The organism is uncultured Roseibium sp. (genome assembly GCF_947499295.1).
In the GTDB taxonomy this organism is placed as follows: domain Bacteria; phylum Pseudomonadota; class Alphaproteobacteria; order Rhizobiales; family Stappiaceae; genus Roseibium.
Genome location: NZ_CANMNP010000003.1, coordinates 1 through 54007, shown reverse-complemented (window position 1 = coordinate 54007; position 54007 = coordinate 1). Strand labels below are relative to the sequence as shown.

Here is a 54007-nt window from a genome sequence, read left to right as displayed (position 1 = left end):
AACGCCCGGAGTTTCACCGCGCCGGTGACGGCCTCTCCTCCATCCACCTGATTCATTCCAACGCCAGCCAGGTAGCTGAGATAGAATGGTACAATCGGTAGGATGCATGGCGACAGGAATGACAAAAAACCTGCCGCCAAAGCGCCAAAAAAGGTAATTTCGAACATGGAATGAACTGCTTCTCAGCTTGATATATTCATAAATTAGATTATGATTAAGTGTGCGGGTTCGTCAATTGGGGACACATATTGACTTTTCTAAAGGCGCTCTTCGTTCTGCTGCTCGCGTTTGCACCAGCTTCCGCAGCGGCGGAAACATACTTGCTCATGGCTGAGGAAGACGGCTGCTATTGGTGCGCCAAATGGGATGAAGAGATCGCACATATCTACCCCAAGACGGCAGAAGGCAAGACAGCCCCGCTCAAACGCTATGATTTGTATAGTGAAAAACCCGAAGTCACCTTTGACAAGAAGGTCCGCTTCACACCAACCTTCATTCTCGTGCAAAATGGCGTTGAGGTCGGTCGAATCGAGGGATACCCCGGTGAGGATTTTTTCTGGAGCCTGCTCAGCATGATGTTCAGCAAGGCAAATATTCCACTGGAACAGACAGGTTAAGCAAATATGACTGCTGACGTGCCAGGCACACCCGAAAACTCAACCAAAAGCGCTTCTCGCTTGCCGGTATTCGACGCCGATATGTGTGCCGAAGACATGGACAGGATGATGAAGAACGCCCAGCGTGCATCAAACTTCCTGAAGGCCATCAGCCACGAAGGCCGCCTGATGATCTTGTGCCATCTGGCATCGGGAGAAAAATCCGTCGCCGAACTGGAAAATCTGCTTTCTGCAAGACAGGCCGCTGTTTCGCAGCAGCTGACGCGTCTGAGGCTTGAGGGACTGGTTACGCCCCGGCGCGAAGGCAAGGCCATCTACTACAGCTTGACAGACAATCGCCCGAAGCAAATCATGGAAGTCGTTTATGACCTGTTCTGCCGAGAGGAATAACCGTACGCGTTAGCAGCGCCCGGTTATGGGAGGAGCCGGACTTGCTTGAGGTTCTCGGAGAAGCCAACACTGTTGCGCTCATCGGTCTCCTGGGTGGAATTGCCCTGGGGCTGGCTGCACGCATAGGAAGGTTTTGCACGCTCGGCGCCATCGAGGATTTTCTCTATGGGTCAGATGACGGCCGCCTGCGCATGTGGGCTTTTGCGATTGGAATTGCGATCATCGGAGCGCATGTCGCAATGTCTTCCGGTCACCTTGAAAGTGCCAGTACTGCCTATCTGGACAGGGTGTGGAACCCGCTTGGATCCATTATTGGCGGCTTGTTGTTCGGCTATGGAATGGCGCTCAGCGGAAACTGTGGGTATGGAGCACTCGCGCGCCTTGGCGGCGGGGATCTGAGAGCTTTTGTCATTGTGCTTGTCATGGGCTTGTCCGCCTACTTCGTGATGTCCGGCCCGTTGGCTCATTTCCGTGTCTGGCTTTTCCCGGTCGAAACAGGCGCTCAAACGCCGCAAGGGATCAGCCAGTTTTTTGAAGCCAGTTTCGGCGTTGCACCTGTCGTCACGGGCATCATCGTTGGCGGTTTGATCATCGCATTCACGCTCAGCAACTCCGCATTCCGCAACTCGCCGCACCAGATCTTCTGGGGAGCTGTAGTTGGCCTTGCCATCGTCTCCGGATGGGTCGGGACGTATTGGATCGCCATGACCGGCTTTGAGGCGGAACCTATTGAAACACACACATTCGCTGCCCCGATTGGCGACACTATCTATTACGGTATGACCGCATCCGGAAACACTCTGTCCTTCAGCGTCGGGTCGGTTATCGGCGTCATTATCGGCGCGTTTCTAGGCTCCTTTTCCAAAGGACACTTCCGGTGGGAGGCCTGCGAGGACCCGCGCGAACTGCGCCGTCAGATAACCGGGGCTGCGATCATGGGACCGGGGGCGATCCTGGCAATCGGCTGCAGTGTCGGACAGGGGATTTCCGCATTTTCCGTGCTGGCTTTCAGTGCTCCGGTAACGTTCCTTGCAATATTTGCAGGGGCAGCAATCGGCCTCAAACAACTCATCACCGGCTTTGCCCCGGCTGAATAGACAAAACCGTCCCGTTTGAAGAACTGTCAATTGCTAACGCGCCCATGGCAGTATTCATATTCATAATTTCGAATTTTTCTATACTTTCTTGAGTTCGGTCAATGCACACCGGATCCCGATCTTGAAAATTGTTGGAACATTCAACGACTGAGAGCACCGATCCCGCAGCATTGGACTGATCATGGACCTGACACACATCCTTGACAGACTTTCAGAACCGAACGTGCTTTTGCTTGGCGGGCTTTTGGTCGGTGTGCTGTTTGGAGCGCTTGCCCAGCAAAGCCGCTTCTGCCTGCGCGCCGCTGCGTTGGAGTTTTCACGGCGCCGGCCCGCAGACCGTCTGCCCATCTGGCTCCTGGCCTTTTCAAGCGCCTTGATTGCCACACAGGTTCTGGCACGTTTCGGTGAAATCGATACCGGCGAAACCCGCCAGCTTGCCTCCCCCCAAAGCCTTTCCGGTGCTTTGATCGGGGGGATGATGTTCGGCGCAGGCATGGTCATGGCCCGCGGATGCGCAAGCCGTCTTCTGGTGCTTTCTGCGACGGGAAACCTGCGCGCCCTGCTGTCCGGACTGGTTTTTGCCGTTGTCGCCCAGGCCAGTCTTTACGGCAGCCTCAAACCAATGCGCGACTGGCTCTCCGGTCTTTGGACAACCGTGGATACGGGTGGCAACAATCTGAGCTATTTTCTCGGCATGACGGACAGCGCCATATTCCTCTTCGGCGGTCTCTGGTTCCTGGCCGGGCTCGCATTCGCCTGGCGCAACCGTAGCTCCATTTGGCAAACGGCAGCGGCCATAGGGGCCGGCCTCACGGTTCCGCTGGCGCTCTGGTTCACCACCTCCATGACCCGGCAGGCTTTCGACCCAGTCCCGGTTGATGGCGTTACCTTCACCGGCCCCTCAGCCGATATGCTGATGCGTTTCCTGTCCTCCCCTTTCGAAGGAATAGACTTCAACACCGGCCTTGTGCCCGGCGTGTTCCTCGGCTCTTTTCTGGCGGCCTTTTTGACAAGACAACTCCTCTTGCAGGGTTTTGAAAGCGGTCCTTCCATGGCCCGGTATCTGACCGGTGCAGCACTGATGGGATTTGGCGGCATGCTGGCAGGAGGCTGCGCCGTTGGCGCCGGCATCACGGGGGCATCCATCTTCGCAGTCACGGCATGGCTGACATTGATCGGCATCTGGATGTCCGCTGTGGTCACCGACCATGTGTTCGCTCGGCTGTCCGTTTTCTCAAGAATAGGACCGGCGCATGCGAGTTTCGACTGACTGGCGAACGACACACAGTCAGTCAGCGCGGTTTTTAAAGGTGAATGCGCCCCGTGACGATTGCAGTCGCGAGCGCTTGCTCGCGCGTACGCGCTCCGAGCTTTGCCCGTGCGTTGCGCAAATGCAGATCGACCGTGACCGCCTGGATCGACATATGCTCGGCAATCCGCGCAGTTCTATAGCCCTTGGCCAGCAAAAGAAGGCATTCACGTTCCCGGTTGCTCAGGCTGGCTTGCGACAGGTTCTCCAGGCGTCCGATCTTGTGGTGCGCAATCGCCGCACAGATGTGAAGCAATGTGCCAAACTGTTCGTTGACCGCCTCAATGTCCGGCCGTGACAAGTCGCTGACAAGGTTCCACCCTTTGACAACCGGGTCGTCCTCTCGCGACATTCTGAGCGCAATCCCGGACGTCAGGCCATGTGCCTCTGCCCGGCGAATGACGGCAATGTCTTCCTGGGTCAGATACGCATGATCCGGCAGAAATTGAATTCCGGTCATGAACTGACTGGGCAGGTTGGGCGCATAAATGAAGAGCGGGTCGCGCTCATAGTCTTTTTGCTTGAAATAAGCAGCCTTCCATTCGGTCAACTGATCGGAAAACCAGATATCATCGGCAGTCGGCACGATGTCTCGTCTGCGCTGGCCGTAAACAGCCCCCTTGAAACCGAAACTTTCAAAAAATCCGATCGTTTTTTCCCAAGCTGCCTGTGGGCTATCGGCCGACAAGACTTGGTCGGCAAACTGCTCCAGTTTCTTCATTTCGTGTCGATCTTCTCCCGGACTAAAAGAATGTTTTAGGCGCTCAGCTAATGAAATCCATAGCTTGAGCGTTTTTTACGCCGCGTTAGTGTCGATGCAGAGAGAAGGATTTTCTGTGATCACACAAGTCAAGAACCGCTCAAAAGTCGAGCTTCATTTAAACACAAAAGTGTTTTCCCCAGTCCGCAGAGCCCTCAAGCCCGGCATATTATCCGGTATTTTCGGGGCTTTTGCCTTTGTGCTTCTGCCAGTGTCATCTGCTGCCGAAGCGGCTGAATGTGAAATCATTTCCGACGTCGGTCTTTACTATGAACGCCTGGAACAGGCGATCATGCTGATGGAATACAAAGACATCGTGGTGCGTGCGACTGACGGCAAAATTCGGTGCGAAGAAGACACCGGCAACGCGCGGCAAGTGTGTTCGGTCGATGGCCCCGGCGAAATGCTGGTCGATTCTGAACGAGGCACTTTTGTTGTGCGCCTGCCCGCAGACACCGTGAGTGAAGTTCAGATCTATCAGACAGGTGATCTTTCCTGTGGCCCGAAATCGAACTGACGTCTTTTAAGCTTCCATTTCATTCAAGGAAACACGACCATGAAGATGCTGTGCCTTGCAGCACTCACCCTTTCACTGTCCGCCGCGGTTTCAGTAGCCAGCGAAACAGACACCAAACCAACCTGCGAAAAGCTGGTCTCGCTCTATATCGAATTGGGAAAAAGCTCAGGTCAGGCCGTCAGCAAAGAAGCAGCGCGCGCCGCCGTGATGTCCGAAAACCCAAGCGACGCAGACTGCGCCGCAATGCTGGCTCTCTTTTCCAAACAGAAATGACGATAACATGAAGGTTCAATCGTATCTGCCTTACCGCAAAGGTGGAAAAAACGATCAAGGCCGCCTGCACCCCTGAGCCGTTTGGTGGCTCCTTATGAGGCTCAGTAGTTTCCATTTGCGCCCGTGCGCGAGACATGATCAGCACCTCTTTTTGGAAATGCCTTTTCGAGATTTTGGCTTCTCGACAGCCTCTCTAATATTCCTTCCGCATCCGCAATTCGAGGCAGATCATCTTCGCAGAAGCCCACGGCATCCGCGCCACAAATGCCAAAAAACACAACCTCGGATGGTTACGTTGCACACTTGACGACAAATCCGCCTATCACAACAATGCAAAGAACTGCCATGACGAACTTGATGCGCAAAGCCTTCGAAGCATCGTTCTCATCAGGCCACATCTCCATCGGTTCAGCTCCTTATGAGTCACAATTTATTTGCAGATCACTACCGACTGACGACTTCTTTACTGTCTTCTTTCGAAGTACCTAATGCCGCTGGCATACATTGCCTGAAACCATTCTTCGCAGTCTTGCTTTAACTCTGCGCTGCCTCTGCTCTGGATGTATTTCATGGTGTCTGCTCGTCCAGCAGCAAATTCATCGGTTTCACCGTATTCGTCAACCAGGTAGGGCCACGGGCCGTTAGCAGCGTCTTCAGTCAATTTCCAAGCCGGGCAGTTCTCCAAAATTGCGGAGATTTTCCCCGTATTGAAAGCGGCGTCGGCAGCGTGTGCAACAAAGTTGCAAGAAAGAAAGACGACGCTTGCGACCAATAGTTTTTTCGACATTTTCTCAGCCGCTCCTTAAAAGAAACACTGATAAATCCAAATCATATCACACGCGTAGGTAAAACCTGGTTGCCCCATATCGTTGTTAGAAGGCAGGCCACCTATCGAGATCCAAACCCAGGACAGAAGAAGCAACAAGAGGACAAGTAAACTTGCTTTATTTGCCTTTGAAACCGTCGTCCCCTCCCTTCGAAACACAAACAGTCGCCTGCATCGCGGGTGTCGATAGTGGCGTAAATCACTCGGTCAAAAATTTGGTCTTTACCCAACCAACAATGAGAGCATTGCCGCTCTTCCAGGCGATCTTAGTCCAGTAATTGCCGCGCTCAAATTGATTGAGATTAGAGGCGTCGTCACACGTAATAGGGACTTGATCAAGATTCTCCAGAGCTGTTGCGTTCGGTGGCAGAACACCAACAACCCCAAAACCGGTTCCCGGCCCAGAGCGCACGTTCAGATGATCGTTTTCCGAAACATCTGTGACATCATAATAGTCCGGGCCGTCAGCACATGCCTGAACGTAGACTGGCCAAATCGTTCCCAAAACAAATAAGATCATTGTTGGTGCAATTGTACAAATCAACCTTGGCATCAATCCAAGACTCCTTTGATTTTACCTAAATTCCAAAATCAATGGCGTTCAAGTTGCAAAAAGCCAATAGACAGCGAAAATACAGCCAGCCAACACCGATATGGCGGCAACGAACGCTGTAAACGAAGCCAGTTCCTTCATAGGGCTTTTCAAAGAGCCAACACGAAGCAACTTGGTCAACCCCGAAACAGTCAAGAGAAACAAAACGACGAAAATGGCTGGGAGAATAAATTCCATGCTCTCAGATTACTGCTCCTTTTGAGCCACACCAAAAGCATCAGTTAAAACATGTTTTCTCGGCCCAATAGTACTAAAACTGATTGTAGCCCACGCAGTTGCAGTCAAAACTGGGACTTGAGCATTCTTGCATACTAAATCTGATTGATTTGCCGCGTTCGAATTGCTCAACAAAAAAGTAATCCGTCCGAAACGCTCGGCTAAATGCCTTACAGTGCAGTAAATTTTCATTTCGAAGTTCAGTTTCCTTTTCGCAAATCTGCTTTCCGTTTATGAACCATTCGTTTACTCGCCGCTCCGAGCGGTCTCCCTCGAAAACAAAAATACCCAAATCGAAACGCGGATGTTTTGTGTAAAGCACTCGATGGTCTTGTTTGAAATCAACTCTCACAACACCATCAGCAGAACAATTCAGGAATTTTTTGCCAAGTATTTGAGATAGATCTGAATCTGCACTCATGTCTAATTCGACCCGAGAAACAACAGTTGCTCGTGCCTGGAAGATAGACAGAGTCATCAAAAACACTATCGCAATCAGTGTTTTGAGCATCCAGAAGCTCCTTCAGAGTCCACTTCCATAAAAATGCATTGAAATTGTAAACGCAATGTATTTCGTCGCAACTATAAGTAAGACTTGGTTGCCCAATATCATTATGAGGTGGCAATTCGTCATTTTCGATCCAAACCCAAGCAATCATCACAGGGAATACGAACGCGGCGGCAAGTTTTTTCCATCGCGAAATCACGCATTTAGCACCTGCCAGTTGTCGTCTAGTATGCGAAAATCCTTTTCATAGTCATGTATATAGGACTAGTTGCCATTAGAATCTCTCTTCTGTAGTATAAAATTTCTTTCGATTCAATAATAATAAGTATTTTGATGGGTATTCACGAATACATTGCAAGCATTGGGCTTATACTATGGATAGGAGGAATGATTATTATTTTGATCTTAATTTATTCACAAGATAAATTGCTAGCGAAATGGAAAGCCAAAGAAAATAAGTGGGTTACTCGAGGTATCAAAGGTTTCGGTGTTCGGCTAATTAGAGAAAATAATCCACCGAAAGAATTCGAAAAAGAATTCAGCAACCGAGTATTCAAAAAGTATGTTTGGATTGGTTACTTAAGTCTTTTTGGATTTGCAGTCATGGTGGTTTTCGGTGTTTAAGTGAGCGTTGTTAGGTGTGATTTAAGTATTGAGACGTTCCGCAAACGAACAAAATCGATATTCAAGTGCAATATTGGATAGTGCGAACCAGCTCAAAACTGAGTTTATTTAATCCTCCGAAACCATTCCCCTACTAAATCTACTTTCTAATTTTTTGGCCGCGATGCGAGGCACCAAGTTAGACGGGACTACAGCTGAGTCTCAGGTGCACGAATTGCTATTAAAGGTCTTTTCTTTTCAATAAGAAAGATTTGGTGGGTGAGTGGGGGCTCGAACCCCAGACCCGCTGATTAAGAGTCAGCTGCTCTACCAACTGAGCTACACACCCATCGTCGCGTTCACCGCATAAGTGCGGCTCGCAAGGAGATGGGCTGTATATAGGGCGTGCTGCATCAAAGCAATGGAAGTTGAGACACTTTTTTGAAGAATGGGCGACAGAGATACGACGGGATCAGGCTCCAGGAAACTTTGAGCAAAGATTGCAATCTGACCGGACGCCTCCCGTAACATTCAAAAACATCTGCGATCTTTGGCGCAATAATCGAAATTGGGGCTTGACCCGCCAAATCCGCGTCACTAGGGTGCAGCGCATCAAGACCGGGCGGACAGCCTGGCTTGTGTCATGGATCCAGAGGCTGAAAGAGGCCGATTGATCAAGGCGGTACGAAAAGGTGCCACACTGTCCAAAACCGGGCCTCAAACGCCCGCAAGCATCAAAGGACCGGGACGACATGATGATGTCGCTCATTCTAGTAGTGGTAGGAAAGCGCGCCTCCGCGGCGGGATAATCCCGGACGGACAGTATGGCGCGCGACCAAGGCTCCCCAAGGGGCCTTTTTTTGTACCCGCCTCCTGACCGCGCTTCTTCCTAGACACCAACCGGACCTTTGACGCCGCATGCGGATGAGGAAACAACAAGAACTGACGAGCCAAAACCTGACTATTTCAGGTGCTTGAATTGAGGACGAGAACGAATGACACGGGAAATGACCGGCGCCGAAATGGTCATACAGGCGCTGAAAGACCAGGGAGTTGACACGATCTTCGGCTACCCGGGCGGTGCAGTGCTTCCCATCTATGACGAGATCGTTCAGCAGGAAGGCCTTGAGCACATTCTTGTGCGCCATGAGCAGGGCGCCGGCCACGCGGCCGAAGGATATGCCCGCTCCACCGGCAAACCGGGCGTTGCGCTGGTCACGTCCGGCCCAGGTGCGACCAACATGGTGACCGCGCTGACCGATGCGATGCTCGACAGCATTCCGCTCGTCTGCATTTCCGGGCAGGTGCCGACCCACCTCATCGGCAACGATGCCTTTCAGGAGTGCGATACAGTCGGCATCACCCGTCCCTGCACCAAGCACAATTGGCTCGTACGCGACGTCGAAGATCTGGCCCGCGTTCTGCACGAGGCGTTTTACGTCGCGACTTCCGGCCGTCCTGGTCCGGTTGTTGTCGATGTCCCCAAAGACGTACAATTCGCGACCGGAACGTATCAGGGGCCGACGCCAAACCCCGCAGCCGCCCACAAGAGCTACCGACCTCAGGTCAAGGGCGATGCCGCCAGCATCCGCCATGCAGTTGAATTGATGGCTGCTGCGAAGAAACCGATCCTTTATACGGGCGGCGGGGTGATCAATTCCGGCACGCAAGCCTGCCAACTGTTGCGTGAACTGGTTTCGCTGACCGGCTTCCCGATCACATCGACACTGATGGGCTTGGGCGCATATCCGGCTTCCGGAGACAACTGGCTCGGTATGCTGGGCATGCATGGTACGTTTGAAGCCAACATGACGATGCATGACTGCGATCTGATGGTGTGCATCGGCGCACGTTTCGACGACCGCATCACCGGGCGCACCGATGCCTTCTCGCCGAATTCACGCAAGATCCATATCGATATCGACCCGTCTTCGATCAACAAGACCATCAATGTCGATCTGCCGATCATTGGCGACGTCGGTCATGTGCTTGAAGATATGGTACGCATCTGGCGCTCTTCGTCCATGAAGGCGGATGAAAGCGCAATGAAAGCCTGGTGGGAGCAGATCGATGCATGGCGGGCCCGCAATTCACTTGCCTATAAGCCCAATTCAGATGTGATCATGCCGCAGCACGCAATCCAGCGGCTTTATGAACTGACCAAGCACCGCAAGACCTTCATCTCCACTGAAGTTGGCCAGCATCAGATGTGGGCGGCCCAGTTTTACGGTTTCGAAGAGCCAAACCGCTGGCTCACGTCCGGCGGGCTCGGAACAATGGGCTACGGCCTGCCTGCCGCCATTGGCGCTCAGGTTGCCCACCGCGATGCGCTTTGTGTGGACATTGCCGGTGATGCTTCGATCCTGATGAACATTCAGGAGATGTCGACCGCTGTTCAATACGGCCTTCCGGTCAAGGTGTTCATCCTGAACAACCAGTATATGGGCATGGTGCGGCAGTGGCAGCAGCTGCTGCACGGCAACCGCTTGTCCCATTCCTACACCGACAGCCTGCCCGACTTCGTAAAACTGGCGGAAGCTTATGGCGGCGTTGGTTTCCGGGTGGAAAAACCGGCTGACCTGGACGGTGCCATCGAGGAAATGATCGCCATCGACAAACCGGTCCTTTTTGACTGCCGCGTCGCCAATCTCGCCAATTGCTTCCCGATGATCCCCTCGGGCAAGGCCCACAATGAAATGCTGCTGCCGGACGAAGCCAACGACGAAGCAGTTGCCAACGCAATCAGTGCTGAAGGCAAGTCTCTCGTCTAAGGCGGCCAGGCAAAGGATTTTTGAACATGAACGCACAGAATGTAGATGCGCCTTCCGCCTATTTCCTAGCGGAAGTCAGCAATGAGATCGAAACCCACACGCTATCGCTTCTCGTCGACAACGAGCCGGGCGTGCTCGCCCGCGTGATTGGCCTCTTCTCCGGCCGCGGCTACAATATTGACAGTTTGACCGTTTCGGAAACCGAGCACGAAAAGCATCTTTCGCGGATCACAATCGTGACGACGGGAACACCGATGATCATCGAGCAGATCCGTCATCAGCTCGACCGCCTGGTACCTGTACACCGGGTGACCGACCTGACGGTGCGCGCCCGCCGGGCCAACCAGGACAAGCCCCTGGAACGCGAACTTGCTTTGGTAAAAGTTGCCGGAGACGGCGACAAGCGGCTTGAAGCGCTGCGCCTCGGCGACGCCTTCCGGGCAACGGTTATCGACGCAACCACAGATCATTTCGTCTTTGAAATCACGGGACGCACGTCCAAGATCGAGCAGTTCATCGCCATCATGAAACCGCTTGGCCTGGTTGAAGTCTCCCGCACAGGTGTCGCTGCCGTCCAGCGTGGTCCTGAGGGGCTCTGACATCTGGCACCAAAATCCAAGAGCTTTAAGTAGAAAGGCCGGCTGCCTATATGCAGCTGGCCTGCTTCTTTTTTGGAGTGTTCATGCCTTTTGATCTTTCAACCTATCTCGCCCGAATAGGTCTTCACGAGCACCCGAGCACTCTTGAAGGCTTGAGGAAGCTTCAAGCGGCCCAGATCGCTTCCATTCCATTCGAAAACGTTTTGCCTTTCCTGGGACGGGTGCCAGATCTTGACGACGAAACCCTCTGGCAAAAACTCGTGCTGGACCGCAAAGGCGGCTATTGTTTCGAGTTGAATGCCTTGCTGGACAGGGCCCTTTCAGCCCTCGGCCTCCCCAGTCAAAGGGTGCTTGCCCGGGTCCGAATGGGCGCTGAAGAAGGCGGCGTTCGCTCACATCAGGCGCATATCGTCGAAATGGACGGAGCCGACTGGCTGCTGGATGCCGGCTTTGGCGGCCAGGCACCGGCTGAACCGATCAACCTCTCTACAAGCGAGGAACAACCCGTCCGGGACCAGACTTACCGCATGCGGTTTGACGCCGCTGAAAACGAAGAGGTTCTTGAGCGAAAGACCGCCGCAGGCTGGGTGTCGCTTTATGGGTTCGACCGGTTGTCACCCAAGCAGGTTGACATGCAGGCTGCCAACTACCTTTGCGCCAAATGGCCGGAGATTTCCTTTTCGTCTTCCATCAAGTTCTACCGGTTGACCGATGACGGATGGATCAGCTTTCAAAATGGCCTTGCAGGCTTTACGTCAAACGGGGTCAAGGCGTCACGCACCATTTTAACCTCAAGCGACCTTTCCCGATTTATGCGTGAAGACCTCGGTCTTGGGTACAACGATGCTGACATCGAAGCGACTGCCAAACGTCTCGCCACCCTGCCTCCGCCTGCTGCCACCAGCTAGCGGTTTCCTTTGCGGACGGCAGGTTTCTTACGCGTAATAGCCATCGCGCAGATTTATGCCGTGCTCCACAAAGGCTTTCAGACAACACAGCATTTGCGTCCAACCCTCGCAGTTCCCGTAGGACGCCTTGCTGCCTTTGGCAGTTTCACCCCAGCCTTCCTCGCTGATGGTTATAAGTGTCCTGCCATCATCAAGTTCGCTAAATTCCATTTTAACCGTGGTTTCGCCCTGGTCTTCGCCGTCAGCCTGTTCATCAGACGCCCAGTGAAGAACAATTTTCCGATCTTTGATGACTTCACTCACCCTGACTGGAAATTGACCGGGAAATTCGGCAAAGCTCCACAAGACGGTTGCACCCGGCTCTATGCGCCCCTCAGCGCCGCCAGTGGTGAAATAGCCTGACAAACGGCCTGGATTGACGACGGCCTCAAAAACGTCAGACACCGGTTTGGAAATCCGGCCGGATACGTTGAACGACAACATGGTCTTATTCTCCCTTCACCACTTCAGTTTTTGCCGGCAAAGGTCACCAGGTTTTCAAGGTGATAGCTCCACCCTCGCCTGTGCGCGTTTACCAGGTCTCGTTGCTCTGCTTCAGGCGCAGCCTGCCACCCACTGTGAACAAGCCTGATGTGGCTCCCTGCTTTCAAAACCGAGATCTGAAAGCTGACTTCAGTCTCAAATGACCAGTCTTCATCCCACCATTTCAGCAACAGGAAATTCGGCGCCTGGATCTCAAGAACCCGCCCGTGGGTATGGTGCTCACCAGCTGCGTCTTTCCAAGGCTCATGAAACCTGCCGCCGGAAACCGGGTCCAGAACAACGCTCTCACCCCACCAGAGATGTGGGCTTACGAGAATGTTCCAAAGGCGCTCTGCAGGTGCATGGCACTTTTTTGCAAGGTCGATTTGAACAACAGACATGGCAACTCGCCTTCGTGTGTCTTGCAACATGAGTTATCATGTTATATTTTTATAACATGTCAAGCAGCGATGATTCAGACCGAATATTCAAGGCTCTGGCCGATAGGCGCAGACGCAGGATGCTGGATCTCCTGAAGGGTGGTCCTCAAACGACAGGCACACTCTGTTCCGCCTTCCCTGAGCTGGATCGCTGCACGGTGATGCAGCATATGCGCGTTCTGGAAGCTGCCGATCTCATTATCGTTCAGCGCAAGGGGCGCGAACGCTGGAATCATCTCAATGTATTGCCGATCAGAGACATCTATGACCGCTGGATCGGCGAATATGCAGAAAGCGCTGTCGAGTTGCTGGCCAGGCTCCGCGCAGACCTTGAAACGCCGCTGAACTGAAGCTGGAAATTTTGTCCGGAACATCCTTCTTATTGACGTTTGCCGACCTAGACGCGACGCAAACGAGCGCGTATACGACACCGGCAATTTATGCCATCGAAGACGCTGCTTCGGTCCCATGGCAACTTCAGGACAAGAGAAGGCAAAACGCCCATGATTCATGGTCTTTCCCGGCCGAAAAATCAGATCCGCTGGCTGCTGCTGGAAGGCATTTCGCCAACAGCGCGCGCGGTTCTAGAAAAGAACGGCTACACCAATGTGGAAGTCCTGCCGGGTGCCTTGGAGCAGGATGCCCTCATCGAGAAACTGCAGGGTGTCCAGATCCTTGGTATTCGCTCTCGAACTCAGGTCACGGAAGAAGTTCTCGAGGCAGCCAAGAGCCTTGTCGCCGTCGGTTGTTTTTCGGTTGGCACCAACCAGGTCGATCTTTCTGCCACATTGAACCGTGGCATACCGGTCTTCAACGCGCCATTTTCAAACACCCGATCAGTCGCCGAGCTGACGATTGCCGAGATCGTCATGCTGATGCGCGGCGTCTTCCCGAAATCGACCGCAGCCCATGAGGGCCGCTGGTTGAAAAGCGCGGTCGGATCCCACGAAATTCGCGGCAAGACGCTCGGGATCGTCGGCTACGGCAATATCGGCACACAGCTGTCCAACCTTGCTGAAGCCATGGGTCTCAGGGTCATTTATTTTGACCTGGTCGACAAACTCCAGCATGGCAACGTCATACCGACCGATAGCCTGGATGCGCTGCTTGGTGAATCAGACGTGGTATCCCTGCACGTTCCCGATACGCCCGGTACACGCAACATGTTCAAGGCCGAACAGATCGCTGCCATGAAAAAAGGCGCGTTCCTGATCAACAACGCCCGTGGTCAGGTGATTGATATTGACGCTCTTGCCGATGCTCTGAAGTCGGGCCACCTCGCTGGCGCTGCGATTGACGTTTTCCCGGTCGAGCCGAAATCCAACAAGGATGAGTTCATTTCTCCGCTGCGCGGCCTGAACAATGTCATTATGACCCCGCATGTTGGCGGTTCGACAGAAGAAGCCCAGGACCGGATCGGGGAAGAAGTCTCCAAGCGTCTGGTGGAATACTCCGATGTTGGATCCACAATCGGTGCGGTTTCCTTCCCGCAGGTGCAGCTCTCAAGAGGCTCGGACGCGACACGTTTCATTCAGGTGCACCACAATGCACCCGGTGCCATGAGAACTTTGAACGACCTCTTTACCCGGCACAACCTGAACATCTTTTCCCAGCACATGCAGTCCCATCAGGACATCGGTTATGTGGTGCTGGACGTCGACACGCCGGTCGAACAGCCGGTCGAAATCCTGGAAGAAATTCGCAGCCTGCCCAACACGATCAGGGCAAGGTTGCTCAACCGGGTCTGAGAAGCAAAACAGATGAGGCCCCGCCTCCATTGGCGGGGTCGCTCTCAGTCGACAGGATCGATCACGAGAAGCAGTCTTGCTCCAACGCTTTCATCGACAGCGGGAGATCGGTGCAAAAGCCCGGTGCGCTCCTCACCGGACCATGCGCCGCCACGAAACAGGGCGACCGCACCGCGTTTCACACTCCTGATGCGTAACGGTTCAGACAGATCTTCCTGTGGGACATAGTCGGTGCCGGGCCCCCGGTAAGTGCAAAGCAACCGCGCCGGAACATTGTCCATATGAAACTTCGGGCACATCATCTCGTCTGACACGTCCAGCCGTATCCGCATCTGCCGGACGTTCAGCGTTTTGCTCAGCATCAATGCGAGTGCCGCAATATCACCGGTCAACATGTCGCGTTCTGAGCTTGAGGGGATTTTTGCCTGTTCACAGGCTGCAATTGCAGCCGCCTCCGCCAGATGCACCGGCACTGCCGTCCTCAACTCCGGAAGGCATTCCACCGGCAATCCATCGACCCAGTCCACAAACGCGGGATCGCAGGGCCTCGCCCAGATCGACGCGGCCACTCCCTGCAGATGGATATCAGCAAGGATCTCCGGCTCACGTCCGATCATGACATCGCTCGCTACCCGATAGGGCGTTTTACCAATCGCTTTTGAGACACTCATGCCGCTGCTTCCACCCAGCGCCATCGCGGATAAGGATCCGGCAATTGCCGGAAGGCACTCAGATCTTCACCGGCACTTTCGGCAAGAAGGCATTGATCCAGCCTTGATTTGATCTCCGGCCAGTCGATACCCGAGCCGATAAAAACCAGTTCCTGACGCCGATCCCCGAAAGGCTCGACCCAATTGGACCTGGCGTAGGCTTGTGCTCGCGGATCCTGGGGCCACTGGCTCGGCGGAACGGATGCCCACCAGGTTCCGATCGGACTGACGCTGGAAAGCGCACCGGCCAGCGAGAACTCCGCGACCCATTCCGGTCGTGTGGCAACCCAGAAATGACCTTTGGCCCGGATGACACCTTCAAGCGGGCTATTGAGCACTGCATGGATTTTCGCGGGATCGAAAGGACGACGGGCCCGATAGACGTAGGATGTGACACCGTATTCCTCCGTCTCGGGAATATGTTCGGCGAACCCATAAAGCTCCTTGGCCCACAAGGGATGTTCATGTGCCTTCCGAAAGTCGAACAATTTGGTATCGAGCACTTCCGAGGGGTGAATGTCACTAAAGTCGGTCTCAAGGATCCGTGCATCGGCATTGAGGCTGCGGATGATCTTGCGGGCTGCATCAACCTGTTCCGGCCGCGCAGCGCTGACCTTGTTGAGAACGACAACGTCGGAAAACTCGATCTGGTCGGTTAAAAGATGCACGAGTGTGCGTTCATCTTCTTCACCCAGGACCTCGCCTCTGTCGCGCAGAAAGTCGTGACTTGAAAAGTCATTCAACAAATTGACCGCATCGACAACTGTAACCATCGTGTCAAGTCGGGCGACATCGGACAGGCTTTGCCCTGCTTCATCCCGAAACTCGAAAGTTGCCGCCACCGGAAGGGGTTCTGAAATGCCTGTTGATTCAATCAGAAGATAGTCAAATTTGTCCTCTGATGCCAAACGCTGGACTTCAATCAGCAGGTCATCGCGCAATGTGCAGCAGATACACCCATTTGACATTTCAACCAGGGTCTCTTCGGTCTGGCTGAGCTCAGAACCACCAGCGCGCACAAGATCCGCATCGATATTCACTTCGGACATGTCATTGACGATGACCGCAACCTTGAGACCTTCGCGATTGTTGAGCACGCGATTGAGCAGTGTCGTTTTTCCAGCTCCGAGAAATCCCGAGAGCACAGTAACCGGCAAGCGTTTATTTGACATGGCCTCTCCAACCAAAATGTAATGTTATTACGTTACAAATAATCTGAAATGGCGTGGGAGGCAAGCAGGTTTCAGAAGGAAAAACGCTGCGGCGTTGTGCCAGATCGGATACACCGGGGAACCGGAGCACTATGACGCGCATAATCTGTACTCAAGGGGCAGCATGATATCCGGCGTTCAATCCGACGAGACCACCCACGGGCTTGTGCCACAAGGCAATCTGATCGTTTTTGACGGCATTTGCCTGGTCTGCTCAGGGTTTGCGCGTTTTATGGCAAGACACGACAAAAACGCGGGTTTCAGATTTGTTGACGCCCATTCTGAAACCGGCCGCTCAATTTACGAAAAATATGGCCTTGATGCCGATCTCATGGAGACAAATATCGTCATTGTCGGCGGCACGGCATACACAAAGATGGCTTCATTTGCCGCAGCCATGCGCAGCATAGGATGGCCATGGAAGCTGCTGGCTGTTTTTGATTTCCTACCCACCAGTGTTGGGAATTGGCTCTATGACCGGATCGCACAAAACCGGTATCGTTTTGGTCGCCGTTCATGCCCCCTCCCCTCAAAAGAGTTGAAAGACAGGCTGATTGACTGAAACCGGCTCTCCAAAAAGGATCGTTGTCCTCGGCGGCTATGGCGTGTTCGGTGGCAAACTTGCCGCGGCTCTACTGCGCAAAAACCTGTTTGATGTCATTGTCGCAGGACGGAGCCTTGAAAAGGCAGAAGATTTTTGTCGTATCCATGGCGGCAGACCGGTGCATCTGGACAGCTCGGCAGGCGATTTTCAAAACAGTCTCGCAAAGCTATCGCCCTTCGTGATTGTCGACGCTACGGGTCCATTTCAATCCTATCAAGGAGGCGATTATCGGGTTGCCGAAGCCGCTCTCAAAGCAGGCAGTCACTATCTTGACCTTTCCGACGGCGCCGAGTTCACGAGGGGCATAGATTGCCTCGACGAGAGTGCCAAGAAGCGAGATCTTGTTCTGCTCTCCGGCGTTTCAAGTGTACCCGCGTTGTCGTCAACAGCAGTTGAAGCTTTGAGACCTGCGTTTTCACGGATCGATCTCATCGAAACCACACTGCTGCCCGGCAACAAGGCTCCAAGAGGACTTTCCGTCATCCAGGCAATCCTGGCACAAGCAGGCCATCCGCTTGCGGTCACCCGTTCAGGACAGATCGAAACTCTCCCCGGTTGGTCAGGTCTCTCACGCCGAAAAATCGGTTCAGCCGGTGAAGACGGTCTTCCGCCGCGCTGGTCTTCGTTTATTGGCGCGCCCGACCTTGCACTCTTTCCAAAGCATTTTGGAGCCGGGACTGTGCTGTTCCGGGCCGGACTGGAGCTTTCAGTCATGCACCTTGGGCTTTGGCTTCTGTCCTGGGGAGTTCGCCTGAAGCTCGTTCGTACCCTGGTTCCAATGGCCCGGTTTCTCCAGCTTGCTGCGAACTTTTTGAAACCATTCGGGTCCGATCGCGGCGGCATGGAGGTCAAACTGTCCGGTCTCAATCCTCAAGGCGCTCCAATGAGCAAAAGCTGGACATTAATTGCCAACGATGGCGACGGACCTCAAGTGCCCGCACTTGCTGCAGAAATTCTATGTATGCGCCTGATGAATGGTCAGGTATCGCCGGGCGCGCGTGCCTGCCTGGGCGAAATTGAACTTAAGGAGATTGAACCTGCCATAGCAGGTCTTCAGGTATCCTGTTTTGAGGCTGCCGACCCAAAACCAACCGTGTTCCAAGAGGCATTGGGCAATCAGTTCAATTCTTTGCCAATGTCAGTTAAGGCACTCCATACCGTATTTGACCGGCATAGGTGGACTGGTGAAGCCAAGGTGTCTCGTGGCCGTTCCTTCTTGGGCAACATTCTTTGCAACATCATTGGATTTCCCCCTGCACGCGAACGAACACCTGTTGAAGTAACGATTGAACGACGTGGTGGCAAAGAAGTCTGGCAACGCAACTTTGGTGGAAAGATCTTCAAGTCCGTGTTGTCGCCTAGAGACCGGTTGGGACAAGGCCATGTTTATGAGCGCTTCGGACCAATGCGATTTGAGATCGATCTGGCGCGCACTGGAACAAGGCTTTGCTATCCGGTCTCACGCGGGAAGGTGTTTGGCGTCCCGCTGCCCTTGTGGCTCCTTCCCGTCAGTGAAGCCAGCGAATTTGAAGTGGACGGACGCTTCCGGTTTGACGTGAAGATCTCGCTGCCATGGTTTGGAGACCTCGTGCACTATCAAGGTTGGCTGTCTCCGGCCAATGCAAAACAACCCTGACCCTCCAGCGTCAATTGTTGGCATCCATTTTCGTCAACCGCGATCAATTGCAGAAAAACTGCCGATTTTCTCCCAACGGTTTCAAAGAGCACCCGATAGACAGACTTGCAGTCTGTAACCGGGAGCAAGAAAATGACCGAAGACACGTTCCAACCCTGGCTCTGGTTCCGCAACGACAATCGGCGCTGGATAGGCACTTTAGAGTGTGCAATCGCCGGCCTCATTGTTGCCTATTGCGTTGCCTGGATGCTCAAACAGGAAGAACCTCAGGGAACGATGCTTATCGACCCGTTTCTGGCTGCAGTTTTGGGTGGCATCGGCGGATTGGGGGCCGGATTCGTGTTTTCCGGCTGGTATGGGCGGCCGGGGCGAAACGGATGGTACTTGTCTGTTCTTGCCGCCGTGCTCTCCCCCTCTCTGGCAGGAGGCCTTGCAGGTACGTGCCTCTTTCCCGGGCCTGGTACGCTTATCGGTGCCTATATGCCGCTCTGGACTTTCCGCTTTCCGTTGACCTTTTCGGTCTGGGCGATATGTCTTTTCGCCATCCACCTGCATCTGCGGAAATTGCGGTCGCATGATCCGGTCACGAGGTCTGTATTTATTAAATAATCAGTTGTTTGAAGCGTCTCGAAACATTGTCCTTAGAGACAATTTCCTGTTTGACATCAATAGCTTTTGAAACAATGTTGCGATGATAACCCAATCTCTTCAAGTAAGATCGCAGCCGCGTTATCCGGAATACGAACCATGTCTTCAGTGTCGCGCCTCTCAGTCAACGTCAATGCCATCGCAATGTTGCGCAATCGCAGGGATCTGCCATGGCCCAGCGTTACTGAACTTGCCGCGATTGCCATGGAAGCCGGGGCAAAAGGCGTAACGGTTCATCCCCGGCCGGATGAACGGCATATCCGGAAAACAGATGTCTTCGATCTGGCGGAACTGATCGAAGACCGTTTCCCGAACAAGGAGCTTTGCCTGGAAGGATATCCTTCTGCGGATTTCATGCAGCTGGTCGAAGAAGCCCGGCCTGAACAGGTGTTGTTCGTTCCTGACGATCCGAACCAATCGACTTCCGATCACGGCTGGGATTTTACAAACGACACCAGAGCTCTCAAGACAGCAATAGCTGCTGCACGAGAATGGGCGGTCACCGTTTCACTCTTCTGCGATCCTGATCCAGCTGCTCCTGAACAGGCCGCACGCCTTGGTGCAGAGCGGATTGAAATCTATACGGGTCCTTATGGCGCTTGCTATGACGACCCCGTGCGCGCGCTCAAGGAGCTTGAAAAGATTGCTGCCACGGCGGAGGCAGCACAAGGCTGCGGGCTTGGTGTGAACGCGGGACACGATCTGACCGTTGAAAATATCCCGGCTTTGATCGATCGCACCCCCTTCATTCGCGAAATGTCGATCGGCCATGGCTTCACGGCTGATGCCCTCATTTTTGGTTTTGCAGAAAGCGTTCGCCGGTTCCGCAAATCGATGGGAGAACTTTGAATGCCCGATACGCTGGCGCGACAGGTCGCGTTCCTGTTGGAGGCAGACAAACTCAAGGAAATTGTACGTCTAAATCAGCTTTCCTCTGGAAGCCGGCGGGAAACGACAGCAGAGCACTGCTGGCACGTCATACTTCAGACACTGACGTTTGCGGAGCACGCCAGCGAAGGCACCAACCTGGACCATGTTGTCAAACTGCTGACGGTGCATGACATCGTTGAGATCGACGCCGGAGATCATTGGGTCACGGAAGACAATGTGGATGCGGTCAAGATCCGGGAGCAGAGCGCGTCCGAAAGGTTGTTTGCCCTGCTGCCTGATAGTCAAGCCGAAGAGTTCAGAAATCTTTGGCTCGAATTCGAAGCCAACGAGACGCGGGAAGCGAAATTCGCCAATGCCATGGATGCACTTCATCCAATGGTTCTTGTGTTTGCGTCCGGTCTTGATGACCCCACCCACGAACCCATTTCTGCTGCTGTCTTGCGAAAAACCAAAGAGCCCCGGCTTGCCCCTTTCCCCGGACTTTGGGAATATGCCCAAAGCCTACTGGCCGATGCGGTTCAGACCGGCCGCCTCCTACCCTGATTTTCTCCTCACCCGCCGCGGATAGCGGTCCTGCCCTTTCGAGGAAATTGACTGATGACAATTGATTTATGGCTCGTGTTTGTTGCCGTTTCTCTCTTACCTGCCATAAGTCCCGGCCCGGGTGTCATGCTGGCAATTTCCAACACGCTTCGCTTTGGCCGCAACGCCACTCTCGCGTCCGCAGCGGGAAACGCCGTCGGCCTGGTTGTCATCGGCTATGCGGTTGCCTTGGGGTTCGGCGCTCTGATGGCCACATCGGCCTTCGCCTTCACGGTTTTGAAATTCGTAGGCGCTGCTTACCTGATCTATCTCGGCCTGAAGATCTTGTGGGACAAGTCAAGTTTCCAGATACACGACACTGTGCCGGCCAAACGCAAGAAGCCGGTAAAACTCTTCCTTGAAGCATTGTTGGTGTCTGTGACCAATCCGAAGGCCATCCTCGTCATCACCGCGCTGTTTCCGCAATTTATGCAAGCAGAAGGCTTCAGTCTGTTGGAGACAACAATCCTGTCCTTTACATATGCCTTGCTGTGCTTCGCCAACCACGCAGTCATTGCCTTTGCCGGCAATCACATGAGACGCTTTCTGACCTCGGCCAATCGCATTCGTTGGGTGCGCAGAGTGACCGGCGGCCTGTTTGTCGGTTTCGGTGCGGCACTGGCTTCAGCAAGCCGCTGATACCGATATCAGGCAGCAGGTAGATGCGTTAGGCTGCTTCCACTCTTTTCATTTTCTGATGCTCCTCTTCAATCAGGCCGATCTTCCAGTAGCCGGATATATAGGTGTCAGACTTTGGCAGCCCGCGTTCATTGTGAAGGTGATCTCTCAAGGTCCGAATGACAGAGCTTTCCCCCGCAATGCAAGTTTGAACAGTTCCTTCAGGCCAGTGCATCGTCCTGACAAAATCAATCTGCGCGGTCGAGGGCCTGTGAACGTCATCCTGAATCAGCCAGTGAACTTCGATTCCCGCAGGAAGTCTCACGTCCCGGATGTCGTCTTTTGAGGGAACTTCAAAAAGTGCGACACCCCTGGCATCAGCGGGAAGCATTTCCAGCGTTGCCTCTGCGACAGGCATTGCCGAAAGGTCTGCCGCAATAAGATACCAGTCTGCATAAAACGATGTGATCTTGGGCTGGCTTGGTCCAAAGAAACCCAGGAAAGAACCCTCCCTGGCTTGCTGCGCCCATTTGGTGGCAGGTCCCTCGTCGCCATGGGCAACGAAGTCGATGTCCAACTCCTGCTCGTCACCGCGGAAGGCGCGCACGGTATAAGTCCGCACCGGATGAAGCTTCTTGCCCGCTTTTTCAGCCCCAATGTGTTTCTCGAATGACGCGCGGCTTTCATTTTCACGCGGCAGGACCAGTTTGCAGTTTGCCCCTTCGTGCCCTGTCGGAAAATCGGACAGCTCGGGTCCCTGAAAGGTTACCCTGATGAGGTTGGGGCTCAGATAGTATGCGGATTTGACCGTCAGAAACCTTGGACGGCGTTTTGGTCGAAGTGCCATGACTGCTCTTTTTAAGTTGAGTTTCATACTCAAGAAATAGCACTGAACCACTTCCGATTAAAGATGCTTCTATCGCAGTTTCTTCGACACACCGTCTGGCAATTGGAAACAATAAAAAAGCCCGCCGGCTGGCGGGCTTTCTTGTTGCGGGAGGAAACACGATCAATTGCGGATGATCGGCTCCTTCAGCTCTTCCGGCTTTTTCTCCTTGATGATTTCCCAATTCAAGGTCGCATTGTTGATATGACCGGGCACATCCTGTTCGAAACGCTCCTGAACTTTCAGGGAGTTGTTCAGGTAGAGCTTACCGTCGACGATCGACCAGGCTTCCGGCACGACCGGCACCTTGAAGCCCATGGCTGCACCAAATGCACAGAACCCACCATATTGCGGTGCATATTTTGCCGGTTCCGCAGCGAACTTGTCGCGGTTTTCTGCAGAAGAGAATTTCCAGGTCACGTCATCATAGGTGAACGTATGTTCGTCAGAACCTGCAACCGGCTTGCCTTCGGTGAAATAGGCAACCGGATCGGTACCGCCGATGGCTGCACCACCTTTGGTGAACGTGGTGATCTCGTCAGCAGAAGCTGTGAAGGACACTGCTGAAAACAGGGCCGTCAGACCCAGAAGAACGGATTTGGAGGTGTAAAGCGGCATTGACGTCTCCTTGGCGATTGGGAGGGCGGCGCATTCCTGCACCGCACTGGTCGGAAAATGCCCCTTGACGCTGCTCATTGCCAATCACCCTTGATCACAGAACTGCCAGCCAGATGACAGCAAAATGTGAGTAGACAAACTCAAAGTCCCGGCAATCCCCCAGGTGGCATCGGTTCTCTTGGCGCAATTAATCCGAGTACAAGATAGATCGCCCGTTCAATGTCGTCATCATGAATGTCAGTGCCGCGCAAAAAGAGGCGAAAATAGATGAGGCCCAATAACAGATCGATCCTGGTCTCCATGTCAGCTTCGAAAGGCGTTGCAATCAACACTTGCCGCAGTACAAGTCTTTGCGATGCCTCGGCTTCATCCAGTACGGCCGCAAGCCGTGGCTCCCGGTGACAGGGAACCAGCGCCCTAAGCGCGGAACCAAGCGGCGTTTGAGTTAGCACTGCGGCAGTGTGCTGAAGACATTGTTGAAGATCCTGCGCAACGCTGACACGTTGAGGTGGAGGCGGTACCGACTTGCGCAAAGCCTCCAGAAGCGCAGCTGTGACGAGGTCCGTCTTGTCGCGAAACCTTCGATAAATGGCTTGCTTACTGGTGTGGGCACGCGCTGCGATTTCGGCGATCGTCGTTTTTTCAAGGCCGTGTTCAGAAATCTCGCGAAGAGCCGCGTCGAGCAATGCAGACGAAACCCTGCTGTCGAGTGGCCGACCGGCTGGCGAACCTACATCTGCCTGCATAAGATCCTCACTCAACAAAACGGTACCAAATGGAACCGTAATAGTGAGATTGTCTTCGTGAAACAAGCGTCACTGCTTGATTTTCAGGGCAGAAGGACGGCAAACAGGACCGGAATGCCACGTTCATGTGCAGGAGCACACTGGAACTTTGTGGCGACAGCCGATGAGGAAAACATGTCAGTTGATACCGATACGGTAAAAAGAGTTGCCCGCCTGGCAAGAATCAAGGTGAGCGAAGATGAGGCGACCAGAATGACCGGCGAACTGAACGCCATTCTGGGTTTTGTCGAGCAGCTCGACGAAGTCAATATCGACGGTGTCGAGCCGCTGACTTCCGTGGTCGAGCAGACCATGAAGAAGCGTGTCGATGGCATTACCGACGGCAACAAGGCCAATGACATCACGCTAAACGCCCCGGCCTCTGAAGACAATTTCTTCATGGTTCCCAAAGTCGTCGAATAAGAGGCTCCAAATTCGGAATGAGCTCGCCTGACGCCATCAAAATTGAGGTGGAAAGCCCTTTGTCATCTGACATGAGGGACATGATCACCGAATTGAATGCCGTGCTGGGATCGTTGACGCCGGAAGAAGCCAACTACAACATGACCGCTGATGAGATGGCTGGTCCTGAAACGACCGTCTTTGTGGCTCGCGTCGACGAAAAGGCGGCGGCTTGCGGCGCGCTTCATCGCCATCCAGGTGGCATCGGTGAACTCAAGCGTTTCTATGTCCGCCCCAGCTACCGGAGGCTCGGGCTTGCCAGGCTGATCCTTCATCATGTCATGGCACGAGCTGTCGACGAAGGCTTTGCCGAACTCGTTCTTGAGACTGGACACAACTACGATGCTGCCCGGCAGCTTTACGAAAATGCCGGTTTTGTCGAATGCGGACCCGTGCTCGACTATCCCGAAAGTCCCTATTCCGTTTTCTATTCCCGGCCGACAAAGGCCCACCAAGAGACCTGATCCATGACCGATCTGACCAAACTCACGATTGCCGATGCCCGCGAGGGCCTGAAGAACAAGGACTATACCTCGCAGGAACTGACCGAAGCATTCCTGAACAACATCGAGGCAGCCAACGCCCAGCTCAACGCTTATGTTGCCGTTACTGCAGACAAAGCCCGCGATATGGCCAAGGCGTCCGATGAGAAACTCAGCAAAGGCGAAGGCGGTGCTCTGGAAGGCATCCCGCTCGGCATCAAGGACTTGTTCGCGACCGAAGGTGTCCACACTCAGGCCTGCAGCCACATCCTCGACAGCTTCAAACCTGCCTACGAATCCACGGTCACGTCAAACCTTTGGGCAGACGGGGCGGTCATGCTTGGCAAGCTCAATATGGATGAGTTTGCCATGGGGTCGTCCAACGAAACCTCCTATTACGGCCCCGTGATCAACCCGTGGCGGAAAAACGGATCCAACCAGGATCTTGTACCGGGAGGCTCCTCGGGTGGTTCAGCTTCGGCTGTCGCAGCACGTCTTTGCATGGGGGCGACTGCTACGGACACCGGCGGTTCCATCCGTCAGCCTGCTGCCTTTACCGGAACGGTCGGCATAAAACCAACCTACGGCCGCTGCTCGCGTTGGGGCGTTGTCGCCTTTGCCTCATCACTCGATCAGGCCGGTCCGATTGCACACACGGTGCGCGACAGTGCAATTCTTTTGAAGACCATGGCATCGGTCGACCCGAAGGACACCACCTCGGTCGACGTCGAAGTGCCGGACTATGAAGCCGCCATCGGCAAATCCGTAAAAGGTCTCAAGATCGGAATCCCTGCCGAGTACCGCATGGACGGCATGCCGAATGAAATCGAAGAGCTTTGGCAGAAAGGCATCGCATGGTTGAAAGATGCCGGTGCTGAAATCGTCGACATCACCATGCCACACACCAAATATGCCTTGCCGGCCTATTACATCGTCGCGCCAGCGGAAGCCTCTTCGAACCTTGCCCGCTATGACGGTGTCCGCTACGGGCTGCGGGTTCCCGGCAACGATATTGTCGAGATGTACGAAAATACGCGCGCAGAAGGTTTCGGCGAAGAAGTGAAACGTCGCGTGCTGATCGGCACCTATGTGCTGTCTGCCGGTTATTATGATGCCTATTATCTGAAGGCTCAAAAAGTCCGCACCCTGATCAAGCGCGATTTCGATCTTGCCTGGGCAAACGGTGTCGACGCGATTCTGACACCAGCCACTCCGTCTGCTGCATTCGGCGTTGCGGATCAGGACCTGCACTCAGATCCGGTGAAAATGTACCTGAACGACATTTTCACGGTGACGGTGAACATGGCCGGGCTGCCGGGCATTTCCGTTCCCGCCGGCGTCGACAAGGACGGACTGCCCCTCGGTCTGCAATTGATCGGCAAGCCGTTTGACGAAAGCACACTGTTCCAGGTTGGCCAGGTCATCGAAGACGCTGCCGGTTCGTTCGAACCGCAGAAATGGTGGGGCTAATCGCCTGCAACACCCCTGCTCTTTGCTCTCTGGAATGCACATAAACGGGAGCATTCCTGAAACGACGTTACTCCCGGCGGTGCTTCTTCTATGCATCCCGGGAGGCCCTTCCGGAGTGGTTGATCAGCAACTGAAAACCGCCAGTTCGTCGGGGTTCCTTTTGGAAAACAGGACCGGTCATGACAGATATTGAAACTCTGGTCATCGGCGCAGGCACGGTCGGTCTTGCTTCAGCGCGCGCGCTGGCACTTTCCGGCCGCGAAGTCATGGTGCTGGAAAGACATGGCCTGATCGGATCTGAAACCAGTGCCCGAAATTCCGAAGTCATTCACGCGGGGATCTATTACCCGGCCGGCAGTCTGAAAGCGCGCCTTTGTGTCGACGGAAAACATCAGCTTTATGAGTTTTGCGCGGAAAATGGTGTTGGTCACGAACGTATCGGCAAATTGATCGTCGCCGCGCATGATGCACAGCTCGACGAGCTTCTGAAAATCAAACAAAAGGCAGCGGAGAACGGTGTATCCGATCTTGTTTTTGTCGGCCGCGACGAACTGCATGAAAGGGAACCGGCGCTCGACTGCTCCGGGGCGCTCTGGTCACCATCCACCGGCATCATAGACAGCCATGCCTTCATGTTGGCGCTGCAGGGTGGTCTGGAGGCAAATGGCGGTCAGGTGGTGTTGAACACCAATATCACCGGCATCGAGGCCCAGCTCGCTGGCGGCTACCGCGTCCACATCGAAACAGGCGACAAGGCAACCTATGCACTCACCTGCAGGGAACTGATCGTTTCCGCCGGGCATGGCGCACCAGGTCTGATGCAAGCGTTTCCCGGGGCCACGCCGCCCAAGGCTTATCTGGCCAAGGGCAACTACTTCAAACTCCAGGGCAAAGCGCCATTTTCAACGTTGATTTACCCGGTTCCGGAGCCTGGCGGGCTCGGGGTTCATCTGACGCTGGATTTGCAGCATCAAGCGCGTTTCGGCCCTGATGTGGAATGGGTTGAAGAGTTTGACTACGTTGTCGACCCTGCACGCGGCGGCCGTTTTTATAGTGCCATCCGCTCCTATTGGCCTGACCTTCCGGACGGATCGCTGGTGCCAGATTATTCCGGCATAAGGCCGAAAATCGCCGGTCCTGGGGAACCGGCTGCAGATTTCAGAATAGAGGGATCACACACGCATGGCCTTCATGGATTGGTTGCGCTCTACGGTGTTGAATCACCCGGCCTGACAGCCGCGTTGGCAATTGCAGAAGAAGTAAAAGCCCGTCTTGGCTGAACTTCAGTGAACTCTTTCGCTTTCCGCTTCCAAAATGCCATCGGCATCCAGTGCAGCGATCGGAAGACGTTTGTCAGTCGGAACATCTCCGGACAGCTGCAAGGCAAGATAGCGGCCACAGCAGACACGCAGAAAACTCGTGAAGTTGCCGAGGTCATGACCGGCATCAATGCTTTCCTGATGCAGCTTGGTGATGAGCTGAACCACATTCATGTCATCCCTGGCAGCAATTTCCTCCAAAACGCTCCAGAAGAAAGCTTCAAGGCGAACTGATGTCACCATGCCGTCAATGCGCAGGGACTTGGTGCTGCTTTCCCAAAGCGCCGGGTCTGCTTCAATAAAGAGTTTGCACATGTTTTCCTCCAGCTCAGTTTGCAAGCACGCTTTCAAGGCCGACACCACGCGCACGCCTCCTTGCAAACTCCAAATCAAGTCCTCTTGGGAGCTTCAGGCAAGAGTACTTCCTGGCAAGCAAAATCCCAAACACGTCTCACGTCGACGTGTCCGGGACGTCTGCCTGTGTCGATATCAGGCAGCCAATGTTCCAATAGAAGAACCGCTTAGCACCGCGTGGAACTGGGCCATCCAGGCAGGATGGGCCGGCCAGGCTGGTGCCGTGATCAGATTGCCATCCGTTACAGCGGCATCAATGGCAATATCGGCATAGATTGCTCCGGCAAGCTCCACCTCCGGACGGCATGCGGGGTATGCCGATACCGTGCGGCCTTCAACAACTTTGGCAGCTGTCAGGATCTGTGCCCCATGGCAAATGGCAGCAACCGGTTTTGCCGCGTCCATGAAATGCTTCACGGCGTCGATGACCTCAGCCTCGAGGCGAAGATACTCCGGAGCTCTGCCACCCGGTATCAAAAGCGCGTCATAGTCGGCAACATCCACGTCCGCAAAGGTTGCGTTCAACGTGAAATTGTGCCCCCGTTTTTCCGTGTAGGTCTGATCGCCTTCGAAATCATGAATACACGTGGCCACCGTTTCTCCGGCTTTCTTTCCGGGACAAACGGCGTCAACGGTATATCCCATTGCGAGCAGCGTCTGAAACGGCACCATCGTTTCATAGTCTTCCGTAAAATCTCCGGTGATCATAAGGATCTTCTTCGCGCTCATGCTTCATCCTCCATCAGCAAATGACGATAGGGAAAGGCTAACAGGCAAAGGATTTGCGTGGGTATTACGGGACTACTACACGATATTTTTTTGATATCCCGTACCGAGATGCGGCAATACTTTCGACGCCAAGAGATTGAAAATATTCGGAAATCAGTCGCGGTAGTCAGGTTCTGTTCGATCCAATTCTCGTTTCCAGTAGTCGAAATGAGCGTAGCCCATTCCAACATATGGCTCCCATTCAGCAGCGGTCTTGGCTGCCAGATTGTCTGACATGACAGCTAGTGGCTGACCTGTTGCATATGCCTTCAACAGAGTCTCGGCAGCGCGTTCGAAAAAATAGAGGCTCTCAAACGCTTCTGGAACGGTCGTTGCGGAAATGGAAATGCCGTGGTTGCCCATGATCAGTACAGGTTTGTCTGCAAGTGTTTGTGCGATCCGGCGTCCTTCTTCCGCCTCATCCGCCATACCGCCAAAGCCAAGATCGATGGCCACTTTGCCGAAAAATCGAGCGGAGTTGAGATCGATCGGCTTCATGCCCGGGTCCTGAAGCGTTGCAAGGGCCGTCGCATTCGGCGGATGACAGTGAAACAGCACCCGGGCTTTCGGGTTCATCCGGTGAACGGTTCCGTGAATGCACCAGGCAGATGGATCCGGCGGATTGGGTCTTTCCATGACAGTGTCATCATTGGCATCGAGAAGGAGAAGATCGCTTGCCTTCACCTCGGAAAAATGCCGCCATTTCGGGTTCATTAAAAACTTTGAACCGTCCTCTGACACCGCGGCGCTGAAGTGATTGCCAACAGATTCGTGCCAGCCGAACCTGACCGCCATGCGGAAAGCCGCCGCGAGGTCTTCGCGCAGTTCCAATTCGCTTTGGCGCGCCTCGCAGCCGAAATCGACATCTGTGACAACGTTCATTCCGTTCGTTCCTTCTTACCTTCAAGCACCCGAAAGGTAGACCGCAATTCGCCGCGATCAGTATAACACCCACGCAAATGCCGGTCCCCACTGCTGGCTGAATAGGCCGCCCTGCCGTGTACAATCCGGTGATTGTCGAAAACGATACACTCGCCTGCATTCAACCGGAACTGCATGAGGTATTTTTCACGGCGCATCATCTGCCCGAAACGGCAGAAAGCCGGGTAAAACCGGTCAAGTTCCTGCTGCGGCAGATCGAACATGTCGGCGTGATGCTGGCTGATGGTAACGCCGGAAACATTTCCATATTCATCGAGTTCGATCACATGCTGACGAGAGCGCATGTCGAACCGTTCGTGCTCACAGAAATAGGGCACGTCAGTCGCAACCAGCAACTCAAAGTCTTCTGGATGGGCAAGACGAAAGTCCTCCGCTACCGCCAGCCCATCAACAAAGAGACTGTTGCCGCCCTCAACGGTATTGGCACGGCAGTGAAGAAACTGGATCCCTGGCGCTAAATCTTCGTCCGGCAGGTCCGTGTGCAAGGGCAAGGCTTTTGAAGTGAAAGCAAGGTTGGTGGGTTTGATATGGGTTTTGACCTCAAAAACCTGACCGAAATAACTTGGCCGGACATGACCGATCAGGCTGGCTGTGTCGAGAAGAGCTGCATCCGTATCAGGCAAACCGGTCAAAAGCGCGATGCCATCGGTGAGCATGGCTTTTGCCCAGCAGCGGATCTCGGTCTCACTTTCCGTCAGCTGGCTGTAAGAGAAGCGGGCCATATGGTCATAGTGATCAGCGAACCAGGGGGTTCGGCTCACTTTTGCCACATCTGCCCGCTTTTCACCCTTGGCGTAGCTTGCCAGCAAGGACAGCGGCATCCGTGTGACGTGACCTGCTCCAGCCCAGGTAATTTTCAGCACGCCCCCTGATATTGCTGCGGAAGACGCGCATGGCGCTTCAGATTCAGCAAAAATATCAAAGGCCCGCTCCCGAGTTTCTTGATCGAAGGAACTGGGGCAATTGTCTCGCAGCCAGAAATAATTGAAGTAGGCGGTCTCGCCGGTTTCAAGCGGCACATCCATGCCCCGCTCTTTCAGCACCACGCCGGTTTCGCCGGTCCCGAGCATCCCAACAGCTCCTTAACTTAATCATTCTTGTCATATCGTGCAGGCCACGGGAGTAGCTGAAAATCTCAGAAACTCCCGGAACTTTGAGAAAGATGCACTTGAGGAATTGATTTGAAAAGGTGATAAAAACGCAAGTTAATTTAAGCAGAAACTTAAGATAAAACGCACATGGATCGACTTCCACCACTCAGACTGTTGCACGTTTTCGAAACAGTTCACCGAACCAGCAGCCCCAGCCGGGCTGCAACAGAGCTCAATGTATCCCTGTCTGCAGTCAGTCAGTCGTTGAAGCAACTGGAAGATCATATCGGCACATCATTGCTCGATCGAAGCACAAGACCGGCCGGATTTACCGAAGCTGGTGAAATCCTCTTGAATGCCGTTGTTGAAAACAGAGAGAGGCTGAATGACGCTCTTGAGGACATACGCGCACTGTCGGACCCGTCCAGCGCTGCGGTCACGCTCGCCTGCACCATCGGTTTTGCCACCTATTGGCTGATGCCACGATTGGAGGCCTTTTACCTCGACCACCCCGACCTTGCCGTGAATGTTCAATCAACTTCGCAGGAAGTGCCGCGTCTCGGCCCGGGGGTCGATATTGCCATGCGCTACGGCGACGGTGCCTGGAGTGATGGCGCAGTGGAATTGCTTTTTGAAGAGCGCATCGAACCAGTTTGCGCGCCCGAATACCTTGAACGGATCAAAGCCGATGATGGCAGCCTTGCCTCTTCCTTCCTGATCCATGTGGAGACTGACGACCGGCGATGGGTCTCCTGGCCAGACTACCTGAACAGAACCGGCCTAAAGGCTGCTGGTTCGGCCAAGGGTCTCCGATTTACAAATTATGTGCAGGCGGCACAGGCCGCGCTTTCAGGGCACGGTATCATGCTGGGCTGGCGATCAATTACAGGGGACTATTCTGAAAAAGGGCTGCTGGCACCGGCTGGATTACCGCCTCTCACTCCGAAAGATGCCTATCACGCGGTTCTGTCGCACAGGAGCCGAAACAAGGCGACAGCCGAGCTCGTCGTATCCTGGCTCAAACAGGTGGCAAGTGAATAGTCCTCAGACACGGGCCGTCTGAACAAGCCGAAAGCATCGTCTTTGAGATTTGAGAACCTGCCGGCGATCAACTCCCGGCCTCTGGGTCGCCCGACACGGCGCTCCGCCTGGTTCCCACCCAACTTGAATATCCCGTGGGCAAAAATCCCTCTTGACCAATTGAGTCGGCTTTGCCATAACCTCATCCGAACCGTACCGTACGGTTCTCATTCAAGTTCTATCAGGAAGAGCCTCTGAAGGCCACGTTCAGTCCCATGCCAGCAGCCGCCTACGACATTGCCACATCCCGCCCGGACGCCGCGCCAGAATTTTCGCCGCGCCAGCAGGTCGTGTTGCAACACGCGCTGACGCTGCTGGTGGACGGAGGCGAAAAGGCTCTGACAACCGCCGGGTTGGCACGGACGGCAAGCTGCTCCAAGGAAAGTCTTTACAAGTGGTTCGGTGACAGAGACGGCCTGCTGGCAGCTGTTGTCGCGTTCCAGGCCAGCCAGGTGCAATTCCCTTCAGAGGCAGGAGCAACCGCTGACGCGGAAACCTTTCGCGCCCACGTATCCGCCTTCGTCGAGGCACTGCTCGGCGTTCTCTTTTCCGAAACATCGCTTGCGCTCAACCGGCTTTCGATCGGCCAAAGCAACACCAACTCAAACCGACTTGGCCATTTGCTGCTGGTGCGCGGCAAACACATGATTTCATCGCGTGCACGCACCATGCTGGAAAGCGGCAGGCGCCACGGATTGCTAAAATTCGACAGAGCGGAAGATGCATACCAGGTGCTTTATGGCCTGGCGATCCGCGATGTTCACATCCGTCTTTTGCTCGGCGAGACCGCAAGCCCCGACGAGCAGGATCTCAGGACTCAGGCCGAAACGGCAGTCGACCGCTTTTATCGTTTGTTCGGAGCGTAAACAGCGGCCTTCCGACCTCGGTCAGAACACGTTCAAAAGACAAAGACCGGATCAAAATCCGGCTTTAACAAGCAAACGGAATGCAAACGGGAGAAAGGAACCCATGCGCGTTTATTACGATCGTGATGCAGATATCAATCTGATCAAAACCAAAAAAGTCGCCATCATCGGCTACGGCTCACAAGGCCGTGCCCATGCGATGAACCTCAAGGACAGCGGTGCAAAAGAGATTGCAGTCGCATTGCGCGCCGGGTCGACAACCGCTTTGAAAGCGGAAGCCGATGGTTTCAAGGTCATGACAGTGGCAGAAGCTGCTGCCTGGGCCGACCTGATGATGATGGCAACGCCGGATGAGCTCCAGGCAGACATCTATCGCGACCACATCGCAGACAACATCCGCGACGGTGCCGCGATTGCGTTTGCGCATGGTCTCAACGTCCACTTCGGCCTGATTGAGCCGAAATCCACCGTTGACGTCCTGATGGTTGCTCCCAAGGGCCCTGGCCACACCGTGCGCGGCGAATATGAAAAAGGCGGCGGTGTTCCGTGCCTGATCGCAGTCCACCAGGACGCTTCCGGCAATGCGCAAGACCTTGGTCTGTCCTATGCCTGTGGCGTTGGCGGCGGCCGCTCCGGCATCATCGAGACGACCTTCAAGGAAGAGTGCGAAACTGACCTCTTCGGCGAACAGGCCGTTTTGTGCGGTGGTCTCGTAGAACTTATCCGTGCCGGTTTCGAAACTCTGGTCGAAGCAGGCTATGCACCTGAAATGGCTTATTTCGAGTGCCTGCATGAAGTGAAGCTGATCGTGGACCTGATCTACGAAGGCGGTATCGCCAACATGAACTACTCCATCTCCAACACGGCGGAATGGGGTGAATATGTCACTGGACCGCGCATCGTGACTGCTGAAACCAAGGCGGAAATGAAGCGTGTTCTGGAAGACATCCAGAACGGCAAGTTCACTTCAGAGTGGATGCAGGAATACCGTGCGGGCGCTGCCAAGTTCAAGGCGACACGTCGTCTGAACGACGCGCACCAGATCGAGGAAGTTGGCGAAAAGCTGCGCGGCATGATGCCGTGGATCAAGTCCAACGCGCTCGTCGACAAAACCAAGAACTAATCAAGTCCCCATCGACAGCCAAAGAGAAAGCCCCGCTGATTTCAGCGGGGCTTTTTTTCGAGCCCCTATGGGCTTGCGTTGAAACTGGCACGATATGCTGATGGCGTCTTGCCGGTCAGCTCCCGAAAGGCGGAGTTGAAGGCCGACAGACTTTGGTAGCCTTGGGCAAAAGCGATTTCCGTCACAGGCAGGTCTGTCTGCGACAAGGCTTCCACCGCGCCGATAATCCTCAGTTTCTGGAGGCACTGGCGCCAGGTCAGGCCAAGCTCATCAGACAGTTTTCTGGCCAATGTACGTGGGCTCATCGCAACAAGAGCAGCCAGTTCCTCGAAAGTCGGCGGGTTCGCGAGAGACTGCTCTGTCCGATCCAGAACACGCCTGACCGCTGCCGACGTTGGTGCCGGCATGGAAAGGCGGCTCGGCTTTTCGGAAAGCTTCCATATGACTGATGCAAGGGTGCCAAAGAGCCCCTGCGCATAGCTCGAAAGATTGCATTCCGTTTCGCCCCATTGCGCGCATTCCAAAACCAGTTCCCGTGCCAGCGGTGTCATTTCAAACACACTCAGAACATTTGGAGGCGCAGGGACAAACGCCTTTGCAAAGAGCACCGACCGGCACTCAATCTTCACGGGCAAGGAAATCTCGATCGGCTTGTCTGCCCTGATGAGAGCCGCCCTTGCTGGGGGCTGAGACCATATGGTTCCTTCTGCTTCCAGTCTCAGTCCTCCGCTCACGGAATAGAGCAGATAATGCCGGTCAAACTTGAATTGCTGTTTCGGCGCCGGGCCAAAACATTGTGCAACGGAATAGGCTGGAAGCTCTGTCATGCAAACCACCTTATCGCGAAGTCGCGCGCGCGAAAGCCAGGAGATGTCACGATTCCAGTGGCGTTGCCCTATAGCGGCGGCTGGACGGAGCCGAGGTCATCAACGGGCGGAGCACTTCACCGATTTTCGCAAAGTCCTCGGACTTGAGATATGCTTCAAATCCGGCCTCGTCCTGCCATTCATGCACGATGCCGACATGACTTTCGCTGGCCGGGTCGCAATAGGGTCTAAATGTCCGGCACTGCGGCATCGCGGTTACCGTGGCAACTTCACTCAACAACACATGCAGCGCCTCCTGCCGCTGCGAGGGATCCACTGTGAAATCGACAAGTGCTACCAGCATGATCAACTCTCCAAAGCTTGGTTCGAAAACAGGTCCTGATTGACACCCCGAAAGGCCGAGTAGGCATGACTGCAGCGCGCCGGCACACCATTGGGAAAACGATGCACTTCGATGGATTGAAAACCCGCGCGCTGGAGCAGATCACAAACGTCATCTTCGTGGTACCAGCGATGTCGCCACCGCAACCAGATAAACCCTTGACAAAGGTGTGGCTTGCTTACCGAAAGGACCAGACGGCCACCGGGTTTCAGCAGATCGTAGAAGTGTCTGAGCCCATGTTCGGGATCATCAAGGTGCTCCAGCACGTGGGCACCGAGGACCAGGTCATGGGTCTTCTGCAAGGTGAGTTCATCCAGCCGAACCGGCATTGATTGCACCTGACGTCCGGCAAATTTCAGTCGTTTGCGCGCCCTTTGCAACATGGTCAATGAGGGATCGACCAATGTCAGCGACTTCGCTTGACCGGATACTTCGAACAAGGCGGCCGTAAAATCCCCACAGCCCGTGCCGACGTCACAAACGTCCTTGTCGTGCAATGTCAGGCCAAGCCTGGAAAACAGGAAACGATAGGCAGCGGGAAAACCCAGACGTTCAAGGGTCAGAGCCCACCGGTCCGCACCCTTCTCGTATCGCTCAGCCAAAGTCATGTGCATGTCCCTCTTGAAAACGGAGGGATCTTGCAATGACGAGAGGAAGTTCACCTCCTGCGAAAGGACAAGTTTACGCTGTGACCTGCCAAATTTTTCGACGCCGATACGTCAGAAATTGGCTTCGATCAGCCGGGTCACTTCCTGGTCGCGTGCTGTTTCGCTTTTTCCGCCGATCACGACGACGATCAATTGCTTTCCAGCTCTCCTTGCCGTGGCGACAAGGTTGTAGCCGGACATTCGGATATATCCGGTCTTCAACCCGTCGACGCCTGGAACCTTGCCAATCAGATTATTGGTCGCTCTGAACGACCGGCCGTTATAGGTGAAGGATTTCTGGCGATAATAGCTGGAATACTGCGGAAACCGTCGCTTGAGAGCGAGCCCGAGTTTTGCCATGTCGCGGGCGCTCGTCACCTGTGCCGGATCCGGAAGCCCGGTTGCATTGACGAAACGCGTCTTTCCCATTCCAAGCGCACGTGCCTGCTGGGTCATTTGCCGCGCGAAGGCCGCTTCACTACCTGCAATATTCTCTGCAACAGCAACGGCAACATCATTGGCAGACTTCACGGCAAGCGCACGGGCAGCCTGTTGAACGGTTATCGTTGACCCCGCCTTCAGCCCGATCTTTGCGGGAGGTTGCGCTGCGGCATTTGCCGAAACTTCAAGCGGAGATGACAGGGAGTAACGACCGTCGGAGACTGCTTCGAACAGCAGATACAGCGTCATCATCTTGGTCAGCGAAGCGGGATAACGCGGCGCATCGGCGTCGACATCATAAAGCTGTTCACCCGTTGTCGCATTCAGCACCAGCGCAGAAAAACCACGTTCAACGGCTGTGGCCGGTGCATAACTGACGACGGGTAAGGAGACGCTCTGGACAGAAGCCGATGCTGCATTGCTCGCTGCAGGTGACGGCGATGACGGCCCTTGAGCGGTTTGACAGCCGGCGAGCAGGCCGGCCAGCAGGACCACGGACGTCTTTTTAACGAAAGAAGACCAGAGCATTGTTTGTCTCACGCATGACCGGCGCACTTTTGCCTAGGCTTTCAGGCGGTAACCGGTCTTGAATATCCAATGTACAACGGCCAATGAGCCGCCTAGAAAAATCATGGTTGCCAGCAAAGACAGCCAAAGGCTGACATCCGCCTGCCCGTAAAAGCTCCACCGGAACCCGGAGATCAGATAGACCACCGGATTGATGAGTGTCACTTTCTGCCAGAACTCCGGCAGCATATTGATGGAATAAAAGCTTCCGCCAAGAAAAGCCAGTGGCGTCACGATCAGCAGTGGTACGAACTGCAGCTTCTCGAAATTGTCCGCCCAGATGCCGATTATGAAACCGAGAAGTGCGAACGTAACCGCTGTCAGAATGAAGAAGGCAACCATCCAGATCGGGTGCTGGATCTGAAGATCCACAAAGAAGTTGGCGGTGATCAAAATGATCAACCCGACAATGACTGACTTGGTTGCCGCGGCGCCAACATAGGCGACGGTAATTTCCAGAAAAGAGACAGGCGCTGACAGCACTTCAAAAATCGTTCCGGTAAAGCGCGGGAAATAGATGCCAAAGGAAGCGTTTGAAAGGCTCTGCGTCATGAGCGACAACATGATCAGGCCTGGCACGATAAAGGCACCGTAGCTGACACCATCAACCTCCGTGATGCGAGAGCCGATAGCAGCTCCGAAGACCACGAAATAAAGTACCGTGGAGATCACTGGCGAGATGACGCTTTGAAAGACCGTCCGTTTGGTCCGCGCCATTTCCGCAAAATAGATAGACTTGACGGCTTCAAAATTCATGCGCTGATCCGCCTTGTCTGCAGCTCCAGTTCCATCCTGGGCAAAGTTCGTCCAGGAATGGACCCGGACGGCGTCCGCCCGACGGTTCTAAAGCCCATGCGCGCATAAAATGGTTCCGCAAAGGGGTCCGCATCCAGACCAATGCGTTCCAGCTTCAGCGAATTTGCCTGAGCATATAGTTTATCAAAAAGCGCTCGCCCAACACCTTTTCCCTGCCAGCTCGGGTCGATGAAACACGTTTCAAGTTCACCGCTTGCCCCATTTTCTTCAACAGACAGACGAATACAGCCGGCAAGCTTTCCGGTGATGTCTTCGGCCAACCAGAACTCTGTGCCGGTTATCCAGCTGTCCCGGACCGTCAGTTCTTCGGTACACTGCGCCATGAAATCATCGTCATAACCGTTAGATTGCTTGGAGCGCAGGCAAAGATCTGTCAGGGCGTCCCGGTCTTCAGCTTTCGCGCGTCGGATAGAATAGTCCGTCATCATGCTTGGTTCCGATTTTCTCTAACCAGACCGACAAATATGTCTTCCAGTGACGACTGGTCTGTCTGCAAGTCTTGAAACCTTACGCCGGCGCTCGCCAGATCCGTCAACAACGACGTGATCCCCGTGCGTTCTGCGTGTGTGTCATAAGTGTAGGTCAGACTGGTCCCGTCATCCTCGAGAATGAGTTCGTAGCCTTTGAGTTCTTCAGGTATTGCGTCAAGGGGTTCGGAAAGACTGAGTTTCAGCAGTTTGCGACCAAGCTTGCGCATCAACTCCTCTTTTTCCTCGACCAGGATAATTTCTCCCTTATTGATCACCCCTACCCGCTCGGCCATCTGTTCAGCCTCTTCGATGTAGTGCGTGGTCAGGATAATCGTGACACCCTTTTCCTTGAGCTCGCCGACAATCCGCCACATGTCGTGACGTAACTCCACATCGACACCCGCAGTTGGTTCGTCGAGAAAAAGGATCTTGGGCTCATGCGCAAGGGCCTTGGCAACGAGCAGCCGTCGCTTCATGCCGCCGGAGAGCGCCATGATCGGATTGTCTTTTTTGTCCCAAAGCGTCAGATCTTTCAAAATACGCTCGATCAGCGCCGGGTCTCTTTTCAGGCCAAAAAGACCACGACTCATTGCAACGGTGTCACCAACTATTTCGAATGGCGCGGTCGGCATTTCCTGTGGAACCAGACCGATCAATTGTCGGGCAGCCCGGTACTCCTTGATCGCATCGTGCCCGCCTACATGGATACTGCCTCCGGTTGGCTGAACGAGACCGCAAATCGTGCTGATCAACGTGGTTTTTCCCGCACCATTGGGCCCGAGCAATGCAAAGACCTCGCCCTGGCTGATATCAAGCGAAACGGACTTAAGTGCCTGGAAACCACCCTCATAGGTTTTTTCCAGGTCTCGGACGGAGAGTATTGGTGACATGAAGACCTAAACCGGATCGAACAGTTCAGTTTTGACCGGATGGCCAAAGACGAAGCACCCTCGCATGTGGGCAGAGCCTCCGCAAGATGCAAGGTATCTAGTTCCATGATCGACCTCTGCGGACGATCCACGCATGACGTTCAATACTGTCGTTGACTGGTTGTGTTCATTGCGTGCAACCCGAGTTTCACACGGCTCTGAAGCTCCGCACTGAATTGCAATTCCGGCGTTAGTAGAGCGTCCTTTTGTAGTCTTCTTCCAATTTGTCGTCCAAGGCCTTCATATCCGTAGCATCGTCCGGTGCTCCGGTTGTCTGATCCATTATGATGTTGATCAGCGACGGCATTTCGCTTCTGTCCTGAAACCTGGACGGATCCCATAAATGCGATCTGCGGAACGCCTTGGCACAATGCATGAAGACCGATGTCACCTTGACCACGATCGCAACTTTAGGCGCGCGGTCGTTGATGCTCATGGCCTTGAGCAGTTCGGGATCGACAACAAGATCGGCTGTGCCATTGACGCGCAAAGTGTCGTCGAAACCCGGTATCATGAACAGCAAACCGACACTCGGGTTTGCCAGAATATTGCTCAAACTGTCGAGGCGATTGTTTCCTGGCCGATCGGGGATTGCCAGTGTTTCCTGATCCAGGATCTTCACAAATCCAGCCGGGTCGCCGCGAGGGCTGACATCGGCTTTGCCGTCCAGTCCCTGCGTTCCCAAACAAAGGAAGGGCGAGCGGCCTATAAAGTCTCGCGCATGTTTGTCGAGCGTCGATTGGCACTTTTGGACGGCAAGATCGTGTGTGGCGGGAAACAGCTCACGCAGAGATGTTTCGTCCTGCAGGACAAAGTCCGGATTGAGCGAGAACTTCTGCATTATCCCTCCACTATTTGGCCTAAGCACCCGAGCGCGAGCGATTGAATCGATGGTTTTTCAATCACCCTTTGCTGAACGAGCAACCGGATTGAAATACGCTACAGGCTATTGCGGTGCACTCACCGAAACTTCTGCTCCAATTCTGAGGTACGCTCATCATTTCTGCAATCATTGTCAATCCCTTCGGCTGGAACAAATGTTTTAATCTCGAATGGAAAGAAGGATCAAAGATCAAAACCCTGACGCGAAATCTGTTTCCGGCAATCCGATAGACACACCCTTGCCTGAAAGACCCGGCACTTCCTTCAGCCGGCAAGTGTACTGTTTCCTGGACTTGAACACTGCGTTCGTTGGCAGGCTATGGGAATTCGGTCGATTGTCTCTATTTTCGGTCTGAACAAATTCAATTCGGGAAGTTTGGTCATGTCAGTCCGTCCAGTCACGCATATTGGTGCAACGCAGTCGACGCTGGAAGGCGCAGGTGTCAAGCTTGAGCGGGTTTTCGGATTTCAGGATCCGGAAATGCTGGATCCTTTTCTTTTGCTGGACGATTTCCGCAATGAAAGGCCTGAGGACTATCTGGCAGGGTTTCCCTGGCATCCGCACAGAGGCATTGAGACCATCACCTATGTTCTTGCCGGAACTGTCGAACATGGTGACAGTCTCGGCAACACCGGTGACCTCGGTGCGGGTGACGTCCAATGGATGACTGCCGGCAGGGGTATCATGCATCAGGAGATGCCCAAGGGCGACGACAAAGGCCGCATGCACGGCTTTCAGCTCTGGGCCAACTTGCCTTCGTCTTTGAAAATGACCGAACCTCGCTATCAGGATGTCGCGGCAAAGGAGATACCGGTTGTCATTGACGACGACGGCACATCCGCGCGGATCATCTGCGGCGAGTTCTGGGGCAAACGCGGCCCGGTTGACGGCATCGCCGCAGAACCGCAATACCTCGACATTCATGTGCCTGCAGGACAAAAAAAACGTTTCAAGGTAGACACTTACAAACAGACCTTTGCCTATGTCTTTGAAGGATCTGGAACCTTTGACGGTGCGTCGGAACCTTTTGGAATTTTGACTGAGAAGGAATTTGGAGGCGAAGAACTCAAGATCCGGGATCAGACTGGCAATCGGTCGTTGGTTGTTTTCGGCAGCGGCGATGAGATCTGCGTTGAAGCAGGCGATGAAGGCATCCGTTTCCTTCTGGTCTCCGGCGCTCCAATCAAGGAGCCGGTTGCTTGGCACGGACCGATTGTGATGAACACACGCGACGAATTGGTTCAGGCGGTCGCCGAACTTCAGAACGGCACGTTTATCCGATAAGGATCCGGCTGCCTTGTAACGTTCACAATATCTGGCTAGGGCTGTCGGGTAGACAACCAACCGGACAGCCATGCCCTTAAAACTCAGACCCGCAACCGGAGCCGATGCCTCGGTACTTACCGACATTTTGCACAGCGCTAAAGCGTCCTGGGGATACCCGGATGACAAAATGGCTGAGTTCAGGAAACACTGGCTCATCACCGAAGAGACTATCAGCAGTCAGTTTGTCACTGTCGCCGAAAGGGATGGCAGAGCGGTTGCTTTTTCGGGTCTTGCAGCGGACGGCAAAGACACGTTGTTGATCGACTATCTCTTTGTTGCCCCGCAAGCCCAGCGCCAGGGAATTGGAGATCTATTGCTGACCAGGGCACACGACCGTGCCCGCACACTCGGGTTATCCAGACTTTACCTGGAAGCAGACACCCATTCCGAAGCTTTCTATGCGCGGCAAGGCTTTACGACCATCGCAAAACGGCCAAGTGAAATGTCGGCTGGCCGCACTGTGCCCATGATGGAAAAGTATCTGCAATCTCCGGTGCATACCGTCCGAGGGGTTGATCTAAGTCTGTCCCCTGATCATTGGGCCTTCGAACAAGCAAATGAAACCGCTATCGTCGAGCACTTTGAAGAGGCAAAGAAGCGAATTGGCCTGCTTTGGAACGGCCGCACATTGAAACTGACCGATTATTCCTTTGAAGACGGTGTATTCAAGGGCAGCTGCACAGAATGTTCATATTCCGCTTTTCTTGCCTGGCGCGATTGGGGCGCACCCGACCCTTCTGCATACAACGTCTTTGGCTCAGCCATCCTGAGATCGGCTGACGGCGCTCTTCTGTTTGGCGTGATGGCTGCTCACACGGCGACGGCAGGTGCAATCTATCCACCTGGCGGTAATCTCGACCCGACCGACCTTTCAGCAGAAGGCAAGGTGGATGTCGTGGGGGCAATTTATCGGGAACTGGAAGAAGAAACCGGCCTGAATGGAAAGGACGTCGCAGCTGGAGAGGTTCTGATCGCCTTTGATGGACCTCGCATTTCCATCGCACGGGTCTTCGATCTAGATCAGTCTGCGGAAGAACTGCGTCATTCGATCATGCGCTTTTCGGACAGCACCGAAGAACGTGAACTTGCAGATATCAGGATCATTCGCGAGCGAGCGGATTTGAACGATCCTGCGGTCGTGTCCTATGCACGTGCTTTTGCAGAGCACCTGCTGCCTGAATGAACCCCTTATTCGGCCTGACCCAGGCAACCCTTTGTTCACCAAGAATGAGCACTAATCACTGGCAGCACTTGCTGAGACATGCAAAAGTCCGCTCACCTCAGGAACAGATGACTGGTGAGTCTCTAGGGAGAAATACAATATGAGCCGTCGCTACGCGATCTTGGATGTCTTCACCAACACAAGCCTTGCCGGTAATCCTCTGGCAGTTGTTCTGGACTCCGAAGGTCTCAGTGACGAGCAGATGCAAAAAATTGCAGTCGAATTCAATCTGTCGGAGACAGTATTCGTCTTTCCACCGGAAAATCCCGGACACTCCGCCAACATGCGGATATTTACGCCCAAGCTTGAACTGCCCTTTGCTGGCCACCCAACCGTCGGAACCGCCATTTTGATGGCGAAGGAACGATTTGGCGAGGTAACCAACGAACAGGACGCGGTTGTCGTTCTGAAACAGAATATCGGCACGGTTCGTTGTGCGGTGATCCTGCGTGAAAATGCGGCAGCTTTCGCGGAATTTGACGTTCCAAGCCTGCCGGAACCGGCTGGCCCCACCCACAATGTGGAATTGATCGCCGCCGCGCTCAACCTGGAGCCAACGGATATCGGCTTCGAAAATCATTCCCCTTCCCGTTTCCGCGTAGGTCCGCCCTTCACTTTCGTACCGGTGCGGGACCTTGACGCGCTGGCGCGTGCCAAACCTGTTCAATCCATGTGGAAAGCAGGCTTCGGCAAGGACGGGCACAATGATGCCTATGTTTATTGCCGTGAAACCCGGTCCCATGACAGCGCCTTCCAGGCCCGCCTGTTTGCACCTGACATGGGCATCCCGGAAGATCCTGCCACCGGATCTGCTGCTGCTGCGTTTGCCGGCGTCGTCGATTATTACGACGACCTTCCAAGCGGCACTCACCATATCCGGATCGAACAGGGGTTCATAATGGGGCGCCCGTCCTTGATCGATCTGGAAATCGATATTGATGGCGGCAACATGCACGCAGTTCGAATTGGCGGCCAGGCTACGCTCGTCGCCCGCGGCGAGTTGTTCCTTTAACGGACTGACACTCCAGAAGAACCGACTTTGTCAGCGCGGGGCGTCTGCCCGAATTGCCGGGAATACTCTCGGCTGAACTGGGTCGGGCTCTCATACCCGACCTGAAACGCGGTGTTGGAGACGGGCAGCTTTTCATTTTGCAGCAAACGCCTTGCCTCCATGAGGCGTAGCATCTTTTGGAACTGCAGCGGTGTTGTACCGGTGATATCCTTGAACGCGGCGTGAAATGCCGAAACGCTCATGGCCGCATCCTGTGCGAGATCCTCGACACGAAGGGCCGTCGCGAACTCCCTTTTGATCCTGGCAATAGCCGTCGAAATGCGCGCAGCGCGACTGTCTCGTCTGACCAATTGCCTTAAGATCGCACAATGCGCAGCCTTCAACAGCCAAAAGTGCACTTCTCTTTTGATCAAGGGTTCCAACACCGCTGTTGCCTCCGGCATTTCCGTCAGTTCGAACAGCCGCCTCATGGCATCGACAATGGCACCATCGGCCTTGCCACTCGTCACCGCCACAGTTTTCTCGTTTCCCTGTTCCAGAAGGTTTATTTCGCCGGACAATTCTCGCAGCAACACCATGTCCAGATCGAGTGCCAATGCAACATATGGCTTTTGGGAGCTTGCCTCGATCACTCTGGATTCGGCCGGCAGATCCAAACCGACGATCAACGATTGACCACTGGCAAAGCTGACGGTGCGGCCGCCGACATATGTTTGTTTCGCGCCTTGGAGAACCAGGCAGAAAATCGGGTGGAAGACGACGGGATAAACATGCGTCTTATGCCGTTGGCGCACCAAAGTAACACCGGGAATACCGATGTCGAATGGCTCACCGTCCGCCCCGCGTTCATCAGCGAAATCAACCAGATTTTGCGTCAATTGGTCTGTCTGCATCAAACTCTCCTGGTTCATTGCGGATAAACGCAAAACTTCGAACTGGCAATCACGCTACCATAACCTTCAGGAGAATTAGGCAAGTATTGTGGAGAAACCGGCAGGTGCGTCAGCCGATGAGAAGCTATCTCAGGGTCATCAAGTCCCGTGAACTCAGTTTGGAGACAAAAAATGACCATTGGCAAGAAAATAGCCCTCATAACCGGCGGTAGCCGCGGCCTTGGCCGGAACATGGCCTTGCACCTGGCGCGGCATGGCATCGACAGCGTCCTGACCTACCATTCCAACAAGGTGTCGGCGGAAGAAACCGTTGCAGAGATCGAAACGCTCGGTCAGCGCGCAGTCGCAATTAAACTGGACACAGGCGACATATCGACGTTCACGGATTTCCATTCGGACCTGAGAGCCGCATTGAAGGAAACCTGGCGGCGTGACGGGTTTGACATTCTGATCAACAATGCAGGAACTGGTGTCCACAAATCCTTTGCGGACACCACCGAGGATGAATTTGACCACCTCATGAACGTCCACGTCAAAGGCGTCTTCTTTCTGACCCAAGAGCTTCTGCCAATGCTGCCGGACGGTGGCAGGATCCTCAATATTTCCACCGGTCTTGCACGCTTTACAATGCCCGGATATGCGGCCTACGCGACAATGAAGGGCGCAGTCGAAACACTGACGCGATATCTCGCAAAGGAACTCGGCCCGCGAAGCATTGCCGTCAACACGCTCGCTCCAGGTGCGATTGAAACGGACTTTGGCGGCGGCGCGGTAAGGGATGTTCCGGAGCTCAACAATATGATCGCAGGCATGACGGCCATGGGCCGAGCAGGAATGCCAGATGACATCGGAGGCGCTGTCGCTGCGATCCTTACAGGTGATACGGCATGGATGACCGGACAGCGTATCGAAGTCTCCGGCGGTCAGAGCCTGTAAAGGGGCCAAAGCGCCAGGCCGTTGCGGCGGTTTTTCTCCGCCGCAGCAACTCTGGCCGGTAACACAAACCTTTAATCAGGTGTCTCAGCTTTCGCATTGGTTGTAAACGTATCAACAAGTCCCGGAAGAACGACGGCAACGACAATCAGGGTGGCCCCAATCAACATGTCCAGCGTAATGGTCTCACCCAATAGGAAGAAAGCAGCAACGAATGCAAACACAACGGATAAGGCGATCAACAATGATGCCGTGACGGTGGAAACTTCGGACATGGCCTCGTACCAAAGGTAATAGCAAAGAGCTGTCGAGAAGACACCGAGTGCCAAGAGAACGGAAATGTCTACTGTTGTCACCTGGAGCGGAAAAAGGAACAGCGAGGGCGTCAGAACCAGACCGCAAGGCAGCAAGATTTTCAGCAAAACCGCCATGCGGTCCATGCTGGACCGGGTCTTTTTGACGGATGCCGCGCTCCCGACAATAAACATTGCCCAGCTGATACCCGCACCTATCTCCCAGATATCACCTTCAAGACCGTTGGCACCGACTTCCAGATCCTGCCGGACTGTCAGATAAACGCCAGCCAGGGCCATCATAGTGGCAACGCCGTCAGACCATCTGACACGCTCAACCTTCGTCGCGACAAGAATTAGAAGCACAAAGAACGGCGCTGTGTTTTCAAGCACCATTGCGTTGGTTGCGCTGGTCTTTTCAAGGCCAATGTGAAACGTGATGTAATTCAGCGCAAACCCGGCGATCGCCAGGCACTGATACCGATCATAGGGAAACAGCCTGAACCGGTACCCTGACAGCATCAGCAGAGCGAAGATCGTTGTACATCCGATCCAAAGTCGGAAGACGGCAATCTGCAACCCGTGCATGTCCGAAGTCAAAAAGCGCACGGACACGGAATTCATTCCGAGGAGAAATGCTGCGACGACGCCCAGAAAGAGTGCGATCAGGTAGGAGCGGCTCATGACAAAGCCAGCCTAGAGGCTGGCCTTGACTGCAGCAATGGCTGTTCGTTTAAACGAGCTATTCCGCTGCTTCCGCGCGGGGCTTGGGAGCGGTTGCAGCCCATGCCGGAACGGCCTCGAGGCGTTCAAGATAAGCGTTGACCCTCGTAAATTCCTCTAGAGGCACCTGGGATTGAGGATGCATTGCCAAGGCGGAATGGCTACCGACGGCAAAGTCGGCGATCGTCAAATCATCCCCAAGGACGAAATTTCGATCCACCAGGTGATTTTCCAAGACCTCAGCAAACCTGCGGAAATTCTCCTGACCTGCCTCAATCTTGGCAGTGTCGGGCGCACCAAAGCCAAACACTTGCTTGGCGACTGTCTCCCAGACAATGTCTCCGAGAGCACGATTGAAGTGTTGAACTTCCCAGGACATCCAGCGCAGCACCTCAATGCGGCCACGGCTGTCTGTTGGACAAAACGCCTCGTCACCCGCACGTTCGCCAAGGTAGATCATGATCGGGTTGGCTTCCCAGAGACTGAAATCGCCATCGACCAGAACAGGCACTTTTTGATTGGGATTGACCGCCTTGAGTTCATCTGAGCGGTGCTCCCCTTTTATCAGGTCGTATTTCTGGATCTCGGTCTCTCCATCGAAACCAAGATGACCGACAGCAGCGATCACGCGCCTGCTGTTGGGAGACAGGTCGGTTACATAAAGCTTCATCTCATCCACTCCTTTGTCGGGTCGCTCTCAACATACTCCGGGCTGACCCTGTTGAGCATTCGGCATTCAGCGCGCCTTTACTCAACCAATCAGTTGACTATAATGAAATTAGATGATAGTCAACCAAAAGGTTCACTTTATGACTGCGCTTCAGATGCCCCAATTAGACGCTACCTTCTCTGCACTCAGCGATGGCACACGGCGTGCCATTGTCTCGCGGTTGGCAACTGGTGAAACGACACTTTCCGACCTTGCCGAGCCGTTCAACATGTCGCTGACGGCGGTTTCCAAACACTTGCGGGTCCTGTCCGATGCCGGGCTGGTCGAAGTCGAAAAGCGCGGACGAACCAGGCATTGCCGGCTCCGCGGAGCCCCGATCAAGGAAGCCGTAGACTGGCTTCAGAAGTACGAAGCCTTCTGGATTGACCGCTTCGATGCCCTTGCCCGCCATCTTGCCAAAGAGGATTGAAAGAGATGACTGTCCAACAGACTGCCAAGGAGTTTCTGAAGTCGGAACCAGGGCGGGATCCGATCATCGTGGAGGGTTTGTTCAGGGCGGCTCCGGAGCGGGTTTTTCGAGCCTTTACCGATCCGAATGATGTCAGCTGCTGGTTCATTCCGAAAGCCGGCGCGCTTGAGCAGGTCGAGATCGATCTGAAGATCGGCGGCAAATGGTGCTTTGTGATTGATAAAACCGACGAAAAGCAGATTCACTTCGAGGGTGAATATCTTGTCATCGACCCTCCCAACCGGCTCGAATTCAGCTGGCGTCACGTGAAGGAATTTGCCGACGGCACGCGCGAAACGACCGACACATCAAAGGTTGCCGTAACTTTCACGGCTGCAGGCAAGGCCACTGAGGTCAGGCTTTCTCATGAAGCCATCAAGACCGAAGACGCGCGACACGGCGTTGGTGGCGGCTGGAACGGATGTTTCGAGCGCCTCTCTGATTTCGTCAAGGAAATGGAACACATACCGGGAGAATGAAAATGTCATCACCACAGATCGTCAATCGAGACCAATGGCTTGAAGCACGCAAGGCGCTACTGGCAAAGGAAAAGGCTTTCACCAGGGAGCGCGACCGGCTTTCAGCTGCGCGCCGCGACTTACCGCTTGTACTCGTGAATGAAGACTACGTTTTTGACACAAGGGATGGTCAAAAAAGCCTGTCAGACCTGTTCGGATCGCAAAAACAGCTCGTTGTCTATCACTTCATGTTCGGCGAGAATTGGGAGGAAGGCTGCCCGAGCTGCTCCTTCTGGGCGGACAATTACGAGCGGCTCGATGTCCATTTGGCAGCCCGGGACACGGCACTGATTTCAATCTCCAGTGCACCTTTGGAAAAACTCGAAGCTTACCGAACACGTATGGGCTGGACGTTCGACTGGGTCTCTTCCCAGGGGAGCAGCTTCAACAACGATTTCGGAGTGACGTTCCCCGGCAAGGAAGATCCGGCAGGACGCGGCTACAACTATTCCGGCCAACCCGTGGGCACCGAGGAGTTGCCGGGTGTGAGTTCCTTTATCAAGCTCGAAGATGGTCGTGTCGCCCATAGCTACTCCACTTATGGGCGGGGCCTCGACATCTTGAACATGGCCTACAATCTGCTGGATCTGACCCATCTGGGCCGGCATGAAGACGACCTGCCTTACGCGCAGGCCTGGGTGAAGCGGCGCGACACCTATGGAACAGGGGATTAGCACCAGTTCGGCAAGCCACCCTCTTCATGGGATTAAATGAAATCAATGCGTTGGCGGAAATTCAAGCTGCCAACGTCAAACATCATGAAACCAATTGGAGATTTCATGATGTCATACGCAAGATTTGGTGCGATCGGCTTTTGTCTTTGGGGACTGCTTCATGTTGTCGGGGCAGCCTACATTCTGATCACCACCCACACATCAGGACCTGGAGCCGGTTACATGATCTATGGTCATGACGGTGCCGCACTACCTGCCGCTGCTGGCGGCATCCTTTCCTATTTCGCCTATCTTTTGGCAATCAGCGGGCTGACATCCATTTTTGTCGCGCTGAAATTCAACTGGTCAAACTCCCAAGTCGGGCTGACGCTGAACACAATGCTGGTTGCGGCGGTTGAACTCGGGCTCGTTTTGTTTCTCATCTTGCCGGGCTATCTTTCCATTGCCGACGCATTGCCTGGCTTGGGACTGTTCGGGTTTGCTGCAATATTCGGCGGCGTCGCCTGTAGAAGGGATCCGAGTCATGTGTGACAGCTTGATCAAAAAGGCAAAAAAAGGTGACAGGCAAGCTTTCACGGAACTGCTGAGCGCCGAACTTCCCCAGTTGCGCAGGATTGTTCGGCGGCTGATAGGGCATCCGGAAGACAGTGAGGACATTCTCCAGGAAACCGTAACGAAGGCCTGGACACGCATCACGACCTTTGAAGAAAAATCGCTGTTTTCAACCTGGGTGACATCCATCGCCACCCGCGCAGCCGTTGACCATTTACGCACTCAAAAACGTTGGCGAACCGAAGCGCAGGTTGCCTATGCGAACCTTTGTGCCAGTTCGCAGGATCTGTCAGGCGAAGTGATGACAGCACTGTCCGATCCGGAATTTTCCTACGACGTTCAGCAGCATGTTGCCTATTGCTTTACCTGTGTCGGCAGGTCCTTGCCTGCAGATGAACAGGCCGCGCTTGTCTTGCGAGACGTTCTTGATCTGTCTTCTCGCGAAGCATCGACAGTGCTTGGAGTGTCCGATAGTGTATTGCGTCATCGCCTGTCCGCGGCTCGAACGGCCATGCAGGACAAGTTCGAAGGGCTCTGCGCCCTCGTAAATAAAAAAGGCATCTGCCACCAGTGCGCGGGACTTAAAATGGCGGCAGGCGCAACGGGAGCAAAGACACTCTTTCCTGAAATTGACGACTTTGCAGATCGAATGGCTGTTGTGCGCGCTGCAGAACCGGGAACAATGTCGAGCCTCCATGACATCTTTTGGCGTCGGACGAAGCAAATTGAGGATGCTGGAGAAGGCTCAGTGGAACCCCTTTCAGGATGTGGAGAAAATGAAGATGCCAGCAAAGCCTAAGCGCCTCCCATTGCCAAATCGCTTCAATGCGGCCCTGACGGCGGAGGCTTATCGCCGCCTACGCGCACTGAATGATGAATGGCACTACGGCAACAACTATTTGCTGAGCATAATTTTGGAAAACTTCGATGAAGTCGTCGATGGTGCAAAATTCCAAAAAGTCATGCACGACTTTGCCGATGAATACGGACAACCCAAGGGCGGAAATGGCAGGTGACGGCGTGTCCAATTGCCGGACGGAGGAAAGCTTCCTGTTTCCCGCCTGGCAAAACTCTGTTGCATCGGATGAAAACCTGCCTTAAGAACGAATTTCGTTAACTGTCAGGTCACGCTTTTAAGCGAACCTCGATAGACGCAATTTGAAGATGATCAAAGGCCAAAGACAGATCCATGATCGCGGCAAGCGACATTTCCGGCTCTTCTGTTAACGCGCGGACCGCGCGCGGCCTCCTTCTACTTGGCGATCTCCTCCTTCTTAGATGCCCCTGAGCGTCGGCTGCTCCGCAGGTAAATAGCGGAACGGGCACTTAGGGGAGACACTTTGAAAACGCATCACGAAATCCGGATCGCGCGCCCAGGTTCCATCAATTGCAGAACGGCCCGATCCAAGACTGGGACGAAACGACATGACTGCCACTCCTGAGAAGGATCAAATCCGCATCTTCGACACCACCTTGCGCGATGGAGAACAGTCGCCCGGCGCGTCGATGACACTGGAAGAGAAGCTGCAGATCGCTGAAATCCTCGACGACATGGGCGTCGACATCATTGAAGCGGGCTTCCCGATTGCCTCAAATGGTGACTTTGAAGCCGTCAGCGAGATCGCAAAGCGCTCCAAGAACTCCGTCATTGCAGGTCTCGCCAGAGCGGTCCATGCCGATATCGACCGCTGTGGGGAAGCGGTCAAACATGCTGAAAAAGGCCGAATCCATACCTTTGTCTCCACATCGCCTATTCATCTGAAGTTCCAGATGAACAAGACGGAAGACGAGGTGATGGAGATCATCACCGACACGGTGACCCGCTCCCGCAACCTGATCGAAGATGTGGAATGGTCCGCCATGGACGCGACCCGCACCCCGATCGACTATTTGTGCAGGTGCGTTGAAGCCGCGATCAAATGCGGCGCTACCACGATCAATCTGCCCGACACGGTTGGCTATGCTACCCCGGAGGAATACAAGGCCATGTTCGAGCAGATCCGTGAACGTGTTCCCAACAGCGAGAAGGCGATTTTCTCCGTCCATTGTCATGACGACCTGGGGCTGGCAGTCGCCAACTCGCTGGCCGGTGTCGCTGGCGGTGCTCGCCAGATCGAGTGCACGATCAATGGCCTCGGAGAACGGGCAGGAAATGCCTCACTGGAAGAAATCGTGATGGCCGTTCGGACCCGCGGTGACATCCTGCCCTATACGACGCAGATTGATCCGAAATTCCTGGTTCGAGCCTCCAAGATGGTCGCCGGAGCATCCGGTTTTGCCGTGCAATACAACAAGGCGATTGTCGGGAAGAACGCCTTTGCGCATGAGAGCGGCATTCACCAGGACGGCATGCTGAAGAATGCCGAAACTTACGAAATCATGCGCCCTGAAGATGTCGGGGTGAAAGCAACGTCCCTGGTCATGGGCAAACATTCGGGCCGTCACGCCTTCCGCGACAAGCTGCGCGAATTGGGCTTCGAGCTGGGCGACAATGCGCTGCAGGACGCTTTCCGCCGCTTCAAGGACCTGGCCGACCGCAAGAAGCATGTTTATGACGAGGACATCGAGGCACTGGTCGAGGATGAAATCAACATCCTGGGCGAAAGCACGAAAGTGATTGCCCTGACGGTCATCGCCGGAACAGGCGGGCCGCAAAAGGCAATCCTGACGATGGATGTCAACGGTCAACACATCACCAAGGAAGCGACCGGTGACGGGCCTGTCGATGCGACCTTCAACGCGATCAAGGCGATCGTGCCGCATGAGGCGACATTGTCGCTCTACCAGGTGCATGCCGTGACTGAAGGAACAGACGCGCAGGCGGAAGTTTCGGTCCGGCTGGAAGCCGATGGTCGCATCGCGACCGGCAAGGGAGCGGACACAGACACCTTGGTAGCATCCGCCCGTGCCTACGTTTCGGCCGTCAACAAACTGGCTCTGCGCCAACAGACCGGCAACCCCGGCGCTCTTGCTGCTGTTTAGCCAGTAGAACAAATAGAACGGAAAGGGCCACGGATCGCGGCCCTTTTTGTTTGTTGTTTGAGCCTCTCGAGCTCGAACCAGCACAAAAGCCTGCCTGCTCGATCCAGGCCATTTCCTTCAAAACAATCAATCCGATTGATTCGATTTCGCGCAAAATGAGCCGGTCAAATTGATGGTTTTGCCAGATTGGCGGTCGGGGGTTTCCAAAACCGATTTTGCCTAAGTGCTAATACTTAGGCAATTCAACGTAACCAGTTACACCCTCTGATATTTGATTTTTGAGAAATCGTACGCCCAGATAACGTCTGGGTTGCATCTGAAGCCAAAAACATCAAATTTATCAGTTTGTTAAGCCCAGAAACTCTTAATCACCTCAAGATTTTATTTGCAGTTCGTGATGCTAAGAGGTGTGGGGCATGGAACGACTTTTGAGTACGGTCAGGATTGGACCAAGAATTTATGCTGGGTTTGGCGTCATAATCCTTCTGCTGGCTCTGCTGGCGGGAACGGGTTACTTCGGTCTATCGAATTCAGAAACGACATTTTCGGAATATCGGGGCCTGGCTCGCGATACCAACCTGGTAGGACGCCTGCAGGCAAACGTGTTGATGACGCGACTTGGCGTGAAAGACTTTGTCATCAAAAGCGATGAGGCAGCGATTAACCTCGTCAAAGAGCGCCTCGCCAAGGCGCAGTCTTTCCACAAGGAAGCTGAAGTCGAAATACAGGATCCAGAGCGTGCCAAGGGGATTCTGTCGATCGGCGGCGCATTGGGTGAGTACGGCGTCGGTTTCGAAAAAGTAATCGCCCTGCAAGCCAAGCGCAACGAAGATGTGGCAATCCTGAACGACAAAGGTCCTGCAATTCGCAAGGAAATCACCAAAGTTGCGGTGAGCGCTTTTGAAGATGGTGATGCGACGGCAACTTATTGGGCCGGGCGTGTTCAGGAGAGCTTTCTGCTTGGAAGGCTCTATGCCCAGAAGTTTCTGATCGTCAATGATGCTGAATCGGCAGAGCGCACTCAAAATGAGTTTGAGAAAACGGCTGAGGAGCTCGCCACACTGCTTGGAGAGCTACAGAACCCCAATCGGGTTGCCGCAGCAAAAGCCGCACAGTCTGGCCTTGAAGAGTACCGCTCAGCGTTTGGACTGGTCGTCGAGCACATCACGGCGAGAAACGAAATCATCCAAGGAACGCTGGACAAGATCGGACCGCAGATTGCCAAAACGGTAGAAGACGTAAAACTCAGCGTGAAAGCCGATCAGGATCAGCTTGGGCCGGAAGCCGTTGCGAGTATACAGGCCACAGAACGGATGGAACTTGCGATCGGTGTGGCGAGCCTGTTGATCGCGGTCTTTGCTGCGACTGTGATTGCGAAATCCATTGTCAAACCAATCCACTCCATGACTGCTGCAATGCAGCAGCTGGCCGATGGCAGTATCGATACCGAGGTCCCGGCGACCGGTTTCAAAGACGAAATTGGTGAAATGGCTAAGGCTGTTCAGATCTTCAAGGACAATGCCGTTGAACGCCAGAGGCTGGAAGGGGAATCTGCCGAAGAGACTGCGAAGCGGGTTGAACGGCAACGCAAGATCGACCGTTTGATCAACTCGTTCAGGGACGAATCCGGAGGGTTGCTCGATTCAGTAGCAGACAACATGGATCAACTGAACAACACGGCCAGTGACCTGGCAGATATTGCCGAACTCACCTCAGGACAGGCAAATGGTGCAGCAACTTCCTCCGGGAATGCATCAGAAAATGTTCAGTCGGTTGCATCCGCAGCAGAAGAGCTCGGTGCGTCCATTCAAGAGATTGCCCAGCAGGTCAATCGCACGATGGAAATTGTCGACAAGGCAACAAGTTCGGCTCAGTC

65 protein-coding genes and 1 tRNA gene (1 of these 66 cut by a window edge) are annotated in these 54007 nt (G+C 54.2%); 37 read left to right on the top strand and 29 right to left on the bottom strand.

All coding sequences use genetic code 11. From position 1 onward, the window contains the following. Positions 1–167, bottom strand: partial view of a cytochrome c biogenesis CcdA family protein gene (locus Q0835_RS06765; protein ID WP_298819191.1) — the start only. Its footprint begins 574 nt before the window's first position; only the first 167 of its 741 coding nucleotides appear in the window; its start codon is at positions 165–167; its stop codon lies off the left edge, out of view. A gap of 81 nt (positions 168–248) precedes the next feature. Between Q0835_RS06765 and Q0835_RS06760 the strand changes: the two genes are divergently transcribed. The 4 genes from Q0835_RS06760 (at position 249) to Q0835_RS06745 (ending at position 3374) form a co-directional block, all read left to right on the top strand. Next, positions 249–617: a hypothetical protein gene (locus Q0835_RS06760; protein WP_298819190.1), complete on the top strand. Its 369-nt coding sequence runs from the start codon at positions 249–251 to the stop codon at positions 615–617. Positions 618–698: 81 nt separating this feature from the next. Further along, positions 699–1007, top strand: a complete 309-nt coding sequence (locus Q0835_RS06755) for a metalloregulator ArsR/SmtB family transcription factor (protein WP_209007003.1) — start codon at positions 699–701, stop codon at positions 1005–1007. 41 nt (positions 1008–1048) lie between these two features. Further along, positions 1049–2104 (top strand): YeeE/YedE family protein, encoded by a 1056-nt coding sequence (locus Q0835_RS06750; protein WP_298959628.1) that lies wholly within the window; start codon positions 1049–1051, stop codon positions 2102–2104. Between the two features lie 181 nt (positions 2105–2285). Next, positions 2286–3374 (top strand): YeeE/YedE family protein, encoded by a 1089-nt coding sequence (locus tag Q0835_RS06745; RefSeq protein WP_298959626.1) that lies wholly within the window; start codon positions 2286–2288, stop codon positions 3372–3374. 34 nt (positions 3375–3408) lie between these two features. Here Q0835_RS06745 and Q0835_RS06740 read toward each other — a convergent pair whose 3' ends face one another. Then, a complete protein-coding gene (locus Q0835_RS06740; protein ID WP_298959623.1) occupies positions 3409–4134 on the bottom strand; it encodes a LuxR C-terminal-related transcriptional regulator in 726 nt (241 codons plus the stop codon). Between the two features lie 115 nt (positions 4135–4249). Here Q0835_RS06740 and Q0835_RS06735 point away from each other — a divergent pair, with 115 nt between their 5' ends. Next, positions 4250–4690 carry a hypothetical protein gene (locus tag Q0835_RS06735; RefSeq protein WP_298959618.1) on the top strand — a complete coding sequence of 147 codons (441 nt, stop codon included), beginning with the start codon at positions 4250–4252 and terminating at the stop codon, positions 4688–4690. A gap of 39 nt (positions 4691–4729) precedes the next feature. Continuing rightward, complete coding sequence (locus tag Q0835_RS06730) at positions 4730–4963, top strand: hypothetical protein (protein ID WP_298959615.1); 234 nt, start codon at positions 4730–4732, stop codon at positions 4961–4963. A gap of 463 nt (positions 4964–5426) precedes the next feature. Here the strand turns inward: Q0835_RS06730 and Q0835_RS06725 are convergent, their stop codons facing one another. The 3 genes from Q0835_RS06725 to Q0835_RS06715 form a co-directional block, all read right to left on the bottom strand. Next, on the bottom strand, positions 5427–5750 hold the full coding sequence (locus Q0835_RS06725) for a hypothetical protein (protein WP_298959612.1): 324 nt from the start codon (positions 5748–5750) through the stop codon (positions 5427–5429). 238 nt (positions 5751–5988) lie between these two features. Further along, complete coding sequence (locus Q0835_RS06720) at positions 5989–6342, bottom strand: SH3 domain-containing protein (protein WP_298819174.1); 354 nt, start codon at positions 6340–6342, stop codon at positions 5989–5991. A gap of 310 nt (positions 6343–6652) precedes the next feature. Further along, entirely contained in the window at positions 6653–7129 is a 477-nt protein-coding gene (locus Q0835_RS06715; protein WP_298959611.1) for a hypothetical protein, read from the bottom strand. A 330-nt stretch (positions 7130–7459) separates the two neighbouring features. Between Q0835_RS06715 and Q0835_RS06710 the strand changes: the two genes are divergently transcribed. Further along, on the top strand, positions 7460–7750 hold the full coding sequence (locus Q0835_RS06710) for a hypothetical protein (RefSeq protein WP_298819168.1): 291 nt from the start codon (positions 7460–7462) through the stop codon (positions 7748–7750). A 252-nt stretch (positions 7751–8002) separates the two neighbouring features. Here Q0835_RS06710 and Q0835_RS06705 read toward each other — a convergent pair. After that, positions 8003–8078, bottom strand: a tRNA-Lys gene (locus tag Q0835_RS06705). 646 nt (positions 8079–8724) lie between these two features. Between Q0835_RS06705 and Q0835_RS06700 the strand changes: the two genes are divergently transcribed. The 3 genes from Q0835_RS06700 to Q0835_RS06690 all read left to right on the top strand — a co-directional run bounded on the left by Q0835_RS06700 (position 8725) and on the right by Q0835_RS06690 (position 12007). Continuing rightward, positions 8725–10500, top strand: coding sequence for an acetolactate synthase 3 large subunit (locus tag Q0835_RS06700; protein ID WP_298822267.1), 1776 nt, complete (start codon positions 8725–8727; stop codon positions 10498–10500). Positions 10501–10526: 26 nt separating this feature from the next. After that, positions 10527–11099, top strand: coding sequence for an acetolactate synthase small subunit (ilvN, locus tag Q0835_RS06695; protein ID WP_298959609.1), 573 nt, complete (start codon positions 10527–10529; stop codon positions 11097–11099). 83 nt (positions 11100–11182) lie between these two features. Further along, positions 11183–12007: an arylamine N-acetyltransferase gene (locus Q0835_RS06690; RefSeq protein WP_298959606.1), complete on the top strand. Its 825-nt coding sequence runs from the start codon at positions 11183–11185 to the stop codon at positions 12005–12007. Positions 12008–12034: 27 nt separating this feature from the next. On the opposite strand, the gene Q0835_RS06685 is transcribed toward Q0835_RS06690, so the two are convergent. Together Q0835_RS06685 and Q0835_RS06680 are read right to left on the bottom strand one after the other, a co-directional pair. Beyond that, positions 12035–12490, bottom strand: a complete 456-nt coding sequence (locus Q0835_RS06685; RefSeq protein ID WP_298959604.1) for an SRPBCC family protein — start codon at positions 12488–12490, stop codon at positions 12035–12037. A 23-nt stretch (positions 12491–12513) separates the two neighbouring features. Beyond that, positions 12514–12930 (bottom strand): SRPBCC domain-containing protein, encoded by a 417-nt coding sequence (locus Q0835_RS06680; RefSeq protein ID WP_298959601.1) that lies wholly within the window; start codon positions 12928–12930, stop codon positions 12514–12516. Between the two features lie 56 nt (positions 12931–12986). On the opposite strand from Q0835_RS06680, the gene Q0835_RS06675 reads away from it, so the two are divergent. Further along, positions 12987–13319: a helix-turn-helix transcriptional regulator gene (locus Q0835_RS06675; protein WP_298822269.1), complete on the top strand. Its 333-nt coding sequence runs from the start codon at positions 12987–12989 to the stop codon at positions 13317–13319. 153 nt (positions 13320–13472) lie between these two features. Then, on the top strand, positions 13473–14717 hold the full coding sequence (gene serA, locus Q0835_RS06670) for a phosphoglycerate dehydrogenase (RefSeq protein ID WP_298959599.1): 1245 nt from the start codon (positions 13473–13475) through the stop codon (positions 14715–14717). Between the two features lie 44 nt (positions 14718–14761). On the opposite strand, the gene Q0835_RS06665 is transcribed toward serA, so the two are convergent. After that, on the bottom strand, positions 14762–15388 hold the full coding sequence (locus tag Q0835_RS06665) for a DUF1826 domain-containing protein (RefSeq protein ID WP_298959596.1): 627 nt from the start codon (positions 15386–15388) through the stop codon (positions 14762–14764). Next, the gene (locus tag Q0835_RS06660; protein WP_298959595.1) at positions 15385–16599 is read right to left on the bottom strand and encodes a GTP-binding protein; all 1215 of its coding nucleotides are present in this window, start codon (positions 16597–16599) and stop codon (positions 15385–15387) included. Before Q0835_RS06660 ends, Q0835_RS06665 begins: the two co-directional genes overlap by 4 nt. Before the next feature lie 163 nt (positions 16600–16762). On the opposite strand from Q0835_RS06660, the gene Q0835_RS06655 reads away from it, so the two are divergent. The 6 genes from Q0835_RS06655 (at position 16763) to Q0835_RS06630 (ending at position 21638) form a co-directional block, all read left to right on the top strand. Further along, positions 16763–17200, top strand: a complete 438-nt coding sequence (locus Q0835_RS06655; protein WP_298959593.1) for a DCC1-like thiol-disulfide oxidoreductase family protein — start codon at positions 16763–16765, stop codon at positions 17198–17200. Continuing rightward, positions 17193–18878: an SDR family oxidoreductase gene (locus Q0835_RS06650; RefSeq protein WP_298959590.1), complete on the top strand. Its 1686-nt coding sequence runs from the start codon at positions 17193–17195 to the stop codon at positions 18876–18878. Before Q0835_RS06655 ends, Q0835_RS06650 begins: the two co-directional genes overlap by 8 nt. Positions 18879–19010: 132 nt before the next feature. Then, positions 19011–19487, top strand: coding sequence for a hypothetical protein (locus Q0835_RS06645; RefSeq protein WP_298959588.1), 477 nt, complete (start codon positions 19011–19013; stop codon positions 19485–19487). Between the two features lie 138 nt (positions 19488–19625). Beyond that, positions 19626–20375 carry a pyridoxine 5'-phosphate synthase gene (locus tag Q0835_RS06640; RefSeq protein ID WP_298959585.1) on the top strand — a complete coding sequence of 250 codons (750 nt, stop codon included), beginning with the start codon at positions 19626–19628 and terminating at the stop codon, positions 20373–20375. Continuing rightward, positions 20376–20960 (top strand): HD family hydrolase, encoded by a 585-nt coding sequence (locus Q0835_RS06635; protein ID WP_298822252.1) that lies wholly within the window; start codon positions 20376–20378, stop codon positions 20958–20960. A 54-nt stretch (positions 20961–21014) separates the two neighbouring features. Beyond that, the gene (locus Q0835_RS06630) at positions 21015–21638 is read left to right on the top strand and encodes a LysE family translocator (protein WP_298822250.1); all 624 of its coding nucleotides are present in this window, start codon (positions 21015–21017) and stop codon (positions 21636–21638) included. A 28-nt stretch (positions 21639–21666) separates the two neighbouring features. Here the strand turns inward: Q0835_RS06630 and Q0835_RS06625 are convergent, their stop codons facing one another. The 3 genes from Q0835_RS06625 to Q0835_RS06615 form a co-directional block, all read right to left on the bottom strand. Next, positions 21667–22464, bottom strand: a complete 798-nt coding sequence (locus Q0835_RS06625; RefSeq protein WP_298822248.1) for a siderophore-interacting protein — start codon at positions 22462–22464, stop codon at positions 21667–21669. 162 nt (positions 22465–22626) lie between these two features. Further along, positions 22627–23199, bottom strand: a complete 573-nt coding sequence (locus tag Q0835_RS06620) for a YHS domain-containing (seleno)protein (RefSeq protein WP_298822247.1) — start codon at positions 23197–23199, stop codon at positions 22627–22629. 62 nt (positions 23200–23261) lie between these two features. Next, positions 23262–23867 (bottom strand): TetR/AcrR family transcriptional regulator, encoded by a 606-nt coding sequence (locus Q0835_RS06615; RefSeq protein ID WP_298822246.1) that lies wholly within the window; start codon positions 23865–23867, stop codon positions 23262–23264. 174 nt (positions 23868–24041) lie between these two features. Here Q0835_RS06615 and gatC point away from each other — a divergent pair, with 174 nt between their 5' ends. The 4 genes from gatC (at position 24042) to Q0835_RS06595 (ending at position 27600) form a co-directional block, all read left to right on the top strand. Then, positions 24042–24329, top strand: coding sequence for an Asp-tRNA(Asn)/Glu-tRNA(Gln) amidotransferase subunit GatC (gene gatC / locus Q0835_RS06610; RefSeq protein ID WP_298822245.1), 288 nt, complete (start codon positions 24042–24044; stop codon positions 24327–24329). Positions 24330–24346: 17 nt separating this feature from the next. After that, a complete protein-coding gene (locus Q0835_RS06605) occupies positions 24347–24832 on the top strand; it encodes a GNAT family N-acetyltransferase (protein WP_298959582.1) in 486 nt (161 codons plus the stop codon). 3 nt (positions 24833–24835) lie between these two features. Further along, entirely contained in the window at positions 24836–26320 is a 1485-nt protein-coding gene (gene gatA, locus Q0835_RS06600) for an Asp-tRNA(Asn)/Glu-tRNA(Gln) amidotransferase subunit GatA (RefSeq protein ID WP_298959579.1), read from the top strand. Between the two features lie 179 nt (positions 26321–26499). Continuing rightward, positions 26500–27600 (top strand): NAD(P)/FAD-dependent oxidoreductase, encoded by a 1101-nt coding sequence (locus Q0835_RS06595; RefSeq protein ID WP_298959576.1) that lies wholly within the window; start codon positions 26500–26502, stop codon positions 27598–27600. Positions 27601–27603: 3 nt separating this feature from the next. Here Q0835_RS06595 and Q0835_RS06590 read toward each other — a convergent pair whose 3' ends face one another. The 4 genes from Q0835_RS06590 to Q0835_RS06575 all read right to left on the bottom strand — a co-directional run bounded on the left by Q0835_RS06590 (position 27604) and on the right by Q0835_RS06575 (position 30773). Further along, complete coding sequence (locus tag Q0835_RS06590; RefSeq protein WP_298959573.1) at positions 27604–27954, bottom strand: ribbon-helix-helix domain-containing protein; 351 nt, start codon at positions 27952–27954, stop codon at positions 27604–27606. A 174-nt stretch (positions 27955–28128) separates the two neighbouring features. Beyond that, positions 28129–28722, bottom strand: a complete 594-nt coding sequence (locus Q0835_RS06585; protein WP_298959572.1) for a DJ-1/PfpI family protein — start codon at positions 28720–28722, stop codon at positions 28129–28131. A gap of 153 nt (positions 28723–28875) precedes the next feature. Continuing rightward, complete coding sequence (locus Q0835_RS06580; protein ID WP_298959569.1) at positions 28876–29643, bottom strand: class II aldolase/adducin family protein; 768 nt, start codon at positions 29641–29643, stop codon at positions 28876–28878. Beyond that, positions 29640–30773, bottom strand: coding sequence for a TauD/TfdA family dioxygenase (locus Q0835_RS06575; RefSeq protein ID WP_298959566.1), 1134 nt, complete (start codon positions 30771–30773; stop codon positions 29640–29642). The genes Q0835_RS06580 and Q0835_RS06575 overlap by 4 nt, the downstream gene beginning before the upstream one ends. 168 nt (positions 30774–30941) lie before the next feature. Between Q0835_RS06575 and Q0835_RS06570 the strand changes: the two genes are divergently transcribed. From Q0835_RS06570 to ilvC, 3 genes are all read left to right on the top strand, one after another. Continuing rightward, positions 30942–31835, top strand: coding sequence for a LysR substrate-binding domain-containing protein (locus Q0835_RS06570; RefSeq protein ID WP_298959563.1), 894 nt, complete (start codon positions 30942–30944; stop codon positions 31833–31835). A 254-nt stretch (positions 31836–32089) separates the two neighbouring features. Further along, positions 32090–32740: a TetR/AcrR family transcriptional regulator gene (locus Q0835_RS06565; protein WP_298959561.1), complete on the top strand. Its 651-nt coding sequence runs from the start codon at positions 32090–32092 to the stop codon at positions 32738–32740. Positions 32741–32843: 103 nt separating this feature from the next. After that, positions 32844–33863, top strand: coding sequence for a ketol-acid reductoisomerase (gene ilvC / locus Q0835_RS06560; protein ID WP_152500827.1), 1020 nt, complete (start codon positions 32844–32846; stop codon positions 33861–33863). A gap of 65 nt (positions 33864–33928) precedes the next feature. On the opposite strand, the gene Q0835_RS06555 is transcribed toward ilvC, so the two are convergent. The 8 genes from Q0835_RS06555 to Q0835_RS06520 all read right to left on the bottom strand — a co-directional run bounded on the left by Q0835_RS06555 (position 33929) and on the right by Q0835_RS06520 (position 39783). Next, positions 33929–34690, bottom strand: a complete 762-nt coding sequence (locus Q0835_RS06555; protein WP_298959558.1) for an AraC family transcriptional regulator — start codon at positions 34688–34690, stop codon at positions 33929–33931. A 46-nt stretch (positions 34691–34736) separates the two neighbouring features. Beyond that, positions 34737–35033, bottom strand: coding sequence for an antibiotic biosynthesis monooxygenase (locus tag Q0835_RS06550; protein WP_298822231.1), 297 nt, complete (start codon positions 35031–35033; stop codon positions 34737–34739). 2 nt (positions 35034–35035) lie between these two features. Further along, positions 35036–35680: a class I SAM-dependent methyltransferase gene (locus Q0835_RS06545; protein ID WP_298959556.1), complete on the bottom strand. Its 645-nt coding sequence runs from the start codon at positions 35678–35680 to the stop codon at positions 35036–35038. Between the two features lie 111 nt (positions 35681–35791). After that, complete coding sequence (locus Q0835_RS06540) at positions 35792–36688, bottom strand: D-alanyl-D-alanine carboxypeptidase family protein (protein WP_298959554.1); 897 nt, start codon at positions 36686–36688, stop codon at positions 35792–35794. Between the two features lie 33 nt (positions 36689–36721). Then, positions 36722–37483 (bottom strand): ABC transporter permease, encoded by a 762-nt coding sequence (locus Q0835_RS06535; protein WP_298822228.1) that lies wholly within the window; start codon positions 37481–37483, stop codon positions 36722–36724. Further along, positions 37480–37971, bottom strand: coding sequence for a GNAT family N-acetyltransferase (locus Q0835_RS06530; RefSeq protein WP_298959552.1), 492 nt, complete (start codon positions 37969–37971; stop codon positions 37480–37482). Before Q0835_RS06530 ends, Q0835_RS06535 begins: the two co-directional genes overlap by 4 nt. Then, entirely contained in the window at positions 37968–38903 is a 936-nt protein-coding gene (locus Q0835_RS06525) for an ABC transporter ATP-binding protein (protein ID WP_298822226.1), read from the bottom strand. Before Q0835_RS06525 ends, Q0835_RS06530 begins: the two co-directional genes overlap by 4 nt. A 229-nt stretch (positions 38904–39132) precedes the next feature. After that, the gene (locus tag Q0835_RS06520) at positions 39133–39783 is read right to left on the bottom strand and encodes a pyridoxamine 5'-phosphate oxidase family protein (RefSeq protein WP_298959551.1); all 651 of its coding nucleotides are present in this window, start codon (positions 39781–39783) and stop codon (positions 39133–39135) included. A gap of 423 nt (positions 39784–40206) precedes the next feature. Here Q0835_RS06520 and Q0835_RS06515 point away from each other — a divergent pair, with 423 nt between their 5' ends. The 3 genes from Q0835_RS06515 to Q0835_RS06505 all read left to right on the top strand — a co-directional run bounded on the left by Q0835_RS06515 (position 40207) and on the right by Q0835_RS06505 (position 43385). Then, entirely contained in the window at positions 40207–41109 is a 903-nt protein-coding gene (locus Q0835_RS06515) for a pirin family protein (RefSeq protein ID WP_298959548.1), read from the top strand. A gap of 70 nt (positions 41110–41179) precedes the next feature. Then, on the top strand, positions 41180–42334 hold the full coding sequence (locus Q0835_RS06510) for a GNAT family N-acetyltransferase (protein WP_298959546.1): 1155 nt from the start codon (positions 41180–41182) through the stop codon (positions 42332–42334). 139 nt (positions 42335–42473) lie between these two features. Continuing rightward, positions 42474–43385 (top strand): PhzF family phenazine biosynthesis protein, encoded by a 912-nt coding sequence (locus tag Q0835_RS06505; protein WP_298822222.1) that lies wholly within the window; start codon positions 42474–42476, stop codon positions 43383–43385. Here the strand turns inward: Q0835_RS06505 and Q0835_RS06500 are convergent. Next, positions 43382–44278, bottom strand: a complete 897-nt coding sequence (locus Q0835_RS06500) for an AraC family transcriptional regulator (protein ID WP_298959543.1) — start codon at positions 44276–44278, stop codon at positions 43382–43384. The genes Q0835_RS06505 and Q0835_RS06500 overlap by 4 nt on opposite strands. 171 nt (positions 44279–44449) lie before the next feature. Between Q0835_RS06500 and Q0835_RS06495 the strand changes: the two genes are divergently transcribed. Next, positions 44450–45214 (top strand): SDR family oxidoreductase, encoded by a 765-nt coding sequence (locus Q0835_RS06495; protein WP_298959540.1) that lies wholly within the window; start codon positions 44450–44452, stop codon positions 45212–45214. 71 nt (positions 45215–45285) lie between these two features. Here Q0835_RS06495 and Q0835_RS06490 read toward each other — a convergent pair whose 3' ends face one another. Then, complete coding sequence (locus tag Q0835_RS06490) at positions 45286–46188, bottom strand: DMT family transporter (protein WP_298959537.1); 903 nt, start codon at positions 46186–46188, stop codon at positions 45286–45288. A gap of 58 nt (positions 46189–46246) precedes the next feature. Further along, positions 46247–46897: a glutathione S-transferase family protein gene (locus Q0835_RS06485; RefSeq protein WP_298959535.1), complete on the bottom strand. Its 651-nt coding sequence runs from the start codon at positions 46895–46897 to the stop codon at positions 46247–46249. A 139-nt stretch (positions 46898–47036) separates the two neighbouring features. On the opposite strand from Q0835_RS06485, the gene Q0835_RS06480 reads away from it, so the two are divergent. From Q0835_RS06480 to Q0835_RS06455, 6 genes are all read left to right on the top strand, one after another. Continuing rightward, positions 47037–47366: a metalloregulator ArsR/SmtB family transcription factor gene (locus Q0835_RS06480; RefSeq protein ID WP_298959531.1), complete on the top strand. Its 330-nt coding sequence runs from the start codon at positions 47037–47039 to the stop codon at positions 47364–47366. A 5-nt stretch (positions 47367–47371) separates the two neighbouring features. Beyond that, positions 47372–47884 carry an SRPBCC domain-containing protein gene (locus tag Q0835_RS06475; RefSeq protein ID WP_298959527.1) on the top strand — a complete coding sequence of 171 codons (513 nt, stop codon included), beginning with the start codon at positions 47372–47374 and terminating at the stop codon, positions 47882–47884. 2 nt (positions 47885–47886) lie between these two features. After that, complete coding sequence (locus Q0835_RS06470) at positions 47887–48597, top strand: DUF899 domain-containing protein (RefSeq protein ID WP_298959524.1); 711 nt, start codon at positions 47887–47889, stop codon at positions 48595–48597. A 105-nt stretch (positions 48598–48702) separates the two neighbouring features. Then, a complete protein-coding gene (locus tag Q0835_RS06465) occupies positions 48703–49128 on the top strand; it encodes a hypothetical protein (protein WP_298822212.1) in 426 nt (141 codons plus the stop codon). Then, complete coding sequence (locus Q0835_RS06460) at positions 49121–49948, top strand: RNA polymerase sigma factor (RefSeq protein ID WP_298959521.1); 828 nt, start codon at positions 49121–49123, stop codon at positions 49946–49948. Before Q0835_RS06465 ends, Q0835_RS06460 begins: the two co-directional genes overlap by 8 nt. Further along, positions 49932–50165 (top strand): hypothetical protein, encoded by a 234-nt coding sequence (locus Q0835_RS06455; RefSeq protein WP_298822210.1) that lies wholly within the window; start codon positions 49932–49934, stop codon positions 50163–50165. The genes Q0835_RS06460 and Q0835_RS06455 overlap by 17 nt, the downstream gene beginning before the upstream one ends. A 258-nt stretch (positions 50166–50423) precedes the next feature. Here Q0835_RS06455 and Q0835_RS06450 read toward each other — a convergent pair whose 3' ends face one another. Further along, positions 50424–50576: a hypothetical protein gene (locus tag Q0835_RS06450; RefSeq protein WP_298822209.1), complete on the bottom strand. Its 153-nt coding sequence runs from the start codon at positions 50574–50576 to the stop codon at positions 50424–50426. On the opposite strand from Q0835_RS06450, the gene Q0835_RS06445 reads away from it, so the two are divergent. Continuing rightward, positions 50575–52131: a 2-isopropylmalate synthase gene (locus Q0835_RS06445; RefSeq protein WP_298959518.1), complete on the top strand. Its 1557-nt coding sequence runs from the start codon at positions 50575–50577 to the stop codon at positions 52129–52131. The genes Q0835_RS06450 and Q0835_RS06445 overlap by 2 nt on opposite strands. Positions 52132–52547: 416 nt before the next feature. Beyond that, positions 52548–54007: HAMP domain-containing protein (locus Q0835_RS06440; protein WP_298959515.1), on the top strand; the 1460-nt coding region annotated here is incomplete at its 3' end.

Bases quoted from the DNA above. Each gene is read 5' to 3' on its own strand.
- Q0835_RS06755 (WP_209007003.1), top strand. From the start codon at position 699: ATGTGTGCCGAAGACATGGACAGGATGATGAAGAACGCCCAGCGTGCA.
- Q0835_RS06745 (WP_298959626.1), top strand. From the start codon at position 2,286: ATGGACCTGACACACATCCTTGACAGACTTTCAGAACCGAACGTGCTT.
- Q0835_RS06740 (WP_298959623.1), bottom strand. From the start codon at position 4,134: ATGAAGAAACTGGAGCAGTTTGCCGACCAAGTCTTGTCGGCCGATAGC.
- Q0835_RS06730 (WP_298959615.1), top strand. From the start codon at position 4,730: ATGAAGATGCTGTGCCTTGCAGCACTCACCCTTTCACTGTCCGCCGCG.
- Q0835_RS06725 (WP_298959612.1), bottom strand. From the start codon at position 5,750: ATGTCGAAAAAACTATTGGTCGCAAGCGTCGTCTTTCTTTCTTGCAAC.
- Q0835_RS06720 (WP_298819174.1), bottom strand. From the start codon at position 6,342: ATGCCAAGGTTGATTTGTACAATTGCACCAACAATGATCTTATTTGTT.
- Q0835_RS06715 (WP_298959611.1), bottom strand. From the start codon at position 7,129: ATGCTCAAAACACTGATTGCGATAGTGTTTTTGATGACTCTGTCTATC.
- Q0835_RS06710 (WP_298819168.1), top strand. From the start codon at position 7,460: ATGGGTATTCACGAATACATTGCAAGCATTGGGCTTATACTATGGATA.
- Q0835_RS06700 (WP_298822267.1), top strand. From the start codon at position 8,725: ATGACACGGGAAATGACCGGCGCCGAAATGGTCATACAGGCGCTGAAA.
- ilvN (WP_298959609.1), top strand. From the start codon at position 10,527: ATGAACGCACAGAATGTAGATGCGCCTTCCGCCTATTTCCTAGCGGAA.
- Q0835_RS06690 (WP_298959606.1), top strand. From the start codon at position 11,183: ATGCCTTTTGATCTTTCAACCTATCTCGCCCGAATAGGTCTTCACGAG.
- Q0835_RS06685 (WP_298959604.1), bottom strand. From the start codon at position 12,490: ATGTTGTCGTTCAACGTATCCGGCCGGATTTCCAAACCGGTGTCTGAC.
- Q0835_RS06680 (WP_298959601.1), bottom strand. From the start codon at position 12,930: ATGTCTGTTGTTCAAATCGACCTTGCAAAAAAGTGCCATGCACCTGCA.
- Q0835_RS06675 (WP_298822269.1), top strand. From the start codon at position 12,987: ATGTCAAGCAGCGATGATTCAGACCGAATATTCAAGGCTCTGGCCGAT.
- serA (WP_298959599.1), top strand. From the start codon at position 13,473: ATGATTCATGGTCTTTCCCGGCCGAAAAATCAGATCCGCTGGCTGCTG.
- Q0835_RS06665 (WP_298959596.1), bottom strand. From the start codon at position 15,388: ATGAGTGTCTCAAAAGCGATTGGTAAAACGCCCTATCGGGTAGCGAGC.
- Q0835_RS06660 (WP_298959595.1), bottom strand. From the start codon at position 16,599: ATGTCAAATAAACGCTTGCCGGTTACTGTGCTCTCGGGATTTCTCGGA.
- Q0835_RS06655 (WP_298959593.1), top strand. From the start codon at position 16,763: ATGATATCCGGCGTTCAATCCGACGAGACCACCCACGGGCTTGTGCCA.
- Q0835_RS06645 (WP_298959588.1), top strand. From the start codon at position 19,011: ATGACCGAAGACACGTTCCAACCCTGGCTCTGGTTCCGCAACGACAAT.
- Q0835_RS06640 (WP_298959585.1), top strand. From the start codon at position 19,626: ATGTCTTCAGTGTCGCGCCTCTCAGTCAACGTCAATGCCATCGCAATG.
- Q0835_RS06635 (WP_298822252.1), top strand. From the start codon at position 20,376: ATGCCCGATACGCTGGCGCGACAGGTCGCGTTCCTGTTGGAGGCAGAC.
- Q0835_RS06630 (WP_298822250.1), top strand. From the start codon at position 21,015: ATGACAATTGATTTATGGCTCGTGTTTGTTGCCGTTTCTCTCTTACCT.
- Q0835_RS06625 (WP_298822248.1), bottom strand. From the start codon at position 22,464: ATGGCACTTCGACCAAAACGCCGTCCAAGGTTTCTGACGGTCAAATCC.
- Q0835_RS06620 (WP_298822247.1), bottom strand. From the start codon at position 23,199: ATGAGCAGCGTCAAGGGGCATTTTCCGACCAGTGCGGTGCAGGAATGC.
- Q0835_RS06615 (WP_298822246.1), bottom strand. From the start codon at position 23,867: ATGCAGGCAGATGTAGGTTCGCCAGCCGGTCGGCCACTCGACAGCAGG.
- gatC (WP_298822245.1), top strand. From the start codon at position 24,042: ATGTCAGTTGATACCGATACGGTAAAAAGAGTTGCCCGCCTGGCAAGA.
- Q0835_RS06605 (WP_298959582.1), top strand. From the start codon at position 24,347: ATGAGCTCGCCTGACGCCATCAAAATTGAGGTGGAAAGCCCTTTGTCA.
- gatA (WP_298959579.1), top strand. From the start codon at position 24,836: ATGACCGATCTGACCAAACTCACGATTGCCGATGCCCGCGAGGGCCTG.
- Q0835_RS06595 (WP_298959576.1), top strand. From the start codon at position 26,500: ATGACAGATATTGAAACTCTGGTCATCGGCGCAGGCACGGTCGGTCTT.
- Q0835_RS06590 (WP_298959573.1), bottom strand. From the start codon at position 27,954: ATGTGCAAACTCTTTATTGAAGCAGACCCGGCGCTTTGGGAAAGCAGC.
- Q0835_RS06585 (WP_298959572.1), bottom strand. From the start codon at position 28,722: ATGAGCGCGAAGAAGATCCTTATGATCACCGGAGATTTTACGGAAGAC.
- Q0835_RS06580 (WP_298959569.1), bottom strand. From the start codon at position 29,643: ATGAACGTTGTCACAGATGTCGATTTCGGCTGCGAGGCGCGCCAAAGC.
- Q0835_RS06575 (WP_298959566.1), bottom strand. From the start codon at position 30,773: ATGCTCGGGACCGGCGAAACCGGCGTGGTGCTGAAAGAGCGGGGCATG.
- Q0835_RS06570 (WP_298959563.1), top strand. From the start codon at position 30,942: ATGGATCGACTTCCACCACTCAGACTGTTGCACGTTTTCGAAACAGTT.
- Q0835_RS06565 (WP_298959561.1), top strand. From the start codon at position 32,090: ATGCCAGCAGCCGCCTACGACATTGCCACATCCCGCCCGGACGCCGCG.
- ilvC (WP_152500827.1), top strand. From the start codon at position 32,844: ATGCGCGTTTATTACGATCGTGATGCAGATATCAATCTGATCAAAACC.
- Q0835_RS06555 (WP_298959558.1), bottom strand. From the start codon at position 34,690: ATGACAGAGCTTCCAGCCTATTCCGTTGCACAATGTTTTGGCCCGGCG.
- Q0835_RS06550 (WP_298822231.1), bottom strand. From the start codon at position 35,033: ATGCTGGTAGCACTTGTCGATTTCACAGTGGATCCCTCGCAGCGGCAG.
- Q0835_RS06545 (WP_298959556.1), bottom strand. From the start codon at position 35,680: ATGACTTTGGCTGAGCGATACGAGAAGGGTGCGGACCGGTGGGCTCTG.
- Q0835_RS06540 (WP_298959554.1), bottom strand. From the start codon at position 36,688: ATGCTCTGGTCTTCTTTCGTTAAAAAGACGTCCGTGGTCCTGCTGGCC.
- Q0835_RS06535 (WP_298822228.1), bottom strand. From the start codon at position 37,483: ATGAATTTTGAAGCCGTCAAGTCTATCTATTTTGCGGAAATGGCGCGG.
- Q0835_RS06530 (WP_298959552.1), bottom strand. From the start codon at position 37,971: ATGATGACGGACTATTCTATCCGACGCGCGAAAGCTGAAGACCGGGAC.
- Q0835_RS06525 (WP_298822226.1), bottom strand. From the start codon at position 38,903: ATGTCACCAATACTCTCCGTCCGAGACCTGGAAAAAACCTATGAGGGT.
- Q0835_RS06520 (WP_298959551.1), bottom strand. From the start codon at position 39,783: ATGCAGAAGTTCTCGCTCAATCCGGACTTTGTCCTGCAGGACGAAACA.
- Q0835_RS06515 (WP_298959548.1), top strand. From the start codon at position 40,207: ATGTCAGTCCGTCCAGTCACGCATATTGGTGCAACGCAGTCGACGCTG.
- Q0835_RS06510 (WP_298959546.1), top strand. From the start codon at position 41,180: ATGCCCTTAAAACTCAGACCCGCAACCGGAGCCGATGCCTCGGTACTT.
- Q0835_RS06505 (WP_298822222.1), top strand. From the start codon at position 42,474: ATGAGCCGTCGCTACGCGATCTTGGATGTCTTCACCAACACAAGCCTT.
- Q0835_RS06500 (WP_298959543.1), bottom strand. From the start codon at position 44,278: ATGCAGACAGACCAATTGACGCAAAATCTGGTTGATTTCGCTGATGAA.
- Q0835_RS06495 (WP_298959540.1), top strand. From the start codon at position 44,450: ATGACCATTGGCAAGAAAATAGCCCTCATAACCGGCGGTAGCCGCGGC.
- Q0835_RS06490 (WP_298959537.1), bottom strand. From the start codon at position 46,188: ATGAGCCGCTCCTACCTGATCGCACTCTTTCTGGGCGTCGTCGCAGCA.
- Q0835_RS06485 (WP_298959535.1), bottom strand. From the start codon at position 46,897: ATGAAGCTTTATGTAACCGACCTGTCTCCCAACAGCAGGCGCGTGATC.
- Q0835_RS06480 (WP_298959531.1), top strand. From the start codon at position 47,037: ATGACTGCGCTTCAGATGCCCCAATTAGACGCTACCTTCTCTGCACTC.
- Q0835_RS06475 (WP_298959527.1), top strand. From the start codon at position 47,372: ATGACTGTCCAACAGACTGCCAAGGAGTTTCTGAAGTCGGAACCAGGG.
- Q0835_RS06470 (WP_298959524.1), top strand. From the start codon at position 47,887: ATGTCATCACCACAGATCGTCAATCGAGACCAATGGCTTGAAGCACGC.
- Q0835_RS06465 (WP_298822212.1), top strand. From the start codon at position 48,703: ATGATGTCATACGCAAGATTTGGTGCGATCGGCTTTTGTCTTTGGGGA.
- Q0835_RS06460 (WP_298959521.1), top strand. From the start codon at position 49,121: ATGTGTGACAGCTTGATCAAAAAGGCAAAAAAAGGTGACAGGCAAGCT.
- Q0835_RS06455 (WP_298822210.1), top strand. From the start codon at position 49,932: ATGCCAGCAAAGCCTAAGCGCCTCCCATTGCCAAATCGCTTCAATGCG.
- Q0835_RS06445 (WP_298959518.1), top strand. From the start codon at position 50,575: ATGACTGCCACTCCTGAGAAGGATCAAATCCGCATCTTCGACACCACC.
- Q0835_RS06450 (WP_298822209.1), bottom strand. From the start codon at position 50,576: ATGTCGTTTCGTCCCAGTCTTGGATCGGGCCGTTCTGCAATTGATGGA.